Raw genomic sequence first — 46727 nt, forward strand, 5'->3', positions numbered from 1 at the left:
GACCCAGCACTACAAGGGCAGGCTCACCGTCAAGGAGATGATGGAGAGCAACGACGGACCGGACTTCCTGAAGCCCAAGGAGCGCGAGCAACTCCTTGAGAACATCGAGAAGTCCGGCATCGAGGGCTACGACACCGAGGTCTGGGTCAACGAGGACGACCTGCCGGTCCGGATGGACGTCGCGATGGAAACCCCCCAGGGCGACGTCGACATGAGCATGAAGCTCTCCGACTTCGGCGCCGAGGCCGAGGTCGAGGTGCCGCCGGCCGCCGAGACCTTCGACCTCTTCGAGATGCTGAAGGACCTGGGCGGCGACTCCGGCGACGAGAGCGCCTTCGACGACAGCACGTTCGGCGAGGTGGACACGACCGGGCTGGATTCCGGCTCAGACGTCTGAGCCGCAGGGCTCCGACGTCTGAGCCGCGGCCGCTCGGTCCCCGCCACCGGCCCGCGGAGCGGATTTGCTTGACGGGGACGCGGTCCCGTACTCTTCCGGAGAAGCCAAAGACCGCTGGTCGTTGCCGTGTGCTCATCCCGAGGGCGCGGCGGCCGAAGGAACCGCTGAACTGCGGACGACCCGCGCAGGTGACTGTGGAAGTTGCTCCTGGATGAGTTCCGCTCGAAGGCGGGATCTGTTCGGTTGAGTCACGCCCCGTGCGCCTGCGCCGGGGCGTTTCGTTTTTGCTCCAGCCCCTTCCGAGCGGTCCCATCACCCGGAAGGAGGCCGACGCTCTATGGCAAGGCCCGACAAGGCTGCCGCGGTGGCCGAGCTCACGGAGCAGTTCCGTAGCTCAAGCGCCGCCGTGCTGACCGAGTACCGGGGTCTCACCGTGGCGCAGCTCAAGACGCTGCGTCGTTCGCTCGGTGAGAACGCCCAGTACGCCGTGGTGAAGAACACGCTGACCAAGATTGCGGCCAACGAGGCCGGGATCACGACGCTCGACGACCTGTTCAACGGTCCGACGGCGGTCGCCTTCGTCACCGGTGACCCGGTGGAGTCGGCGAAGGGTCTTCGTGACTTCGCCAAGGACAACCCGAACCTCGTCATCAAGGGCGGTGTCCTTGACGGCAAGGCGCTGTCCGCCGACGAGATCAAGAAGCTCGCGGACCTTGAGTCCCGCGAGGTTCTGCTCGCCAAGCTGGCGGGCGCCCTGAAGGGCAAGCAGACCCAGGCTGCTCAGGTCTTCCAGGCGCTCCCGTCGAAGCTCGTCCGCACCGTGGACGCGCTTCGCGCCAAGCAGGACGAGCAGGGCGGTGCCGAGTAACTCGGCTCGCGAAATGACCGCCGCCTGAGGCGCTGAGCCCCGAGGCAGTGGTCGTAGCGGGCCGAACGTCTACGCAGTAACGCCGCAAGGCGCACGCCCGCCAGACATGTACATCCGGCACCAGCCGATTTAGTGGAAGGAAAGCCATCGTGGCTCTCACCCAGGACGAACTGCTCGCCGAGTTCGAGAACATGACCCTGATCCAGCTCTCCGAGTTCGTGAAGGCGTTCGAGGAGAAGTTCGACGTCACCGCCGCTGCCGCGGCCGTCGTCGCCGCCCCGGCCGCCGGCGGTGCCGCCGGTGGTGCCGAGGCCGTCGAGGAGAAGGACGAGTTCGACGTCGTCCTCACCGGCGCCGGCGACAAGAAGATCCAGGTCATCAAGGTCGTGCGTGAGCTGACCTCCCTCGGCCTGAAGGAGGCCAAGGACCTGGTCGACGGTGCGCCGAAGCCGGTTCTGGAGAAGGTCAACAAGGAGGCCGCCGAGAAGGCCGCCGAGTCCCTCAAGGGCGCCGGTGCCTCCGTCGAGGTCAAGTAAGACCTTTCCGGGTCCGTACGGACTCCGGCCGCGTGGCCTCCGGGTCGCGTGACTTCGCCGCACCGTTTCGAGCCTTTGAGCAAGGGGCTGTAACGCGGACGTACTGAAGGGCGATCACCCATGTGGGTGGTCGCCTTTCGGTGTTCCGGGACATCGAGTGACGGCTGCCTTGCACTGTCGGTGGCGACGAGTATGGTGATCTTCGTCGTGCCTCCGAGCACCCCCGGTGACCGGCCGCGAGTGACGATCGCAGCACCTGGATCGGGCATGGGGGGCCTTGACGAACCGCACGCAGCGCGCAATTCTCAGGACGCGTCGTCACAACGATCCGCATCCGAGGCATGGATCGGCGACGAAGAGGGCAGTATCGATGTGCATCGAGGGCGTGGCTTGCCGCAGCAGTTGAGGAACAACGAGGGTTTCCGAGGCTCCGAAAACCCGCACTGGACATCAGTGTGCCAAGTGGCTACACTGACCCTTTGCGCTGCCTGTTAGCTGCCTCCTGCCCGTCACCAGGGGCATGCCCTCGCTCGAGCACCGACGATTGGACGTCCCCGACCTGGGGCTTTCCATCTCCGCGCCCGGTCGAGGGGGCCGGTACGCGCGTAGTGAGTCCGAGCCCTCGGAAGGACCCCCTCTTGGCCGCCTCGCGCAACGCCTCGACCGCGAATACGAACAACGGCGCCAGCACCGCCCCGCTGCGCATCTCTTTTGCAAAGATCAAGGAGCCTCTCGAGGTTCCCAACCTGCTCGCGCTGCAGACCGAGAGCTTCGACTGGCTGCTCGGCAACACCGCCTGGCAGAGTCGGGTCGAGGAGGCTCTGGAGAACGGACAGGACGTCCCCACCAAGTCCGGTCTGGAGGAGATCTTCGAGGAGATCTCCCCGATCGAGGACTTCTCCGGGTCGATGTCCCTGACGTTCCGCGACCACCGCTTCGAGCCGCCGAAGAACTCGATCGACGAGTGCAAGGAGCGCGACTTCACCTACGCCGCCCCGCTCTTCGTGACGGCGGAGTTCACCAACAACGAGACCGGTGAGATCAAGTCCCAGACGGTCTTCATGGGCGACTTCCCGCTCATGACGAACAAGGGCACGTTCGTCATCAACGGCACCGAGCGTGTCGTGGTGTCGCAGCTGGTCCGTTCGCCCGGTGTCTACTTCGACAGCTCCATCGACAAGACGTCCGACAAGGACATCTTCTCCGCCAAGATCATCCCGTCCCGGGGTGCCTGGCTGGAGATGGAGATCGACAAGCGTGACATGGTCGGTGTCCGTATCGACCGCAAGCGCAAGCAGTCCGTGACCGTCCTCCTCAAGGCCCTCGGTTGGACCACCGAGCAGATCCTGGAGGAGTTCGGCGAGTACGAGTCCATGCGCGCCACCCTGGAGAAGGACCACACCCAGGGCCAGGACGACGCGCTGCTCGACATCTACCGCAAGCTGCGTCCGGGCGAGCCCCCCACGCGTGAGGCCGCGCAGACGCTCCTTGAAAACCTGTACTTCAACCCCAAGCGCTACGACCTCGCCAAGGTCGGCCGCTACAAGGTCAACAAGAAGTTGGGTGCGGAGGCTCCGCTCGACGCGGGCGTCCTGACCGTCGAGGACGTCATCTCGACGATCAAGTACCTGGTGAAGCTGCACGCCGGCGAGACCGAGACGGTCGGCGACAGCGGCGGCACGATCGTCGTCGAGACCGACGACATCGACCACTTCGGCAACCGTCGTCTGCGCAGCGTCGGCGAACTCATCCAGAACCAGGTCCGTACGGGTCTGGCGCGTATGGAGCGAGTCGTCCGTGAGCGCATGACGACCCAGGACGTCGAGGCGATCACGCCGCAGACCCTGATCAACATCCGGCCGGTCGTCGCCTCCATCAAGGAGTTCTTCGGCACCAGCCAGCTGTCGCAGTTCATGGACCAGAACAACCCGCTGTCGGGTCTCACCCACAAGCGCCGTCTGTCGGCCCTTGGTCCGGGTGGTCTCTCCCGTGAGCGGGCCGGCTTCGAGGTCCGTGACGTGCACCCGTCGCACTACGGCCGTATGTGCCCGATCGAGACGCCCGAAGGCCCGAACATCGGTCTGATCGGCTCGCTCGCCTCCTACGGCCGGGTCAACGCGTTCGGTTTCGTCGAGACCCCGTACCGCAAGGTGAACGACGGCCAGGTCACCGACGAGGTCGACTACCTGACCGCCGACGAAGAGGACCGCTTCGTCATCGCGCAGGCCAACGCGCCGCTGACGAGCGACCTCCGCTTCGAGGAGAGCCGCGTGCTCGTCCGCCGCCGTGGCGGCGAGGTCGACTACGTCGGCGGCGAAGACGTCGACTACATGGACGTCTCGCCGCGCCAGATGGTGTCGGTCGCGACCGCCATGATCCCGTTCCTTGAGCACGACGACGCCAACCGTGCCCTCATGGGCGCGAACATGATGCGTCAGGCCGTGCCGCTGATTAAGTCCGAGTCCCCGCTCGTCGGCACCGGCATGGAGTACCGCTCCGCCGTCGACGCCGGCGACGTGGTCAAGGCCGAGAAGGCGGGTGTGGTCCAGGAGGTCTCCGCGGACTACATCACCACCGCCAACGACGACGGCACGTACATCACGTACCGGCTGGCCAAGTTCGCCCGCTCCAACCAGGGCACCTCGGTCAACCAGAAGGTCATCGTCAACGAGGGCGACCGGATCATCGAGGGCCAGGTCCTCGCCGACGGTCCGGCCACCCAGAACGGCGAGATGGCGCTCGGCAAGAACCTGCTGGTCGCGTTCATGCCGTGGGAGGGTCACAACTACGAGGACGCGATCATCCTGTCGCAGCGCCTCGTGCAGGACGACGTCCTCTCCTCGATCCACATTGAGGAGCACGAGGTCGACGCCCGTGACACCAAGCTCGGCCCCGAGGAGATCACCCGGGACATCCCGAACGTCTCCGAGGAGGTCCTCGCCGACCTCGACGAGCGCGGCATCATCCGGATCGGTGCCGAGGTCATCGCCGGTGACATCCTCGTCGGCAAGGTCACCCCGAAGGGTGAGACCGAGCTGACCCCCGAGGAGCGCCTGCTCCGCGCGATCTTCGGTGAGAAGGCCCGTGAGGTCCGTGACACCTCGCTGAAGGTGCCGCACGGCGAGACCGGCAAGGTCATCGGCGTCCGCGTCTTCGACCGCGAGGAGGGCGACGAGCTTCCCCCCGGTGTCAACCAGCTGGTGCGCGTGTACGTGGCGCAGAAGCGCAAGATCACCGACGGTGACAAGCTCGCCGGCCGGCACGGCAACAAGGGCGTCATCTCCAAGATCCTGCCGATCGAGGACATGCCGTTCCTGGAGGACGGCACCCCGGTCGACATCATCCTCAACCCCCTCGGTGTGCCGTCCCGAATGAACCCGGGACAGGTCCTGGAGATCCACCTCGGCTGGCTCGCCAGCCGCGGCTGGGACGTCTCCGGGCTCGGCGAGGAGTGGGCGCAGCGCCTGCAGGCCATCGAGGCCGACCAGGTCGCCCCGGGCACCAACGTCGCCACCCCCGTCTTCGACGGTGCGCGTGAGGACGAGCTCGCGGGTCTGCTCCAGCACACCATCCCCAACCGCGACGGCGAGCGCATGGTGCTCCCGACCGGTAAGGCGCGGCTGTTCGACGGCCGTTCGGGTGAGCCTTTCCCGGACCCGATCTCCGTCGGCTACATGTACATCCTCAAGCTGCACCACCTGGTCGACGACAAGCTGCACGCCCGCTCGACCGGCCCGTACTCGATGATCACCCAGCAGCCGCTGGGTGGTAAGGCTCAGTTCGGTGGCCAGCGCTTCGGTGAGATGGAGGTGTGGGCGCTGGAGGCTTACGGCGCCGCGTACGCCCTCCAGGAGCTGCTGACCATCAAGTCCGACGACGTCACCGGCCGCGTGAAGGTCTACGAGGCCATCGTCAAGGGCGAGAACATCCCCGAGCCCGGCATCCCCGAGTCCTTCAAGGTGCTCATCAAGGAGATGCAGTCGCTCTGCCTGAACGTGGAGGTGCTGTCCAGCGACGGTATGTCCATCGAGATGCGTGACACCGACGAGGACGTCTTCCGCGCTGCGGAGGAGCTCGGCATCGACCTGTCCCGGCGTGAGCCGAGCAGCGTCGAAGAGGTCTGACGGGAGTCCGGAGACCTTCACTTCGAAGGTCTCCGGCCCCAGGACCCCCGTATCAGACCAAAGACTTACAACCCTGAGAGGGATTGACGCATAGTGCTCGACGTCAACTTCTTCGACGAGCTCCGGATCGGCCTGGCCACCGCGGACGACATCCGGCAGTGGAGCCACGGCGAGGTCAAGAAGCCCGAGACGATCAACTACCGCACCCTGAAGCCCGAAAAGGACGGACTCTTCTGCGAGAAGATCTTCGGTCCGACCCGGGACTGGGAGTGCTACTGCGGCAAGTACAAGCGTGTCCGCTTCAAGGGCATCATCTGTGAGCGCTGTGGTGTCGAGGTCACTCGCGCCAAGGTGCGCCGTGAGCGGATGGGCCACATCGAGCTGGCCGCTCCCGTCACCCACATCTGGTACTTCAAGGGCGTTCCGTCGCGGCTGGGCTACCTCCTCGACCTCGCCCCGAAGGACCTGGAGAAGGTCATCTACTTCGCGGCGTACATGATCACGTACGTCGACGAGGAGCGCCGTACGCGCGACCTGCCCTCCCTGGAGGCGCATGTCTCCGTCGAGCGGCAGCAGATCGAGAACCGCCGGGACGCCGACCTTGAGGCCCGCGCCAAGAAGCTTGAGACCGACCTGGCCGAGCTGGAGGCCGAGGGCGCCAAGGCCGATGTGCGCCGCAAGGTGCGCGAGGGCGCCGAGCGTGAGATGAAGCAGCTGCGCGACCGTTCGCAGCGCGAGATCGACCGTCTCGACGAGGTGTGGACCCGGTTCAAGAACCTCAAGGTCCAGGACCTGGAGGGCGACGAGCTCCTCTACCGCGAGCTGCGTGACCGCTTCGGCACGTACTTCGACGGTTCGATGGGTGCCGCGGCGCTGCAGAAGCGCCTGGAGTCCTTCGACCTGGACGAGGAGGCCGAGCGCCTCCGCGAGATCATCCGCACCGGCAAGGGCCAGAAGAAGACCCGTGCGCTCAAGCGCCTCAAGGTTGTCTCCGCGTTCCTGCAGACCAGCAACAGCCCCAAGGGCATGGTGCTGGACTGCGTGCCGGTCATCCCGCCGGACCTCCGCCCGATGGTGCAGCTGGACGGTGGCCGCTTCGCGACCTCCGACCTGAACGACCTGTACCGCCGTGTGATCAACCGGAACAACCGACTGAAGCGGCTTCTCGACCTCGGCGCGCCCGAGATCATCGTGAACAACGAGAAGCGCATGCTCCAGGAGGCCGTCGACGCCCTGTTCGACAACGGTCGTCGCGGCCGTCCGGTCACCGGTCCCGGTAACCGCCCGCTGAAGTCCCTCAGCGACATGCTGAAGGGCAAGCAGGGCCGATTCCGTCAGAACCTGCTCGGCAAGCGTGTGGACTACTCCGCGCGTTCCGTGATCGTCGTCGGTCCGCAGCTGAAGCTGCACCAGTGCGGTCTGCCGAAGGCGATGGCGCTGGAGCTGTTCAAGCCGTTCGTGATGAAGCGGCTCGTGGACCTCAACCACGCGCAGAACATCAAGAGCGCCAAGCGCATGGTCGAGCGCGGCCGCACCGTCGTGTACGACGTCCTCGAAGAGGTCATCGCCGAGCACCCGGTGCTGCTGAACCGTGCTCCCACCCTGCACCGCCTCGGCATCCAGGCCTTCGAGCCGCAGCTGGTCGAGGGCAAGGCCATCCAGATCCACCCGCTCGTCTGCACCGCGTTCAACGCGGACTTCGACGGTGACCAGATGGCCGTGCACCTGCCGCTGTCCGCGGAGGCGCAGGCCGAGGCCCGCATCCTGATGCTGTCCTCGAACAACATCCTCAAGCCGGCCGACGGCCGTCCGGTGACGATGCCGACCCAGGACATGGTCCTCGGTCTGTTCTTCCTCACCACCGACGGCGAGATGCGGGACGTGAAGGGCGAGGACCGCTCCTTCTCCTCCGTGGCCGAGGCGATCATGGCGTTCGACGCCGGTGAGCTGTCGCTGCAGTCGCGCGTGGACATCCGCTTCCCGGTGGGCACCATCCCGCCGCGCGGCTGGACCCCGCCGGCACGTGAGGAGGGTGAGCCCGAGTGGCAGCAGGGTGACACCTTCACCCTGAAGACCACGCTGGGCCGCGCGCTCTTCAACGAGCTGCTGCCCGAGGACTACCCGTTCGTCGACTACGAGGTCGGCAAGAAGCAGCTCTCCGAGATCGTCAACGACCTCGCCGAGCGCTACCCCAAGGTCATCGTGGCGGCGACGCTCGACAACCTGAAGGCGTCCGGCTTCTTCTGGGCGACCCGTTCCGGTGTCACCGTGGCCATCTCCGACGTCGTCGTCCCCGAGGCGAAGAGGGAGATCGTCAAGGGCTACGAGGCGCAGGACGAGAAGGTCCAGAAGCAGTACGAGCGCGGTCTGATCACCAAGGACGAGCGCACGCAGGAGCTCATCGCGATCTGGACCAAGGCGACCAACGAGGTCGCCGAGGCGATGAACGACAACTTCCCGAAGACCAACCCGATCTTCATGATGGTGAACTCGGGTGCACGAGGCAACATGATGCAGATGCGTCAGATCGCCGGTATGCGTGGTCTTGTGTCGAACGCCAAGAACGAGACGATCCCGCGTCCCATCAAGGCGTCCTTCCGTGAGGGTCTGTCCGTTCTGGAGTACTTCATCTCCACGCACGGTGCCCGTAAGGGTCTCGCCGACACCGCCCTGCGTACCGCCGACTCGGGTTACCTCACCCGTCGTCTGGTGGACGTCTCGCAGGACGTCATCATCCGCGAGGAGGACTGCGGCACCGACCGCGGCCTCAAGCTCCACATCGCGGAACTCGTCGACGGCGTGCTGCACAAGGCGGAGAACGTCGAGACGTCCGTGTACGCGCGCTGCCTCGCCGAGGACATCGTCGTCGACGGCAAGGTGCTGGCCCCGGCCGGCACCGACCTGGGCGATGTGCTCATCGACGAGCTGATCCTCCAGGGCGTCGCCGAGGTCAAGACCCGCTCGGTCCTGACCTGCGAGTCCGCCGTCGGCACCTGCGCCATGTGCTACGGCCGCTCGCTGGCCACCGGCAAGCTGGTCGACATCGGTGAGGCGGTCGGCATCATCGCCGCCCAGTCCATCGGTGAGCCCGGCACCCAGCTGACGATGCGTACCTTCCACACCGGTGGTGTGGCCGGTGACGACATCACCCAGGGTCTGCCGCGTGTCGTCGAGCTCTTCGAGGCCCGTACCCCGAAGGGTGTCGCCCCGATCTCCGAGGCCTCCGGCCGCGTGCGGATCGAGGAGACCGAGAAGACCAAGAAGATCGTCGTCACCCCGGACGACGGCAGCGACGAGATGGCCTACCCCATCTCCAAGCGTGCCCGTCTGATGGTCAGCGAGGGCGAGCACGTCGAGGTGGGCCAGAAGCTCACCGTGGGTGCCACCAACCCGCACGACGTGCTGCGCATCCTGGGTCAGCGTGCCGTCCAGGTCCACCTGGTCGGCGAGGTCCAGAAGGTGTACAACTCGCAGGGTGTGTCGATCCACGACAAGCACATCGAGATCATCATCCGGCAGATGCTGCGCCGTGTGACGATCATCGAGTCCGGTGACGCCGAGCTGCTGCCCGGTGAGCTGGTCGAGCGGTCGAAGTTCGAGACCGAGAACCGTCGTGTGGTCCAGGAGGGCGGTCACCCGGCCTCCGGTCGTCCGCAGCTCATGGGTATCACCAAGGCCTCGCTGGCCACGGAGTCCTGGCTGTCGGCGGCGTCCTTCCAGGAGACGACGCGAGTCCTCACGGACGCGGCGATCAACGCCAAGTCCGACTCGCTCATCGGCCTCAAGGAGAACGTCATCATCGGTAAGCTCATCCCGGCCGGTACGGGTCTGTCCCGCTACCGCAACATCCGGGTGGAGCCGACCGAGGAGGCCAAGGCCGCGATGTACTCGGCCGTCGGCTACGACGACATCGACTACTCCCCGTTCGGCACCGGCTCCGGCCAGGCCGTCCCGCTGGAGGACTACGACTACGGTCCGTACAACCAGTAAGGGTTCCTGCAGCCAGTAGGGCGTACGTCCGCTGAAGGGCGGCCACTCCGTTTCGCACGGGGTGGCCGCCCTTCGGCGTGTCGTCCGTGCCGTTGTGTGGCGGAAACGAGACACAACAGGGGCATGGGAACCGATGCCGTGGGTCGTGCGTTGGAGGATGATGGAGGCTCAACCAGTCCGGGGGAGTGTTCTTGTGTCGAACCCGTCGTGGCAGCCGATGCCTTGGCAGGCGCAGGGCAGCAGCCCGTCCCTGCTCGCCGCCCATGCCGATCGTGAGCGTGCCGTGGATGTCCTGCGGGCCGGTTTCGGTGAGGGCCGCCTCCAGCAGGACGAGTACGAGAGGCGCGTAGAGAGGGCCTACAAGGCCCGTACGGTGGGGGAGTTGGCTCTCCTCGTCGCCGATCTGCCCCAGGGGCCCTCGGCGATGCAGCCGACCGTCATGGGCCCGATGGCGCCCATGGTGCCGCGTACCTTCATGCCGGCCCCGATCCCCCCTCCGGCCACCAACGGCAAGGCCGTGGGGGCGATGGTCTGCGGGGTGCTGACGACCATGACGATGGGGCTCACGGGCATCCCGGCCGTCATCCTGGGCCACACGGCGAAGGCCGAGATCAAGCGCACGGGGGAGGGCGGTGAGGGCTTCGCCCTGGCCGGCCTCATTCTGGGGTGGCTGTCGGTGGCGGGCTGGGCCTTCTTCCTGATGATCATGATGATCGCCGGGGTGTCGTCGAGCAGCGGATGACGAGCGCCGGCCTGTCGATCCCCGCGTGGGCCGCACGCGCCGTACACCCCCGCTGAACCCACGGCGAGCAGGCGCCCCGGTCCCCTAAACCTGTCGCCGCCCATTTGTTTTGACCGTAGCGAATGCGATAGGTACGCTCAGACCTTGTGCCTGGGGTGTGCCCTGGCTCCCGTGCGTGCCTTTACACCGCACAGGACGGAGCCAGTCAACGGCCACCGCGATCCGTGCCTTCCCTCCCCGGAGGGGCTCCGCCGGGTTCGACACACCCGACCGCGTGGGTCGGTGAAGTTCCAGGTTAGCTGTACCAATTCGGCACACAGAAACCGGAGAAGTAGTGCCTACGATCCAGCAGCTGGTCCGCAAGGGCCGGCAGGACAAGGTCGAGAAGAACAAGACGCCCGCACTTGAGGGTTCCCCTCAGCGTCGTGGCGTCTGCACGCGTGTGTTCACGACCACCCCGAAGAAGCCGAACTCGGCCCTGCGTAAGGTCGCGCGTGTGCGTCTGACCAGCGGCATCGAGGTCACCGCTTACATTCCGGGTGAGGGTCACAACCTGCAGGAGCACTCCATCGTGCTCGTGCGCGGTGGCCGTGTGAAGGACCTGCCGGGTGTTCGCTACAAGATCATCCGCGGTTCGCTCGACACCCAGGGTGTCAAGAACCGCAAGCAGGCCCGCAGCCGCTACGGCGCCAAGAAGGAGAAGTAAGAATGCCTCGTAAGGGCCCCGCCCCGAAGCGCCCGGTCATCATCGACCCGGTCTACGGTTCTCCTCTTGTCACGTCGCTCATCAACAAGGTGCTGCTGAACGGCAAGCGCTCCACCGCCGAGCGCATCGTCTACGGCGCCATGGAGGGCCTTCGCGAGAAGACGGGCAACGACCCGATCATCACGCTGAAGCGCGCTCTGGAGAACATCAAGCCGACCCTTGAGGTCAAGTCCCGCCGTGTCGGTGGTGCGACGTACCAGGTTCCGATCGAGGTCAAGCCCGGTCGTGCCAACACGCTCGCGCTGCGCTGGCTGGTCGGTTACTCCCGCGCCCGTCGCGAGAAGACCATGACCGAGCGTCTGCTCAACGAGCTTCTCGACGCCTCCAACGGCCTCGGTGCCGCTGTGAAGAAGCGCGAGGACACCCACAAGATGGCCGAGTCCAACAAGGCCTTCGCGCACTACCGCTGGTAGTCGCAGACCCCATCGAGACCGAGAGAAGACTGAAGCCTTATGGCTACCACTTCACTTGACCTGGCCAAGGTCCGCAACATCGGGATCATGGCCCACATCGACGCGGGCAAGACGACCACCACCGAGCGGATTCTGTTCTACACCGGTGTGTCCTACAAGATCGGTGAGGTCCACGACGGCGCTGCCACCATGGACTGGATGGAGCAGGAGCAGGAGCGTGGCATCACGATCACCTCTGCTGCCACCACCTGTCACTGGCCGCTGGAGGACGTCGACCACACCATCAACATCATCGACACCCCGGGCCACGTCGACTTCACCGTAGAGGTGGAGCGTTCGCTGCGCGTGCTCGACGGTGCCGTGACGGTGTTCGACGGCGTCGCCGGTGTCGAGCCGCAGTCCGAGACGGTGTGGCGTCAGGCGGACCGCTACGGCGTTCCGCGTATCTGCTTCGTCAACAAGCTCGACCGCACGGGCGCCGAGTTCCACCGCTGTGTGGACATGATCTCGGACCGCCTGGGCGCGCAGCCGATCGTCATGCAGCTCCCGATCGGTGCCGAGGCCGACTTCAAGGGCGTCGTGGACCTGGTCCGCATGAAGGCGCTCGTCTGGTCCGCCGAGGCCACCAAGGGCGAGATGTACGACGTCGTCGACATCCCGGACACCCACGCCGAGGCTGCCGAGGAGTACCGCGGCAAGCTGCTGGAGTCCGTGGCCGAGAACGACGAAGAGATCATGGAGCTGTACCTGGAGGGCGTCGAGCCCACCGAGGAGCAGCTGTACGCCGCGATCCGTCGTATCACCATCGCGTCCGGCAAGTCCAAGGACGTCACGGTCACCCCGGTGTTCTGTGGCACCGCGTTCAAGAACAAGGGCGTTCAGCCCCTGCTCGACGCGGTCGTGCGCTACCTCCCCTCCCCCCTGGACGTCGAGGCCATCGAGGGCCACGACGTGAAGGACCCGGAGGAGGTCGTCAAGCGCAAGCCGTCCGACGACGAGCCGCTGTCCGCGCTGGCGTTCAAGATCATGAGCGACCCGCACCTCGGCAAGCTCACCTTCGTCCGGGTCTACTCGGGCCGCCTGGAGTCCGGCACCTCGGTGCTGAACTCCGTCAAGGGCAAGAAGGAGCGCATCGGCAAGATCTACCGCATGCACGCGAACAAGCGTGAGGAGATCGACTCGGTGGGCGCCGGCGACATCATCGCCGTGATGGGTCTGAAGCAGACCACGACCGGTGAGACGCTGTGCGACGACAAGCAGCCGGTGATCCTGGAGTCCATGGACTTCCCGGCGCCGGTCATCCAGGTCGCCATCGAGCCCAAGTCCAAGGGCGACCAGGAGAAGCTGGGTGTCGCCATCCAGCGTCTCGCGGAGGAGGACCCCTCCTTCCAGGTCCACTCGGACGAGGAGACCGGCCAGACCATCATCGGTGGTATGGGCGAGCTGCACCTTGAGGTGCTGGTCGACCGTATGCGCCGTGAGTTCAAGGTCGAGGCCAACGTCGGCAAGCCGCAGGTCGCGTACCGCGAGACGATCCGCAAGGCCGTCGAGCGCGTCGACTACACGCACAAGAAGCAGACCGGTGGTACGGGTCAGTTCGCCAAGGTCCAGATCGGCATCGAGCCGATCGAGGGCGGCGACGCGTCGTACGAGTTCATCAACAAGGTGACCGGTGGCCGCATCCCCAAGGAGTACATCCCTTCGGTGGACGCGGGTGCGCAGGAGGCCATGCAGTTCGGCATCCTCGCCGGTTACGAGATGACCGGTGTCCGTGTGACGCTGCACGACGGTGCCTACCACGAGGTCGACTCCTCCGAGCTGGCCTTCAAGATCGCCGGTTCGCAGGCCTTCAAGGAGGCCGCGCGCAAGGCGTCCCCCGTGCTCCTTGAGCCGATGATGGCCGTCGAGGTCACCACGCCCGAGGACTACATGGGTGAGGTCATCGGCGACATCAACTCCCGCCGTGGCCAGATCCAGGCCATGGAGGAGCGGGCCGGTGCCCGCGTCGTGAAGGGCCTCGTGCCCCTCTCGGAGATGTTCGGTTACGTCGGCGACCTGCGCAGCAAGACGTCCGGCCGGGCCAGCTACTCCATGCAGTTCGACTCCTACGCCGAGGTTCCGCGGAACGTCGCCGAGGAGATCATCGCGAAGGCCAAGGGCGAGTAACCACCGCGTTCCACGCGCTGCGTTCACACGCTTTAGGCTTGACTCCGGAGCCTTGAGGGGCAAACCCCCGCAAACGCGGGTGTTTGCCCCGGGGCCCGGGCTTTCCAGCAAAGATCACCTGGCGCCGATGAAGCAAGGCGTTCAGAACCACTCCACAGGAGGACCCCAGTGGCGAAGGCGAAGTTCGAGCGGACTAAGCCGCACGTCAACATCGGCACCATCGGTCACATCGACCACGGTAAGACGACCCTCACGGCCGCCATTACCAAGGTGCTGCACGACGCGTTCCCGGACCTGAACGAGGCCTCGGCGTTCGACCAGATCGACAAGGCTCCCGAGGAGCGCCAGCGCGGTATCACCATCTCCATCGCGCACGTCGAGTACCAGACGGAGACCCGTCACTACGCCCACGTCGACTGCCCCGGTCACGCGGACTACATCAAGAACATGATCACCGGTGCCGCTCAGATGGACGGCGCCATCCTCGTGGTCGCCGCCACCGACGGCCCGATGCCGCAGACCAAGGAGCACGTGCTCCTGGCCCGCCAGGTCGGCGTTCCGTACATCGTCGTCGCCCTGAACAAGGCCGACATGGTGGACGACGAGGAGATCCTGGAGCTCGTCGAGCTTGAGGTTCGTGAGCTGCTCTCCGAGTACGAGTTCCCGGGCGACGACGTTCCGGTCGTCAAGGTCTCCGCGCTCAAGGCGCTTGAGGGCGACAAGGAGTGGGGCCAGTCGGTCCTGGACCTGATGTCCGCCGTCGACGAGGCGATCCCGCAGCCCGAGCGTGACGTCGACAAGCCGTTCCTGATGCCGATCGAGGACGTCTTCACGATCACCGGTCGTGGCACCGTCGTCACCGGTCGTATCGAGCGTGGTGTCCTCAAGGTCAACGAGACCGTCGACATCATCGGTATCAAGACCGAGAAGACCACCACCACGGTCACCGGCATCGAGATGTTCCGCAAGCTGCTCGATGAGGGCCAGGCCGGTGAGAACGTCGGTCTGCTGCTCCGTGGCATCAAGCGCGAGGACGTCGAGCGCGGCCAGGTCATCATCAAGCCGGGCTCGGTCACCCCGCACACCGAGTTCGAGGCGCAGGCCTACATCCTCTCCAAGGACGAGGGTGGCCGCCACACGCCGTTCTTCAACAACTACCGTCCGCAGTTCTACTTCCGTACGACGGACGTGACCGGCGTGGTGACCCTCCCCGAGGGCACCGAGATGGTCATGCCGGGTGACAACACCGAGATGAAGGTGGAGCTCATCCAGCCCATCGCCATGGAAGAGGGCCTGAAGTTCGCCATCCGTGAGGGTGGCCGCACGGTCGGCGCCGGCCAGGTCACCAAGATCAACAAGTGATCTTGGCCCGCGAGGGCTGACCCGGCAGGTCTGAAGGGGCCCGTACGACTTCGGTCGTACGGGCCCTTTCGCTGTGCCCGTAGGGGTTCGGCTGTCCGTCCCCGGCGCTCCGGGTGGGCCGTGCTTCGAAAGTATTCGACGGTTACGACCCATTCCCCCCGCCGGTCACTCCCTTCACCATTTGTCATGCCGCTGAGCAAATGCGGGATGTCTTCGGGGTCTTCGGGACGAGGGGTGAGGCATGTCTGGACGCGTCAGCCGTAGGGCCGTTCTCGGGGCGGGGGCCGGGGTGGTGGCGCTGCCGATGCTGCCGGGGACGGCGTACGGGGAGGACGGGGGCGACGGGGAGGTCGTAGGGGGACTACGGGTGACCGACCCCGGGGCGTATCTCTCGTTCGCGCCCGTGCCCGGTGGGTTTCCGCTGGTGGGTGCCCCTGTGGTCGTCAGTCCTGAGGATCATCCCGGAGTCGTACGGGTGGCGGGGGATCTGCGGGACGACATCGAGCGGGTGACCGGGGTGCGGCCGGGGAGTTCGGCGGCCCGGGAGGTGGTTCTGGTGGGGACCATCGGGCGGAGTCCGTTGATCGACGGGCTGATCGCCGCCGGGAAACTCGATGTCGGTGGGGTGCGGGGGAAGTGGGAGACCTCGTTGCAGACCGTGGTCGAGCGGCCCATGGCGGGGGTGGAGCGGGCGTTCGTCGTCGCGGGGAGCGATCCCCGGGGGACGGTCTTCGGGGTGTACGACGTCTCGTACGGGCTCGGGGTCTCGCCCTGGTACTGGTGGGACGACGTGCCTCCGGTGCGGCGGGCGGCGGTGTACGTACGGCCGGGTCGCTTCAGCCAGGGCACGCCTGCCGTGAAGTACCGGGGGATCTTCATCAACGACGAGAACCCGGCGCTCGGGACGTGGGCGCCGGCGTACTTCGGGCCGGGGAAGGCGCCGGGGCACCCCGGAGGCTTCAACGCGGACTTCTGGGCCAAGGTCTTCGAGGTGTTGCTGCGGCTGAAGGGGAACTACGTCTGGCCGGCGGTGTGGGGGCGGGCCTTCGCCGAGGACGATCCGGAGAACCATCGGCGGGCCTCCGAGTACGGGGTTGTCATGGGCACGTCTCATGAGGCGCCGATGATGCGGGGGATCGAGGAGTGGAACCGGCATGCGTCGCCCGGGCACGACCCGTACGGCGGCACCGGGGAGTGGTCCTACCGTCGCAACGCGGAGGCCATCAAGGCGTATTGGCGGGCCGGTGTCCAGCGCATGGTGGATCAGGGTTTCGAGGGCGTGGTCACGCTCGGTATGCGGGGCAACGGCGACACGAGCCTCCCCGACGGTGACGGCATCGAACTGATGAAGGAGATCATCGCGACCCAGCGGCAGATCATCGAGGAGGTGACGGGCCGGCCGGCATCGGAGACACCGCAGGTGTGGACCCTGTACAAGGAGGTCCAGCGCTACTGGGACCGCGGACTTCGGGTGCCGGACGATGTGACCGTCGTCCTCACGGATGACAACTGGGGGAACATCCGTAAGCATCCGGACCCGGGGGAGCCCGTACGACCTGGGGGTTACGGGTTGTACTACCACTTCGACTACGTGGGGGTGGGGCGCAACTACAAGTGGGTCGACACGGCGAACCTCGCCAATCTGTGGGAGCAGCTCCACGAGGCGGACGCGTACGGGAACCACCGGCTGTGGGTGGCGAACGTCGGTGATCTGAAGGGCAACGAGCTGCCGACCGAGTTCTTTCTGAACTTCGCCTGGAATCCCATGCGTTGGGGCCTGGAGGAGCTGGGGGAGTGGGAGCGGGGGTTCGCCCGGCAGAACTTCGGGGAGGGCGTGGCCGACGAGATCGCCGAGGTGCTGAGTGCGTACGGACGGCTTCAGGCCCGTCGTAAGCCGGAGCTGTTGAACCGGCGGATCACCGTGGATGGGGCCAAGGACCCGACGAAGGACGAGAGCGCGATCGTCTACGACGACCAGGAGACCCCTTACTACTTCGGCCACCGGGAGCTGGAGCGGGTCACCGAGGAGTGGCGGGCGCTGGGGAGGCGGGCCGAGCGGATCGGGCGGCGGCTGCCGGCTCGGATGCGGGACGCGTGGTTCGAACTGGTCGGGTACGCGGTCGGGGCCACGGCGAATCTGTACGGGCTGCGGGAGGCCGAGTTCAAGAATCTGCTGTACGCCGCGCAGGGGCGGGCGGCGACGAATCGGTTCGCCGAGGAGGCGGAGGCGGGGCTCGCGCGGGACTTCGCGCTCGCCGAACGCTTCAACTCCCAGGTCGCGGGCGGCAAATGGCGGGGCTTCCAGACCCAGCCGCACATCGGGTACGGGGATGTGGAGCGGTACGGCCCCAATGCCGGGTGGCAGCAGCCGGAGAAGGACAACGTGGCGCTGCCGGACGAGATCTTTCCCAAGGTGAGGAGGGTCGAGGTGCCGGAGGCGGCCGGGTTGGGGGTGGCCGTGGACGGGGCCGAGGACGCGGGGCAGTGGTGGCCCGGGGATGCGGCGGAGGACGGGCCGGGGGGTGCGGCGGGGAGCGCGACGGGGAGGTCGGTGGAGGCCGTGCTTCCGGTGTTCAGCCCGTATCAGACGCGGCCTCAGCAGTATGTGGAGATCTTCAATCGGGGGCGTACGCCTTTCGACTTCCGGATCGAGTCGTCGGTGCCGTGGCTGGTGGTGGAGCGGGCTCGGGGGCGGGTCGAGGAGCAGGTGCGGGTGGGGGTTCGGGTGGAGTGGGGGCGGGTGCCGGGGGGTGGGGCGGAGGGTGTGCTCACGGTGAGCGGGGCGGGGGCCTCGGTGCCGGTGCGGGCTGTCGCGGAGAAGCCGTCGGGGAAGGTGACCCGGGGGTTGAAGGGCTTTGTCGAGGCCGGAGGGTATGTGGCGATCGACGCGGAGCACCACCTGCGGGCCGTGGGGTCGGGGGACGGGCGGGTGCGGTGGCGGAGGGTGGAGGGGATCGGGCGTACGGGTGCCGGGGTGATGCCGTGGCCGGTCACCGCGGCTCGGCAGACGCCGGGCGGGGCCGGGAGTCCGCGGCTGGAGTACGAGGTCAGTCTGCTGTCGGTGCCGGAAGGGGGTGCCGAGGTGACGGTGTGGGCGTATGTGTCGCCGAGGAATCCGGCGCTCGCAACGGGTGGGCTGCGGTACGGGATGTCGTTCGACGGCGATGAGGTGAAGGTCGTCGACATCAACGCCGTCACCGGGGCCGACGACGGGCTCATGAACAAGCAGTGGGCGCGGAACACCTCGGACAACGTCAACGTGACGGCGACCCGGCACCGGATCGCCGGGCCCGGTGTGCATCGGCTGACGTTCTGGATGGTCGATCCGACGGTGGTGCTGCAGCGGTTGGTGATCGACACGGGTGGGTTGACGCCGACGTATCTGGGGCCGTTGGAGAGTCACCGCATTCGCTGACGAGAGCCACAGCATTCGCTGATGAGAAGGGACCCGTACATGAATTGCTTCCGCATGCCCGCGCTCGTGCTGTTGAGCGGGACGCTGTTGGTGATCGGGGGCGCTGTGCGGCCCGCCGCGGCGCATGACCCGTCGTTGAGGGCGCTGGCGGACCGGGCCGGTTTACGCGTCGGTACGGCCGTCGACATGACGGCGTTGGCGGAGGACTCGACGTACCGCGGAACCACCGCTCGGGAGTTCAATTCGGTGACCGCCGAGAACGTCATGAAGTGGGAGTCGGTGGAGCCGCGGCGAGGGGTCTACGACTGGAAGGCGGCCGATGAACTGGTGCGTCATGCGCGGGCGCACGGGCAGGTGGTGCGGGGGCACACGCTGGTGTGGCACAGCCAGTTGCCGGGGTGGCTGACGAGCGGGGTGGAGGACGGGTCCATCGGCCCGGCCGAGCTGCGCGGGATTCTCCGGGACCACATCACGACCGAGGTGAAGCGGTACAAGGGGAGGATTCAGCAGTGGGACGTGGTGAACGAGGTCTTCGAGGAGGACGGCAGCCTGCGGAACTCGATCTGGCTGCGTGAGCTGGGGCCCTCGTACATCGCCGACGCGTTCCGCTGGGCGCACGCCGCCGACCCCAAGGCCACGCTCTTCCTGAACGACTACAACGTGGAGGGCGTCAACGCGAAGTCCACGGCGTACTACGAACTGGCGAAACGGTTGCGGGCGGAGGGGGTGCCCGTGCAGGGCTTCGGCGCCCAGGGGCACCTCGCGATCCAGTACGGCTTCCCCGCGCGGGTCGCCGAGAACCTGGCCCGCTTCGAGGAGTTGGGGATGCGGACGGCGTTCACGGAGGTGGACGTACGGATGATCCTGCCGGCCGATGAGACGAAGCTCGCGACCCAGGCCGCGTACTTCCGGGGCCTGTTGGACGCCTGCCTCGGCGCCGGGAGCTGCACGTCCTTCACCGTGTGGGGGTACACCGACCGGTACTCGTGGGTGCCGGGGGTCTTCGAGGGGCAGGGGGCGGCCACCCCGATGGACGAGGGGTATGGGCGGAAGCCGGCGTACGGGGCACTGCGGGAAGGGTTGGCGGAGGGGCGGTAGGAAGGGGGCGCCGTCCGTCTCGGTGGTCCGTGGGTTCACGTGAGCGTGCTGCCGACGGTGCGTGCGGTGTGCTGTACTTGGGCGAAGGTGGGCACCCGCCCGGACCGTATATCCGGGCGGAGGCCCGGCTCGGCAAGAGCGTGTCGGATGCCCCTAACCTGTCTGGGGGCATCCGGCTACTTGCTGAGCCAAACGCAAGGTGGGCCCCCGCACCGGATCCGGTATATCCAGGCGGAGGCCCGGCTCGGCAAGAGCGTGTCGGATGCCCCTAACTTGTGTGGGGGCATCCGGCTACTTGCTGAGCCACCAGAGCAGCCACCTCCTCGCGTGCTTCGCGGCCCGCTCCGGCAGCAGCCGGGTCAGCCGGATGACGAGAGTCGGCTTCCGCTCCTCGTGACAGCCCATGCGAGGGCGTCCTCCCTTCGACGTGAGGCGGCCATACCAGGTCCCGGGACCGCTCTCGTCGGGCCGGGCCCCGAAGGAGGGGGCCCGGAGTGAAGGGAGGACGCGCTCGGTGAGCGCGTCACGGCTCGATCTTACCGGCTGAACTCACCTGCTGTGACCGGGAGTTCACATTCGGTGCGCGGGTTCGGTGCGCGGATTCTCTCGTGGTGCTCGACGCCTGCGCGGGCCGTGCCCCGGCGGTGGTCATGGGCGCGTCATTCGGTAATCTGCCGCCCTTGTATCCCTCACCTCAGGACAGGTGTGAATGAACACAGGCAGACGGAGCGTGGCTGTGGCCATGCTCGCGGGGGCGCTCGCGGTCTCGGTGCTGAACGCGCCGGCGGCGCAGGCGGCGGACACCGGGATCAAGGTGACCAACCTGGTCATCAACAACGGCAAGCCGATCGTGGTCGGCACGTCGAAGGTGGTGGAGCCACCCGTCACCTTCTTCGTCACGCTGCCGGCCGGCTACAGCACCGCTGACCCGTCCCGCTATGACACGCACCCCTTCCTCTACCACGGCACCACCGCGAAGAAGGCGGCCGAGAGCGGGGAGAACTACATCGAGCACGGCCCGTACACCTGCTACGAGCTCGACTCGCAGCGGGCCCGCTGCGAGGGCGGTCTCTACATCGACCCGAAGTGGGACCGCGGCGTCGACTCCAACAGTGACGCCACGACCTGGAAGATCGCCGTGGCGCTGCGCACGTTCAAGAAGAGCGGGCCGCTCATCGCCGAGGAGTACGAGACCCGGTCCGGCACCGTCGCGGTCAAGCGCGCCGCCAAGGTCACCGCCAACGCGGCGCCCGAACCGGTCGTCAAGGGCAAGAAGATCACCGTGACGGGCAAGCTGACCCGGGCGAACTGGAGCACCGACAAGTTCGGCCCCTACAGCGGCCGTACCGTCACCCTCCAGTTCCGCGCCAAGGGGACCAACTCCTTCAAGGCGGTCAAGAAGGTCACCACCAGTAGCACGGGTGCCCTGAAGACCACCGTCACCGCCTCGACCGACGGTTCGTTCCGCTGGGTGTACTACGGCAACTCCACCACCGGGACGGCCACCAGCGCGGCCGACTACGTCGACGTGCGCTGACCTGCGGTTTGAGTTGTTGTCCCGGCGCTCTCAGTACAGCGTCGGGATCTGTCCGCCCTCCGCCCGCGTCAGTGTGACGCCCGCCAAGCCGCGCAGTCGGTGCCGCGCGATCGCGGCGAGCGTGTCCTCGGGCGGTGGGGTGGGGCCCAGGCCGATGGCGTAACGGGTGGGGGCCGGGGGCGTGGTGAAGGGGCGGGGCCAGGCGTGACAGGCGGGGGCTTCCTCCGCCAGGTCCGTGATCAGGGCCCGCACCCTTCCCCGCACCCGGCCCTCGTCCGCTCCCGGCGCCACCGTCACCACCGCCCAGGCCGCGTGGCGGCGGTGGAGTGGGGGTGGGGCGAGGAGTTCGGCTCCTGGGTACGAGTCCGTGTTCGCGGTCGCCTCCAGCAACTCCCAAGCCCGGAAGAGCTCTTGGGTGATCAGGTCGCGCATCCCTGACGTGACCTGGTCCGTGCAGGGGCGTATGGGGACGGACGGGGTCGTGATCGTGAGCGGGAGGGACGCCACGTGGCGGTGGGGCGGGTCGTCCGTCAGGGCCACCGGCTTCCGCCAGTCCCATGCCGCCCACGTCGCGAAGAAGTGGCGGAGGAGAGCGGCCGGGGGCAACTCGCCCGCTTCCTGTACGGTGCGGGCCGCCAGGATCGACCAGGCCAGGCCCGGTACGCCGCCGAAGGGGGCCGAGTCCAGGCCCCTCGCCCTCGCCCATGCCTTGACCTGCCCGGCCAGTCGGGCGAAGGCCGAGCTGTCGGGCGGTCCGGCTGACCCATCGGTCGGCTGGGCAGGGGCGCTGTTGTGGGCGACCAGCGACGCCAGTACCGCCTCCGCGTCGCTCACCGCGCTCAGCGCCACCGCCGCCGCCTCGCCCAGCTCCGCCCGGCGGTCCACCGCCTCCGTGGGGGCCATGGAACCGGTGGGTACGACCATCAGGTCCACATCCAGGCCGTCCAGACGCAGCCGTACGCCGGGTACGCGGGCACCGACGACCTCTCGTACGTCGGTCGCCTCGGGGAGCGCGTTGGTCAACTTCGCCTGTACGGCGGTGAGTTCGACCGTTCCGGGCAGGGCCGCCACCAGGTCCACGTCCGCACCGGGCAGTGCGCAGCCCATCCGCCGGGAACCGACCACATGTACGACACCTTCGGGGAACGTCTCCGCGACACGGCGCGCGATCCGGTCCGCCGCGTCGCAGTCCGGGACGCCATCCGTGTCCATGTCGGCCTCCGACGCCTCCTCCGCCCAGCGGACCTCCCCCGTCCCCAGCGTCACCCTCGCCCGTATCCGCATCGGCTCGTCGCCCCGCCGGGACAGCAGGGCCAGGTCGCCGACCCTGACCGGCATCGGGGTGAGCCGCTTCTCGCAGGTGGCGGCCAGGGTGTTGGGGTCGGTGGTGCGGCCGAGGCTCAGGTGGGGGGTGAAGCCCTCGTGGCGGCCACGGCAGTGCGGGAAGCGGGGGAGGAGGGAGCGGTGGAGGTCGGCCCATGGTGTCTCGTCCGCCGCCGCCGGGTCGAGCCAGATGGTCGCGTCGTCCCGGTGGCCGAACCAGTGCACTCCCTCCAGCCGGGCGTCGAAGGGGGCCGCCTCGCTCAACGCCGACGCCAGTACCTGGGCCGCCTGCTCGAAGGTGTGTTCCGGTACGAAGCCGAAGAGGACGTTCACATGCGGGGGCCAGCGGTGGATCTGGGGGTCGTGATCGCGGCGGATGTCCTGCAGTGGTGGCCACAGCTCCTCGGGAGGGAGCCAGGCAAGGGCGGTACGGCGGTCGGCCGGGCGTCGAGACGGCCGAGGGTGCCCGACTCCTTCCCCCAGGACTCGCGTGTGGCCGTCGACAGCTCCACCCCTACCCGTACGCCGTAGTGGTCGGAGATGTACAGCCCCTCCGATGTAGGGGTGTTCCCGTACAGCTCCGCCTGTCGTACCCGTAGGCCCTGCCCGCTCAGCAGCACCCGGTCCAGTCGTGACGCCCGCCCCGACAGGGAGGAGATCGCGGCCAGCGGGTTGACGCCCGGGTCGAAGGTCGGGGTCGAGTCGTCGGTGCCGTGCGTCTCGCTCCACGCGTCCCGCATACCCAGCGTCAGCTGGGGTGTTTCGGTGCCGTCGTTGAAGTCGCCGAGCAGGAGCACATCGAGCGCGTCGGGGGCCAGGGCCGCCAAACCCTCGGCGATCTGGGCGAGTTCGGTCTCGCGTCGGCCGGCGCCGTTCGCGGAGTGGTCGCTGCTCAGGTGCGTCGCCGCGACGACGAGCGGGCGGGCCTCCGACTCCGTGAGCCTTCCGCCGGTCTCCAGGACCACGGCCGTCACCGCCTTGTGCGGCCCCAGCTCATGGAACGCGGCCTCACGTACCGGCAACCGGCTCAACAGCAGCAGACCGCACTCGTCCACATCCCGCCCGTACGGGTCGCCCCCCAGGGTCCAGCCCTCCCGGACCCAGGGTTCCCGCAGCAGCACGGCGACCAGCTCCGCCTCGACCTCCTGCAACGCGATCACATCGACGTCGGCGTCCCGCAGGGCCCGCAGCAGCAGGGGCCGGCGTCGGGCGCTGTCGATGCGGTCGGCGTCGTAGCGGTCCCAGAGGGTGTTCCAGGTCAGTACCCGTAGGTCTGCGGCATCAGGTCCGGGTATGCCGGGTCCGGGTACGCCCTGCCGTGGTGCGCGTACGGGCGCCCAGTGGCTGCCGTCCCACGCATGGGGCGTACGCGCCGTGAAGAAGGGCGCGCGGAGCAGTCGGGCCTCCCGTACGCGCCCCGCGTCCGTCGCGTCGATGCGGTCCACGCCCGTGGCCCGGTCCCACACCACCTCGCCGTCCGCCTCGAAGAACAGCACCCGGTGCCAGGGGATCTCCCCGCCCGGCACGAACGCGGGCAGCGGCACCCGCTTGGGCTCGGCACCCCGCTGCATCACGCCCAGCACGAAGCGCGCCGGGTCGAAGCGGGCGTCCCAGCGCACCCGGTGGTAGATCTCGTCGCTCGTACGCACCGTTCTCAGACCTCTTCCTCAATGGTCCCGCTCGCCCCGATGTACCAGGTGCGATGCGCGTCGCCCGGGTACGGCGGCCCGAAGCGGCGCAGCTGGGCCGTCAGCACCTCCGGCGGCACCGGATGCTCGCGGTGGGTGTTGCGCCGTACCAACTCGTCCTCGTCGACCAGGACCACGGCATGGGTGATCAGGGCGTCGCGGCGATGGGCGATCCCGTGCACCAGCGAGCGCTGCTGTTTGTTGAGCGACGTGGCGTCCCAGACGACCGTTCCCCCGGCGGCCAGGGCCTCGTCCAGGCGTCCGAGGCCCGTCCGCAGGACCTCCGCGTTGGCCCGCTGGTCCGCCCGCGCGCCCCGCGCCTCCCGCAGATCGTCCAGCGAGACATACGCGTCCACACCCGCCAGCCCCCGCGCGAACGTGCTCTTCCCGCTCCCCGCCGGGCCGACCATCTGCACCAGCCTCGGGAAGCCACCCGCCCGCCACCGCCAGGTCGCGGCCACGGCCTCCTCGACCACCGCGTCGACACCGGCATCAACACCGACACCGGCATCAACACCGGCGCCGGCATCAGCACCGGCACCGAAACCGCCGATCCGCCCCCGTGCGTACGCCTCCCGCGCCTCGGCCCGGCAGCGCACAGCCGCGTCATCCGACAGCCCGACGAACGCCCGCTGTAGCGCGTCCTCGTCCAGCCGCCGCACATCCTCCGCGTGCAACGCCGACCACTCCACCTGCTCATGCGCCTCGTCCGTCACCGCCGTGGCCCGGGCGACCGCGTGCAACAGCCCGAGATCGGCGGCGTAAGACAGTCGTACGAGTCCGGCCCGACGGTCCTCGTCCGGGTACGGCCGGTGCAGCGCGGGGTGCAGCCCCACGAGGTCGGCGACCCGGCGCGCGAGCGGCATACCGAGCGCCCGCGCGAGCCGCGCCGCGAGCCGTGCGCGCTGGTGGTGAGGGAACAGCGCGGCCAGTACGCCGACGAGGCGGTCGTCCCCGGTGCGTCCCGCGGGATCGAAGCGGGCGAGGGTATCCCGGTCCCCCTCCCCGGGCAGCCCCACGGCCTCCGCCAGCGCCGCCGCGTCGACGACCGCACCGGAACGCACCTCCCACAACGCCGCCCTCGGCCCCAGCCCGTTCGCCACGACCGGCGCGTGCATCCAGTGCGTATCCGTCCGTACATGCCCGGCGCGCACCCACTTGGCCACGCGCCCCCCGAACTCCTCCGCGCCGAAACCGTCCACGACCCGGACGACGTACCCCTCCTGCCGCGCCGGACTCAGCCGCAGTGCCCTCAGCGCCCGCTCGTCGAACACACCCCGCCACAGCACACGCGGCACCGGCACCCCGAGCCCGTGCAGAAAGGCGACCGTCCGGTCCCAGTCCAGGCAGCGGCCGTCCGCGTCCCACACCGAGAACCCGTAGAACCAGCTCTCCAGATCGTCGTACGCGAGCGAGTGGCGGGCGAACATGTTCTCCCCGCACACCCGCCAGCCCTCGGGGATGCCGTGCCCGATCCGGGCCTGGAGGGCCTTGACCCAGGTACGGGAGGGGTGGTGGGCCGAGTCGAGGGAGCGGGCGTGCAGACCGTCGGCGTAGAGGGTGGTGTTCTCACCGTCGAGCTTCTCGGTGACGACGACCTCGCGCCCACGCAGCCCCGACAGATCGGTGACCCGGAGATCGTCGGCGGTGGCGCCGGGGGACCAGGGCAGATGCCGGGTCCGTGGATAGTGCGTACGCATGTCGGCCGTTCCCCCGTTGCTGCTGACGTACCTGATCAGCGTAGGAGCGGGGCTGGTGGGGGGGCGAGTGGATTACCGGCGGCCTAGGCTCCGATCATGAAGCCCAGAGCGGGCGTCGCGCTCACCTCGGTCATGGTGGCGCTCACGGTGACGACCGGGATGATCGAGGCCGTCAGCTTTCTGGTGCTGGGGCCGGTGTTCACGGCCGTGCAGACCGGGAACCTCCTCTTTCTCTCCTTCGCGCTCACCGGCGCCGCCGATCTGTCACCGGCCGCGTCGGGCGTCTCCGTCGTCGGCTTCGCGGCCGGCGCGGTGCTCGGCTCCCGGCTGGAGACCGGGATGGACCTGCGCGGCCGCCGCTGGTTCGTGGCCGCGCTCCTCGCCGAGGCGCTGCTGCTGGGGCTCGGCGGCCTGGTCGCCTGGTGGACGGGTGTCGACGAGGAGGGCGGCCCGCTGACCGGACGCCACTTCGCGGTGATCGCCCTGGTGGCCTCGGCCATGGGCGTACGCAACATCACCACCCTCCGGGCCCGGGTCCCGGACGTGCCCACCACCCTCTCCACCCGCGCCCTGACCTCGCTCCTCGGAGGCATTCCCCCGCTCGCCGACTCCCGCATCGGCTCGGGCCGCCGCGACGAGGCCCGCCGCCTCGCCTCGGTCACCGCCATGTTCGCGGGCGGCCTGCTGGGTGCGTGGCTCCTCCAGCAGGCGGTACGCCCCGCCGCGGTCCTCCTCGTACCGGCCGCCCTCGCACTGGTGCTGGGCGCGGGGTTCTGGGTGGTGCCACGGGAACGTACGTCGGAGCCGGACTGACCGATTCCGATGCCTGAGCCTGATCGACTCCGATCGAGCCGCACGACGGTCCAGCCGGACGACGGTCCAGCCGGACGACGGTTCAGCCGGACGACGGTCAGGCCGAGGCGGCGTCATCCGTTCCCGGCGGCCGGAGGCCCATGGCGCGCGTCATCATGTACGTCTCGGGCGGGGGGAACGTCGGAGCGAAATGGACGGGTGTCCCGTCGCGAGGTACGACCACGACGGAGCTGAAGGGGGCTTTCGCGGGGTCTCCCGTCTCGATGTGCTCTCTGAAGTCGAACCGTACGGTCCATCCGTAGGCGTATTCGACGGCCGTGTCCGCAAGCATGACGACGGAATCCGGCCGGTCCGGGTAGCACTCGGCCATCAGGAAGCGCGCTGCCGCCGAGACGGCCTCTTCCCGGGGCATCCGTCGTTCGGCTCCGTCGCGATCAGGTGCGCCTCCCCGGTTCGGCGGATGAGCCATGTCCTTGTCCCGGGCGTGCCAGGTCTGGAGGACCGCCAAGGCGTAGGCGACGCGGGCGTCCAGGAGCCGAGGGGCGAAGCGGTAGATCTGCTCGATGCCCCGGTAGTCCAGGGCCATCCCGTAGCCCCGGAGGTGCCAACGGGTTCGGACCGGGCGGAAGCTGTAGTCCTCCATCAGCTGCCCGTCGAAGAAGCTGCCCACCCGCAGGAAGAGCACGAAGAGGAAAAGGACGGGGGACAGCGCCACATAGAGGAACCACGCGTACCAGGTGCCCTCCTTGCCCGTGACGGACAGGGGAGTGGCCGTCAGCCGCACCGACCAGCGGACACGGCGCGGCCAGGGCAGGACCCTGCCCGCGCGGCGGGTGACCGTGCCCAGATGGGTGCCGTCGGCGGCATGGACGTCGTGGACGTCCGGGGCCACCGGCCGGACCGAGCACCACCTCGCGTCGCTCGGCCCGTCGACGATCCAGAAGGGCGAGGGCGCCTCGCGCACCCCCGGCTGCCCCGACCGGGACGCGAAGACCCGGGCCAGTGCGGGGGCCGTCGCGTCGGACTGGGGCCACGGCTGGATCGTCGACCCCATGGCGGCGTCGGGCGGCAGCCCCAGTGACTGCGGATCGGCCACCGGAACGGGCATACCCACGGAGACCTTGAACGGGTACGGAAAGGACGGGACTCGGTGCACGATGTCATCCCCACGGGTTGGCGTCCGCCAGACGACCGAGAACATCGCCGGTCGCCTCTTGGACCTGGTCGATCCCTTCATGAACCCATTCCGACGTGTACTGAACGTCGTCGGAGACGAGCCGTACGGTTTCCTTCGCGATGTCCGTCGAGCCCATCGCCATCTCGTAGCCGCGCGCCGTCCAGGACCGGGGGTCGATGTAGCGGCCGATCGTCTCGCCCGAGTCCGACAGGATCGGCTTGACCGAGTCCGCGAGCGCGGGGATGCGGGCCAGCGGAGTGTTCTCGATCAGGTCGGGCATCACCTGTTGAAAGCCGATGTCCGAAATCCGTGTGCCATGTTTGTACAGGTTGTAGTCACCGAATTCCTTGGCCACGGCGACTCTGAAGCGGTCCGCCAAGTTGCCCGCGGTGATGGGGATCACGTCTGCCGGGCGGCCGAGGACGGTGTGGAGCGGCTTCACCCACTTCTCCGGGTCGGAGTTGAGCCTCGCGGTCCGCCCGACGTGCTCGATGATGTTCTCCGCGCGTTTCCAGGAGTCGGCGGCCTTGGCTCCGAAGTCCGCGACCTCCATGGGGATCTTGACACCCGCGAGCGTCCCCCAGCCCACCTTCCCCAGCCGCAGCAGATCGCCGAACGGGAGGAAGCCCACCAGGTCCAGGCCGATATCCGTCCAGCTGCCCTTCTTCGCCCCGGCCGCCCAGCCGACGCCGTGGAAGAGCAGGGCCCCGCCGTTGAGGACCATGCCGATGGCCTCGAAGACGACGGCGCCGATGATGGTCTCCGAGAAGGCGATCGCGAGGACATCGCACAGGGCGCTGGCGTAACCGAGCCAGTCACCGATCTGGTAGATCGTGTCCGCGTGTTTCTTGATCCAGTCCCACAGGTCGCCCGCGAGACCCTTGATCCGCTCGCCGAGGCCCGCGATGGCGTCGACGAGCATGTCGAGCAGGGATTCGTCCGGCGCTGCCTCGGACGCCCTGCGGATCAGGTCGGCGGCGGTGCGCGCCGCCGCCTGGTGGTCCTGCGACAGCTCCCGCGCCTTCTTGAGGACCGCGTCCAGGTCCTCGCTCGCCTCGTTGACGCGTCGCGTCGCGTTGTCCAGGCGCAGCTGCGCGTTCCGCAGGTTCTCCTCCGTGTCGAAGAACTGGCCCGCGAGGTTCAGGTCCGGGTTGTTCCGGGCCTGAGCCAGTGCCTGCTCGGCCGCCTCGGCCTCGTGTTCGTAGTTGCGCGCCAGCCTCTGGAAGTCCGTCAGCTGCCCTTCCCAGGTACGCAGCGCGTGCGCGGCCTCGGTCAGCGAGTCGTGGCCGGTCGCCAGATGCCTCGGCAGTGCGTCCGTCTTCTTGGCGAAGGCGGACGCCGCTTCGCCCACCCATGAGCCGTCCGTCCTCCCCAGTCGGCTGAGGGCCCCCTGGACGTCGTGGAGCTGCTTGCCCGCGCTGCTGAGCGCGGTGACCAGCTGGTGCACCGAGGCCGGAACACCGGGCGCGGGGTCGAAGCCGAGCGCGTCGTACGTCTGTGCCGTCTGCGGTTTCATCGGGACGATCTCCTCGACGCGATCAGTAGGAGGCGAAGGGGGACGCGGAAGGGGCGGGCGGGGCGGCCTCCTCGGCGGCCGGGGGCGGCTCGGCCTCGCCGAAGGTGAGGGTGTCGGCGATGTCCGCGAGGATCGCCTGGTAGCGGAAGAGGTCCTCGACATCGGATGTGCTCAGGCAGAACAGCAGCAGCCGGTCCTCGCCGGGGAACGGCACCCAGACCTCGATCCGGACGAAGTACCGCTCCAGTTGTCCCGTGCCGTCCGGTTGGCCCGTCGGGTCTGGTTGTCCCATGGCGTCCGGTCGTCCCGTCCCGTCCGGTTGTCCCGTGCCGTCCGGCGTGTCCTCCGGCCGCTCCCACACCGCGCGGGAGCCGGCGACCCGGACGACCGCGGGGCCGGCGGGGAGGGCGATGAGCTGGACCTCGCTGCCGTCGCCCGCCTTGTCCAGGGACTCCGCGATGCCCGCGGCGGTGAAGTGCGGGTCGGGGTTGCGCACGGTGCGCACGCTGACGGTGAGCGTGGCGCGGCTGATGCGCTCGGGGGGTTCGGAGCCGTCCGCCGTGCCGCCGATGGGGAAGATGCCGAGCGCGTTGTGGACGACGCCGCCCGCGACGAGGTTCTGGGCGCTCGCCGCGTACATGGCCTTGGTCAGCTTGCGCAGGGGCTCCAGTTCCTCCCGCTCGCCCCAGTAGTCGCGCGCGAACTGCCGTACCTGTGCGTCGAAGGCGTCCGCGTCCTCGCCGATGCCCAGCGGGACGGTGTGGAACTCCCGTTGCAGCTGGAACTGGAACGCCGGTGGCGCGGCGTCGCCCCCGGTCGCGGCCGTGGCCATGAGGTCGTGCGTCACCGGCCGTCGGCCCCCATGGACTTGTCGACGGTCCTGACGGCCTCCACGAGTCCGCTGACCTGGTCCTCCAGCCCCTGGTAGAGCCGGCCCGAGAGCGCGACCTTCTCCGCGATGCCGCCCGTGGCGTCGGCGATCAGCTTGATGCCGTGGCCCCACTTCTCCTGGAAGTCGTCGCAGGCCTCCTCCAGGTCGGCGGAGCCGGCGCCCTTGGGGCCGATGTCCTTCATCCTTCGCATCGCGGACCGCATACCGTCCGCGCATTCGGCGAGGTCGATGACGAGCCGGGCGAGTGCCTCGAACTCGACCTTGTAATAGCCGGTCATCCTTGTCGTGCCCCTGCAAAGTCAGATAGGTGGATGATCATTGCACAGGGGATGGGGGACGGTGTGAACGGATCTCGGGTCGTGCGGCCGAGAGCGCACGGAAGCTCCCCGGGTTCTCCATGGGCCCTCCCGCCCGCTCCTGGAGAGACTCCTTGTCAACCCCGTGCGGACCCCGGCAGGTTTGACCTCGGTCACTCTCGGGGTAAGGTCTCCGGCTCGATTGGCGGAGGCGGTCCGCCGTGTGGCAGACTAGCGGGGTTGCTCGGTCGAGTGTTGATGCTGCGCGCCTCCCGCCGGGAGGACTGGAAGCGAGTCCCACGGTACTCGTCGCCTTAACTGCCTCATGGCAGCGCTGGGGCGGACGTACGGGAATCTTCCGGGAAGTGCGGTGCGGCACCGGCCAGGCATCCGGTGGGACCACGCGTGAGCACGTCGGACGCGGCGCCCCCGGCCCAGCGGTTCCGAAAGGGCCGTGTTCCCAGGCAAGGGATGCTCGAACAAGGGGCATCTGTGTCAGCGGGAGCGCGACACGCCCGACCGCGTGGGTCGGAGGAGAGCAAGGGACCACCGGGTTCCAGAGCGTTGAGAGACAGGACTACTGAGTAGCCATGGCGGGACAGAAGATCCGCATCCGGCTCAAGGCCTACGACCACGAGGTCATCGACTCCTCGGCGAAGAAGATCGTCGAGACGGTGACCCGCACTGGTGCGTCGGTCGCGGGCCCGGTGCCGCTGCCCACTGAGAAGAACGTGTACTGCGTCATCAAGTCGCCGCACAAGTACAAGGACTCGCGCGAGCACTTCGAGATGCGCACACACAAGCGCCTGATCGACATCCTCGACCCGACCCCCAAGACCGTTGACTCTCTGATGCGACTCGACCTCCCGGCCGGTGTCGACATCGAGATCAAGCTCTGAGGCTGGTGGGCTGAGAATGACCAAGCAGATCAAGGGCATCCTGGGCGAGAAGCTCGGCATGACGCAGGTGTGGGACGAGAACAACCGCGTTGTTCCGGTCACCGTCGTCAAGGCCGGCCCCAACGTCGTCACCCAGGTCCGCACGAATGACGTGGACGGCTACGAGTCCGTTCAGATCGCCTTCGGCGAGATCGACCCGCGCAAGGTGAACAAGCCCCTCAAGGGCCACTTCGCCAAGGCCGACGTCACCCCCCGTCGCCACCTCGTCGAGATCCGCACCGCGGACGCCTCCGAGTACACGCTGGGCCAGGAGATCACCGCCGAGGTGTTCGAGGCCGGTGTGAAGGTCGACGTGACCGGCAAGAGCAAGGGCAAGGGCTTCGCCGGTGTCATGAAGCGCCACAACTTCCGTGGCCTCGGCGCCGGTCACGGCGTTCAGCGCAAGCACCGCTCGCCCGGTTCCATCGGTGGCTGCGCCACCCCGGGCCGCGTGTTCAAGGGCCTCCGCATGGCGGGTCGCATGGGCAACGAGCGGGTCACCACCCAGAACCTGACCGTCCACGCCGTTGACGCGGAGAAGGGTCTGCTGCTCATCAAGGGCGCGGTTCCCGGTCCGAACGGCGGCCTCGTCCTGGTCCGCACCGCGGCCAAGGGGGCCTGAGGTACCGATGAGCACTGTTGACATCCTTTCGCCTGCCGGCGAGAAGACCGGAAGCGTCGAACTCCCCGCGGAGATCTTCGGCGTGGAGAAGGTCAGCATCCCGCTGATCCACCAGGTCGTCGTCGCGCAGAACGCGGCTGCCCGCCAGGGCACGCACAAGACCAAGACCCGCGGCGAAGTCCGTGGTGGCGGCAAGAAGCCGTACCGCCAGAAGGGCACCGGCCGCGCCCGTCAGGGTTCGACCCGCGCCCCGCAGTTCGCCGGCGGTGGCGTCGTGCACGGTCCCGTGCCGCGTGACTACTCCCAGCGGACCCCGAAGAAGATGAAGGCCGCGGCCCTGCGCCACGCCCTCACCGACCGGGCCCGCCACAACCGCATCCACGTCGTCACCGGCGTGATCGAGGGCGAGACCCCGTCCACCAAGGCCGCCAAGTCGCTGTTCGGCAAGATCTCGGAGCGCAAGAACCTGCTCCTGGTCGTCGAGCGTGCCGACGAGGCCGCGTGGCTCTCCGCCCGCAACCTGCCCCAGGTCCACATCCTGGAGCCGGGCCAGCTGAACACGTACGACGTGATCGTCTCGGACGATGTGGTCTTCACCCAGGGCGCCCTGGAGTCCTTCGTGTCCGGCCCGAACAAGGCCACCGACACCGAAGGGACTGAGGTCTGATGGCCATCCGTCACCCCTCCATCGCCTCCAAGGCGGCCAAGGCCGCCAAGGCCGCGCGCGTCGCCAAGGCGCGTCGTCACGCCACCGAGGGCAAGAACACCGTCGTCACCGCGCCCAGCAAGGCGTTCACGGACCCCCGTGACGTGCTGCTGAAGCCGGTCGTGTCGGAGAAGAGCTACGCGCTGCTCGACGAGGGCAAGTACACCTTCATCGTCGCGCCGGGCGCCAACAAGACCCAGATCAAGCAGGCCGTCCAGGCGGTCTTCTCGGTCAAGGTCACGGGCGTCAACACGATCAACCGCCAGGGCAAGCGCAAGCGGACCCGCACGGGCTACGGCCAGCGCTCCGCCACCAAGCGCGCGATCGTGACCCTCGCCGAGGGCGACCGTATCGACATCTTCGGCGGTCCGACCGCCTGAGGGCGGTCCGGATCGTCCAGATAATCGGGAAATTTCCGAGGACTGAGAGACAATGGGAATCCGCAAGTACAAGCCGACTACGCCGGGCCGCCGCGGCTCCAGCGTCGCCGACTTCGTCGAGGTCACGCGGTCCACGCCGGAGAAGTCGTTGGTCCGCCCCCTGCACAGCAAGGGTGGCCGTAACAACTCCGGTCGTGTGACCGTCCGCCACCAGGGTGGTGGCCACAAGCGCGCCTACCGCGTGATCGACTTCCGTCGTCACGACAAGGACGGCGTGCCGGCGAAGGTCGCGCACATCGAGTACGACCCCAACCGCACCGCGCGCATCGCGCTGCTGCACTACGCCGACGGCGAGAAGCGCTACATCCTCGCCCCGCGCAACCTGCAGCAGGGCGACCGCGTCGAGAACGGTCCCGGGGCCGACATCAAGCCGGGCAACAACCTGGCGCTGCGCAACATCCCGGTCGGTACCACGATCCACGCGATCGAGCTCCGTCCCGGTGGCGGTGCCAAGTTCGCCCGCTCCGCCGGTGCCTCCGTGCAGCTGCTCGCGAAGGAGGGCGCCTACGCCCACCTCCGCATGCCCTCCGGTGAGATCCGCCTGGTCGACGTGCGCTGCCGCGCCACCGTCGGCGAGGTCGGCAACGCCGAGCAGAGCAACATCAACTGGGGCAAGGCCGGCCGCAAGCGCTGGCTGGGCGTCCGCCCGACCGTTCGCGGTGTGGCGATGAACCCGGTTGACCACCCCCACGGTGGTGGTGAGGGCAAGACCTCCGGTGGTCGCCACCCGGTCAGCCCCTGGGGTCAGAAGGAAGGTCGTACTCGTTCGCCCAAGAAGGCGTCGAACAAGTACATCGTCCGCCGCCGCAAGACGAACAAGAAGCGCTAGGAGCGGGTTCAGATGCCGCGCAGTCTCAAGAAGGGGCCCTTCGTCGACGACCACCTGATCAAGAAGGTGGACGCCCAGAACGAAGCCGGCACCAAGAACGTCATCAAGACCTGGTCCCGTCGCTCCATGATCGTCCCGGCCATGCTCGGCCACACGATCGCGGTGCACAACGGCAAGACCCACATCCCGGTGTTCGTCACCGAGTCGATGGTCGGCCACAAGCTCGGCGAGTTCTCGCCGACGCGCACCTTCCGGGGTCACGTCAAGGAAGACCGGAAGTCGAAGCGCCGCTAGTAGCGGATCGCATTCAGACACGTAAGTAACTGAAGGGACAACCATGGAAGCCAGGGCCCAGGCGCGGTACATCCGCGTCACGCCCATGAAGGCCCGCCGCGTGGTGGACCTTATCCGTGGCATGGACGCCACGGAGGCTCAGGCTGTTCTGCGATTCGCTCCGCAGGCAGCCTCCGTGCCCGTCGGCAAGGTGCTCGACAGCGCCATCGCCAACGCCGCGCACAACTACGACCACACGGACGCCTCCTCGCTGTTCATCAGCGAGGCGTTCGTCGACGAGGGTCCGACCCTGAAGCGGTTCCGGCCGCGTGCCCAGGGCCGTGCCTACCGGATCCGCAAGCGGACCAGCCACATCACCGTGGTCGTCAGCAGCAAGGAAGGAACCCGGTAATGGGCCAGAAGGTAAACCCGCATGGGTTCCGGCTCGGTGTCACGACCGACTTCAAGTCGCGTTGGTACGCCGACAAGCTGTACAAGGACTACGTCAAGGAAGACGTCGCCATCCGTCGGATGATGACGTCCGGCATGGAGCGCGCCGGTATCTCGAAGGTGGAGATCGAGCGCACCCGTGACCGTGTCCGTGTGGACATCCACACCGCTCGTCCCGGCATCGTCATCGGCCGCCGCGGCGCCGAGGCCGACCGTATCCGCGGTGACCTGGAGAAGCTGACCGGCAAGCAGGTCCAGCTGAACATCCTTGAGGTCAAGAACCCGGAGACGGACGCTCAGCTGGTGGCCCAGGCCGTCGCCGAGCAGCTCTCCTCCCGTGTCTCCTTCCGTCGGGCCATGCGCAAGAGCATGCAGTCCGCCATGAAGGCCGGCGCCAAGGGCATCAAGATCCAGTGCGGTGGCCGCCTCGGTGGCGCCGAGATGTCCCGCTCGGAGTTCTACCGCGAGGGCCGTGTGCCCCTGCACACGCTCCGCGCGAACGTGGACTACGGCTTCTTCGAGGCCAAGACGACCTTCGGCCGCATCGGTGTGAAGGTCTGGATCTACAAGGGCGACGTCAAGAACATCGCCGAGGTCCGCGCCGAGAACGCAGCTGCCCGCGCCGGCAACCGCCCGGCCCGTGGTGGCGCCGGCGACCGCCCGGCCCGTGGTGGCCGTGGTGGCGAGCGGCGCGGTCGCAAGCCGCAGCAGCAGGCTCCCGCCGCCGAGGCCCCCCAGGCCGAGGCGCCCGCCGCTGCTCCGGCTGAGAGCACCGGAACGGAGGCCTGACCGACATGCTGATCCCCCGTAGGGTCAAGCACCGCAAGCAGCACCACCCCAAGCGCGACGGCGCCGCCAAGGGTGGCACGACGGTCGCGTTCGGCGAGTACGGCATCCAGGCGCTCACCCCGGCGTACGTGACGAACCGTCAGATCGAGGCCGCTCGTATCGCCATGACGCGTCACATCAAGCGTGGTGGCAAGGTCTGGATCAACATCTACCCGGACCGTCCGCTCACCAAGAAGCCCGCCGAGACCCGCATGGGTTCCGGTAAGGGTTCTCCCGAGTGGTGGATCGCCAACGTCAAGCCCGGACGCGTGATGTTCGAGCTGTCGTACCCCAACGAGAAGATCGCCCGTGAGGCGCTGACCCGTGCGGCCCACAAGCTGCCGATGAAGTGCCGGATCGTCAAGCGCGAGGCAGGTGAAGCGTGATGTCGGCCGGTACCAAGGCGTCCGAGCTGCGCGAGCTGGGCAACGAGGAGCTTCTGGCGAAGCTCCGCGAGGCCAAGGAAGAGCTGTTCAACCTCCGCTTCCAGGCGGCGACGGGCCAGCTTGAGAACCATGGCCGTCTGAAGGCGGTCCGCAAGGACATCGCGCGGATCTACACCCTGATGCGCGAGCGTGAGCTGGGCATCGAAACGGTGGAGAACGCCTGATGAGCGAGAACAACGTGACTGAGCAGACGGTAGAAGCGCGCGGCTTCCGCAAGACCCGTGAGGGTTACGTCGTCAGCGACAAGATGGACAAGACCGTCGTCGTCGCCGTCGAGGACCGCGTCAAGCACGCGCTGTACGGCAAGGTCATCCGCCGTACGAACAAGCTCAAGGCGCACGACGAGCAGAACGCCGCCGGCGTTGGCGACCGGGTTCTTCTGATGGAGACCCGTCCGCTGTCGGCGACCAAGCGCTGGCGCGTCGTCGAGATCCTCGAGAAGGCCAAGTAGCAATCCCTGCGGGGCAGTTGCCTCGCAGGCCAGTTCCGCCAGGCTCGGCAGGGGCTCCCTTCGTAAGGAGGCGGCCCCTGCCGGGAACCGGCAGACACACAGGAGAAAGACGTGATCCAGCAGGAGTCGCGACTGCGCGTCGCCGACAACACTGGTGCGAAGGAGATCCTTTGCATCCGTGTGCTCGGTGGCTCCGGTCGCCGCTACGCGGGCATCGGTGACGTCATCGTCGCCACCGTCAAGGACGCGATCCCCGGTGGCAACGTGAAGAAGGGTGACGTCGTCAAGGCGGTCATCGTTCGCACCGTCAAGGAGCGCCGCCGTCCGGACGGCTCGTACATCCGCTTCGACGAGAACGCCGCCGTCATTCTGAAGAACGACGGCGACCCTCGCGGCACCCGTATCTTCGGCCCCGTCGGCCGTGAGCTGCGCGAGAAGAAGTTCATGAAGATCATCTCGCTCGCGCCGGAGGTGCTGTAAGCATGAAGATCAAGAAGGGCGACCTGGTCCAGGTCATCACCGGTAAGGACAAGGGCAAGCAGGGCAAGGTCATCGCGGCCTTCCCCCGCGAGGACCGCGTCCTGGTCGAGGGTGTCAACCGGGTCAAGAAGCACACCAAGGCCGGTCCGACCGCTCGCGGTTCGCAGGCCGGCGGCATCGTCACCACCGAGGCCCCGATTCACGTGAGCAACGTATCGCTCGTCGTGGAGAAGGACGGCAAGAAGGTCGTGACCCGCGTCGGTTACCGCTTCGACGACGAGGGCAACAAGATCCGCGTTGCCAAGCGGACGGGTGAGGACATCTGATGGCTACCACCACCACTCCGCGTCTCAAGACGAAGTACCGCGAGGAGATCGCGGGCAAGCTGCGTGACGAGTTCAAGTACGAGAACGTCATGCAGATCCCCGGCCTCGTGAAGATCGTGGTCAACATGGGTGTCGGTGACGCCGCCCGTGACTCGAAGCTCATCGAGGGTGCGATCCGCGACCTGACCACCATCACCGGTCAGAAGCCGGCCGTCACCAAGGCCCGCAAGTCCATCGCGCAGTTCAAGCTGCGTGAGGGCCAGCCGATCGGTGCCCACGTCACGCTCCGTGGCGACCGCATGTGGGAGTTCCTGGACCGCACCCTGTCGCTCGCGCTGCCGCGCATCCGCGACTTCCGCGGCCTGTCCCCCAAGCAGTTCGACGGCCGTGGCAACTACACCTTCGGTCTCACCGAGCAGGTCATGTTCCACGAGATCGACCAGGACAAGATCGACCGCACCCGGGGTATGGACATCACCGTGGTGACCACGGCGACCAACGACGCTGAGGGCCGTGCGCTCCTTCGTCACCTCGGCTTCCCCTTCAAGGAGGCGTGAGCGAGATGGCGAAGAAGGCTCTGATCGCGAAGGCTGCTCGTAAGCCGAAGTTCGGCGTGCGCGCGTACACCCGCTGCCAGCGGTGTGGCCGTCCGCACTCCGTGTACCGCAAGTTCGGCCTGTGCCGTGTGTGCCTTCGTGAGATGGCTCACCGCGGCGAGCTGCCGGGCGTGACCAAGAGCTCCTGGTAATCCCGTAGTTCGGGATTCCCTGAAGCTCTCGGTAAGTAAAGGGCAGTGTCAGGTGCCCACCTCTCCATGGCTTAGGCTTGGAGGGTTGGGCGCCTGACGCCCATACGACTTACTACGCCGTAGGTCCACCGCGCCGCACCCGTCCCGTCTCGGATCGGGGAGAGGGATGGCGCATCGGGAAACCCCGGCGAGAGAGGCCACAGGCCAATTCATGACCATGACTGATCCGATCGCAGACATGCTTACGCGTCTGCGGAACGCGAACTCGGCGTACCACGACTCCGTGACGATGCCGGCGTCCAAGATCAAGTCGCACATCGCGGAGATCCTCCAGCAGGAGGGCTTCATCACGGGCTGGAAGGTCGAGGACGCCGAGGTCGGCAAGAACCTCGTCCTGGAGCTGAAGTTCGGCCCCAACCGTGAGCGCTCCATCGCGGGTATCAAGCGGATCTCCAAGCCCGGTCTCCGGGTGTACGCGAAGTCCACCAACCTGCCGAAGGTGCTCGGCGGCCTCGGCGTGGCGATCATCTCCACGTCCCACGGGCTCCTCACCGACAAGCAGGCCGGCAAGAAGGGCGTGGGTGGGGAAGTCCTCGCCTACGTCTGGTAGCGGAAGGGAACGGAGGAAACAGCTATGTCGCGTATTGGCAAGCTCCCCATCACGGTTCCCGCCGGCGTGGACGTCACCATCGACGGCCGTACGGTCTCGGTCAAGGGCCCCAAGGGCTCGCTGACCCACACCGTTGCCGCGCCGATCGACATCGCCAAGGGTGAGGACGGCGTCCTGAACGTCACCCGCCCCAACGACGAGCGTCAGAACAAGGCCCTGCACGGCCTGTCCCGCACGCTGGTGGCGAACATGATCACCGGCGTGACCCAGGGTTACGTGAAGAAGCTCGAAATCAGCGGTGTCGGTTACCGCGTGGCGGCCAAGGGCTCGAACCTTGAGTTCGCGCTCGGCTACAGCCACCCGATCACCGTCGAGGCCCCCGAGGGCATCACCTTCAAGGTGGAGACCCCGACCCGTTTCTCGGTCGAGGGCATCGACAAGCAGAAGGTCGGCGAGGTTGCGGCCAACATCCGCAAGCTGCGCAAGCCCGACCCGTACAAGGCCAAGGGCGTCAAGTACGAGGGCGAAGTCATCCGCCGCAAGGTCGGAAAGGCGGGTAAGTAAGCCATGGCATACGGGCAGAAGATCCTCAAGGGCGACGCCTACAAGCGCGCCGCGATCAAGCGCCGTCACATCCGGATTCGCAAGAAGGTGTCCGGTACGGCGGAGCGTCCCCGTCTGGTCGTGACCCGCTCCAACCGCCACATCGTGGCGCAGGTGATCGACGACCTCAAGGGCCACACCCTGGCGTCGGCGTCCACCCTGGACGCCTCCGTGCGCGGTGGCGAGGGCGACAAGTCCTCGCAGGCCAAGCAGGTCGGCGCCCTGGTCGCCGAGCGTGCCAAGGCCGCCGGTGTCGAGAAGGTCGTGTTCGACCGTGGTGGCAACCAGTACGCCGGGCGCATCGCCGCCCTGGCGGACGCCGCCCGCGAAGCCGGGCTCAAGTTCTGAGCCTGCCGTAGCTAGCGGAAAAAGAGAGAGGTAATTCCAATGGCTGGACCCCAGCGCCGCGGTGGCGGTGCCGGTGGCGGCGAGCGGCGGGACCGGAAGGGCCGTGACGGCGGCGCAGCTGCCGCCGAGAAGACCGCTTACGTTGAGCGCGTTGTCGCGATCAACCGTGTCGCCAAGGTTGTGAAGGGTGGTCGTCGCTTCAGCTTCACCGCGCTGGTCGTGGTGGGCGACGGTGACGGCACCGTGGGTGTCGGCTACGGCAAGGCCAAGGAGGTGCCGGCCGCCATCGCCAAGGGCGTTGAGGAGGCCAAGAAGCACTTCTTCAAGGTCCCCCGTATCCAGGGCACCATCCCGCACCCCATCCAGGGTGAGAAGGCTGCCGGCGTCGTTCTCCTCAAGCCGGCTTCGCCGGGTACCGGTGTGATCGCCGGTGGTCCCGTGCGTGCCGTCCTGGAGTGCGCCGGTATCCACGACGTGCTGTCGAAGTCGCTCGGCTCCGACAACGCGATCAACATCGTGCACGCGACCGTGGAGGCCCTGAAGGGTCTGCAGCGTCCCGAGGAGATCGCGGCCCGCCGTGGTCTGCCCCTGGAGGACGTCGCCCCCGCGGCTCTGCTCCGTGCGCGTGCCGGGGCGGGTGTGTGATCATGGCGCAGCTCAAGATCACGCAGGTCAAGTCCTACATCGGCAGCAAGCAGAACCACCGTGACACCCTGCGCTCCCTTGGTCTCAAGGGCATCAACACGCAGGTCGTCAAGGAGGACCGCCCCGAGTTCCGCGGCATGGTGCACACCGTCCGCCACCTCGTGACGGTCGAGGAGGTCGACTGATCATGGCGGAGAACAACCCGCTCAAGATCCACAACCTCCGTCCCGCCCCCGGTGCCAAGACCGCCAAGACCCGTGTCGGTCGTGGTGAGGCCTCGAAGGGTAAGACGGCCGGTCGTGGTACCAAGGGTACGAAGGCCCGCTACCAGGTTCCGGAGCGCTTCGAGGGTGGCCAGATGCCCCTCCACATGCGTCTCCCGAAGCTGAAGGGCTTCAAGAACCCCTTCAAGACGGAGTACCAGGTCGTGAACCTGGACAAGCTCGCCGCCCTCTACCCCGAGGGTGGGGAGGTCACCGTTGCCGACCTGGTCGCCAAGGGTGCCGTCCGCAAGAACAGCCTTGTCAAGGTCCTCGGCCAGGGCGAGGTCTCCGTGGCGCTGCAGGTGACGGTCGACGCCGTCTCCGGCTCCGCCAAGGAGAAGATCACCGCCGCCGGCGGCACCGTCACCGAGCTCGTCTGAGCCGGGGCGCCCCGCGCGACACTTACGAAGGCCGGGCAGTTTCCCTCCGGGGGAGCCGCCCGGCTTTCGGCCTTTTCGGGTATCTGTCGTGACCCGGCCAGAAATGCGGTTCCCGTTTTCGCCGGAAGCCGAAGAGTTCTGGTCGGTCAGAACGCGACCCGGAACTCACCCCGGGAACAACTCCCCTTCCCCGCCTACGAGTCGGGGGCGCAAAGCGGATATTCATACTGATAGTGAGCTGTGGGCACCCTATGGCGATCTCTCCCGTTCGGATTACCGGAGTCGAACATCCGACGGGATCTGGTGGAGGCGGGTCAACCTCGGATTGCTTGCGTGGCAAGCGAACTTCACCTGGCTGCACAGGCACTGTTAGAGTCCGTGAGGTCCACCTGTGCCCGCGCGAGGAAAGCCGTTCGGTGTCGGGGTGGGAGAAAACATCGTTCGGCCCACCGGGCCCTGTTGAAACGACTAGTCCCCGCCGCGCCCGGTGCGCGGGGGTCGCAGGAGGAACCGTGCTCACCGCGTTCGCCCGGGCGTTCAAGACGCCCGACCTGCGCAAGAAGCTGCTCTTCACGCTCGGCATCATCGTGATCTACCGGATCGGTACGCACATTCCGATCCCAGGGGTCGACTACAGCGCCGTCCAGTTCTGTGTCGACGCGGCGAAGACCAACCAGGGTCTCTTCGGCCTCGTCAACATGTTCAGCGGTGGCGCGCTGCTGCAGATCACGGTCTTCGCCCTCGGCATCATGCCGTACATCACGGCGAGCATCATTCTGCAGCTGCTGACCGTGGTGATCCCGCGTCTGGAAGCCCTCAAGAAGGAGGGGTCGGCCGGTACGGCGAAGATCACACAGTACACGCGGTACCTGACGGTGGCCCTCGCCATCCTCCAGGGCACGGGTCTCGTCGCCACCGCCCGCAGCGGTTCGCTCTTCCCGAACTGCGCGATGGCCGGCTCGATCGTCCCGGACCGCTCGATCTTCACCACCATCGTCATGGTCATCACGATGACCGCCGGTACGGCCGTCGTCATGTGGCTCGGTGAGCTCGTCACCGACCGCGGCATCGGCAACGGCATGTCGATCCTGATGTTCATCTCGATCGCCGCGACGTTCCCGTCCGCGCTGTGGGCCATCAAGGAGCAGGGCGACCTGGCGGACGGCTGGATCGAGTTCGGCACCGTCATCGCCGTCGGCCTCGTCATGGTCGCGCTGGTGGTCTTCGTGGAGCAGGCCCAGCGCCGTATCCCGGTCCAGTACGCGAAGCGGATGATCGGCCGTCGTTCCTACGGCGGGACCTCGACGTACATCCCGCTCAAGGTGAACCAGGCGGGTGTGATCCCTGTCATCTTCGCCTCGTCGCTGCTCTACATCCCGGCGCTGATCGTGCAGTTCGCCAACTCTCAGGCGGGCTGGGCGACTTGGATTCAGACAAATCTGGCGGACACGGCGGCGCCCGTCCACATCACTCTCTACTTCTTCCTCATTGTGTTCTTCGCGTTCTTCTACGTGGCGATCTCCTTCAACCCCGAAGAAGTAGCGGACAACATGAAGAAGTATGGTGGCTTCATCCCGGGCATCCGGGCTGGCCGACCGACCGCTGAGTACCTTTCCTATGTGCTCAACCGGATCACCTGGCCGGGTTCGCTGTACCTGGGTCTGATCGCTCTTGTGCCGACGATGGCGTTGGCCGGTTTCGGGGCGAACGCGAACTTCCCGTTCGGCGGTACCAGCATCCTGATCATCGTGGGTGTGGGTCTGGAGACGGTGAAGCAGATCGAGAGCCAGCTCCAGCAGCGCAATTACGAAGGGTTCCTCCGCTGATGCGAATCGTCCTCGTCGGGCCTCCGGGTGCGGGTAAGGGAACGCAGGCCGCGTTCCTGGCCAAGAACCTGTCGATCCCGCACATCTCCACGGGCGACCTGTTCCGGGCCAACATCAGCCAGAAGACGGAGCTCGGGAAACTCGCCAAGTCCTACATGGACGCGGGCAACCTGGTGCCGGACGAGGTCACCATCGGCATGGCCAAGGACCGCATGGAGCAGCCCGACGCGGAGAAGGGCTTCCTCCTCGACGGCTTCCCGCGCAATGTCTCGCAGGCCGAGGCGCTCGACGGCATGCTCGACGAGGAGTCCATGAAGCTGGACGCCGTCCTCGACCTGGAGGTCCCCGAGGAGGAGGTCGTCAAGCGGATCGCCGGCCGCCGGATCTGCCGCAACGACTCCGCCCATGTCTTCCACGTCACCTACAAGCAGCCGAAGCAGGAGGGCGTCTGCGACGCCTGCGGCGGCGAGCTGTACCAGCGTGACGACGACTCCGAGGAGACCGTCCGCAAGCGGCTGGAGGTCTACCACACCCAGACCGAGCCGATCATCGACTACTACAAGGCCCAGGGCCTCGTGGTGACGATCTCGGCCCTCGGCAAGGTGGAAGAGGTCACCCAGCGCGCGATGGACGCGCTGAAGCGCGAGGACGACGGCGAGTAGTCGTCCGTTGTCCGCGATATGCCGACGGCCATGAGCCTCGGCTGCGGTACGTCGGCCGCGGTGCCCTTGAGGGGCGCCGCGGCCGTACTGTTGTGTAGGCAGAAAAGCCCAGTAGCCCTTGAGGCGGAGAAGACGGAGAGCGCAGGCCCCCATGGTGCAGATCAAGAGCCCCGAGCAGATCGCGAAGATGCGCGAGGCGGGGCTGGTCGTCGCCGCCATCCACGCGGCGACCCGTGAGGCGGCCGTACCGGGCGCCTCCACGAAGGACCTCGACGACGTGGCCCGCAAGGTGATCGAGGAGCACGGGGCGAAGTCGAACTTCCTCGGCTACGGCGGCTTCCCCGCGACCATCTGCACCTCCGTGAACGAGGTCGTGGTGCATGGCATCCCCAGTGACCAGGTCGTCCTGAAGGACGGGGACATCATCTCGATCGACTGCGGCGCGATCGTGGACGGCTGGCACGGGGACGCCGCCTACACGGCGTTCGTGGGGTCCGGGCACTCTCCCGAGCTGCTGGAGCTGTCGCGGGTGACCGAGGAGTCCATGTGGGCCGGGATCGCGGCGATGAGGCAGGGGAACCGGCTCGTCGATGTCTCTCGGGCCATCGAGACATACATCCGGCGGCAGCCGAAGCCGGGCGGCGGCAAGTACGGGATCGTCGAGGACTACGGCGGGCACGGCATCGGGACCGAGATGCACATGGACCCGCATCTGCTGAACTATGTCGAGCGGCGGCGGGGGAAGGGGCCGAAGCTCGTGCCCGGGTTCTGTCTGGCGATCGAGCCGATGGTGTCCTTGGGGACGCCGAAGACGCGGGTCCTGGCGGACGACTGGACCGTGGTGACCACGGACGGGACGTGGTCGTCGCACTGGGAGCACTCGGTGGCGTTGACCGAGGCGGGGCCGCTTGTGCTCACTGCCCCCGATGGAGGGAAGGCCAAGCTTGCCGAGTATGGGGTTACTGCGGCTCCTGATCCGGTGGGATGAGGTCTGTCGCCGACTGCGGGCCGGTCTGTGGCTGGTCGCGCCCACGCGGCGGAGCCGCACATTGACACAGCCCCGCGCCCCTTATCAGCGGCTGCGCCGCTATAGGGGCGCGGTTGCTGTCGGGGCTGTGTACGGCGAGCCGCATAAGGATCTTCCGCCCTGGGCATCCTTACCCGAATTCGTGTTTCTCGGGGCCCTGACGTAGACTGACTCGTCGGCTCTCGTGTGTCCGTGTGTCCTCATTCGGTCGCTCGGAGTCGATCAAGGTAGTCGATTCGAAGGGCGAAGCGTGGCCAAGAAGCAAGGTGCCATCGAGATCGAGGGCACTGTCGTCGAGTCTCTGCCGAACGCCATGTTCAAGGTCGAGCTCCAGAACGGCCACCAGGTCCTGGCACACATCAGCGGCAAGATGCGTATGCACTACATCCGCATCCTCCCTGACGACCGGGTCGTGGTGGAGCTGTCTCCGTACGACCTGACGCGTGGCCGGATCGTCTACCGCTACAAGTAGATCTTGCCCAGGCCCCGTGCGAGCGGGGCCGTCGGCAACTGACCCGGAGAACCTCACCCAATGAAGGTCAAGCCGAGCGTCAAGAAGATCTGCGACAAGTGCAGGGTGATCCGCCGTCACGGTCGGGTCATGGTCATCTGCGAGAACCCGCGCCACAAGCAGCGCCAGGGCTGACGCACGTACGACCGTTCCCTCTGCATCCACATCGCAGGGATTCGCGCGACGCGAGCTGAATATGTTCATACGCAGGACCCGGATCGCTCCGAGCGGTCCGACACCCCCGGTTCGGAGGCCGGGGACCCAGTTCGTACCTGGTACGGCGGCTGGGAACCGGTTCTGTGGAAGACCTCCGAAGATCACCAGGAGCCATTGAATGGCACGCGTTTCCGGTGTTGACATCCCGCGCGAAAAGCGCGTGGAGGTCGCCCTGACCTACGTGTTCGGCATCGGCCGGACCCTCTCGAAGGAGACGCTGGCTGCGACCGGCGTCGACCCGAACACCCGCGTTCGCGACCTCTCCGAGGAGCAGCTCGTCGCGATTCGTGAGTACGTCGACAACAACATCAAGACCGAGGGTGACCTCCGTCGTGAGATCCAGGCCGACATCCGCCGCAAGGTGGAGATCGGCTGCTACCAGGGTCTCCGTCACCGTCGCGGTCTGCCCGTCCGCGGTCAGCGCACCAGCACCAACGCCCGCACCCGCAAGGGCCCGCGTCGCGCCATCGCCGGTAAGAAGAAGCCGGGCAAGAAGTAGTCCGCAGCGGACAACGCTTCATCAGCGGTCTTCGCTGTAGGACCGACCACCTCCCCGTAGGAGTTAGTAGATGCCCCCCAAGGGTCGTCAGGGCGCTGCCAAGAAGGTGCGCCGCAAGGAAAAGAAGAACGTCGCTCACGGCCACGCGCACATCAAGAGCACGTTCAACAACACGATCGTCTCCATCACGGACCCGTCCGGCAACGTGATCTCCTGGGCCTCCGCCGGCCACGTCGGCTTCAAGGGCTCCCGGAAGTCCACGCCGTTCGCCGCGCAGATGGCCGCCGAGTCGGCTGCCCGCCGCGCCCAGGAGCACGGCATGCGCAAGGTCGACGTGTTCGTGAAGGGCCCGGGTTCCGGTCGTGAGACCGCGATCCGTTCGCTCCAGGCCACCGGTCTTGAGGTCGGCTCCATCCAGGACGTCACCCCGACCCCGCACAACGGCTGCCGTCCGCCGAAGCGCCGCCGCGTCTGACCTCGTCAGCCGCTTCACGGTCTTTGGGTTCGGGCGGTACGTCCCTTCGGGGGCGTACCGCCCGTACCCTTGTAGTACTCAAGGGCATCAAATAGTGGGTGCCCATGACTGAAGGATTCACTTCATGCTGATCGCTCAGCGTCCCTCGTTGACCGAAGAGGTCGTCGACGAGTTCCGCTCCCGGTTCGTGATCGAGCCGCTGGAGCCGGGCTTCGGCTACACCCTCGGCAACTCCCTGCGTCGTACGCTCCTGTCGTCGATCCCCGGCGCTGCTGTCACCAGCATCCGCATCGACGGCGTCCTGCA

Annotated in this window: 47 protein-coding genes and 2 pseudogenes (1 of these 49 running past the window's edge); 43 read left to right on the forward strand and 6 right to left on the reverse strand. The window is 67.5% G+C overall.

The genetic code is table 11. The features are described 5' to 3' along the window. The 13 genes from ACWD4G_RS22845 to ACWD4G_RS22905 all read left to right on the forward strand — a co-directional run. Positions 1 to 397 carry the final stretch of a hypothetical protein gene (locus ACWD4G_RS22845; protein WP_451296169.1) on the forward strand. The gene continues 596 nt to the left of window position 1, outside the view, so 397 of the gene's 993 nt are visible here — the last part of the coding sequence; the start codon falls outside the window, past its left edge; its stop codon occupies positions 395 to 397. Positions 398 to 734: 337 nt separating this feature from the next. Then, a complete protein-coding gene (gene rplJ / locus ACWD4G_RS22850) occupies positions 735 to 1265 on the forward strand; it encodes a 50S ribosomal protein L10 (protein WP_046731104.1) in 531 nt (176 codons plus the stop codon). Between the two features lie 146 nt (positions 1266 to 1411). Beyond that, positions 1412 to 1801, forward strand: a complete 390-nt coding sequence (rplL, locus tag ACWD4G_RS22855; RefSeq protein ID WP_451296249.1) for a 50S ribosomal protein L7/L12 — start codon at positions 1412 to 1414, stop codon at positions 1799 to 1801. Between the two features lie 638 nt (positions 1802 to 2439). Beyond that, complete coding sequence (gene rpoB, locus ACWD4G_RS22860) at positions 2440 to 5925, forward strand: DNA-directed RNA polymerase subunit beta (RefSeq protein ID WP_451296172.1); 3486 nt, start codon at positions 2440 to 2442, stop codon at positions 5923 to 5925. Between the two features lie 93 nt (positions 5926 to 6018). Next, positions 6019 to 9915, forward strand: coding sequence for a DNA-directed RNA polymerase subunit beta' (locus ACWD4G_RS22865; protein WP_451296174.1), 3897 nt, complete (start codon positions 6019 to 6021; stop codon positions 9913 to 9915). 217 nt (positions 9916 to 10132) lie between these two features. After that, positions 10133 to 10657: a DUF1707 and DUF4190 domain-containing protein gene (locus ACWD4G_RS22870; RefSeq protein ID WP_451296251.1), complete on the forward strand. Its 525-nt coding sequence runs from the start codon at positions 10133 to 10135 to the stop codon at positions 10655 to 10657. Between the two features lie 334 nt (positions 10658 to 10991). Further along, the gene (gene rpsL, locus ACWD4G_RS22875; protein ID WP_003948652.1) at positions 10992 to 11363 is read left to right on the forward strand and encodes a 30S ribosomal protein S12; all 372 of its coding nucleotides are present in this window, start codon (positions 10992 to 10994) and stop codon (positions 11361 to 11363) included. A 2-nt stretch (positions 11364 to 11365) separates the two neighbouring features. Then, the gene (gene rpsG / locus ACWD4G_RS22880) at positions 11366 to 11836 is read left to right on the forward strand and encodes a 30S ribosomal protein S7 (RefSeq protein ID WP_003992340.1); all 471 of its coding nucleotides are present in this window, start codon (positions 11366 to 11368) and stop codon (positions 11834 to 11836) included. A 39-nt stretch (positions 11837 to 11875) separates the two neighbouring features. Beyond that, entirely contained in the window at positions 11876 to 14002 is a 2127-nt protein-coding gene (fusA, locus tag ACWD4G_RS22885; protein ID WP_451296176.1) for an elongation factor G, read from the forward strand. 168 nt (positions 14003 to 14170) lie between these two features. Continuing rightward, entirely contained in the window at positions 14171 to 15364 is a 1194-nt protein-coding gene (gene tuf / locus ACWD4G_RS22890; protein WP_451296178.1) for an elongation factor Tu, read from the forward strand. A gap of 241 nt (positions 15365 to 15605) precedes the next feature. Further along, positions 15606 to 18779: a glycosyl hydrolase 115 family protein gene (locus tag ACWD4G_RS22895; RefSeq protein ID WP_451296180.1), complete on the forward strand. Its 3174-nt coding sequence runs from the start codon at positions 15606 to 15608 to the stop codon at positions 18777 to 18779. A 54-nt stretch (positions 18780 to 18833) separates the two neighbouring features. Then, positions 18834 to 19877 (forward strand): endo-1,4-beta-xylanase, encoded by a 1044-nt coding sequence (locus ACWD4G_RS22900; RefSeq protein WP_451296182.1) that lies wholly within the window; start codon positions 18834 to 18836, stop codon positions 19875 to 19877. A gap of 709 nt (positions 19878 to 20586) precedes the next feature. Further along, a complete protein-coding gene (locus ACWD4G_RS22905; protein ID WP_451296184.1) occupies positions 20587 to 21414 on the forward strand; it encodes a hypothetical protein in 828 nt (275 codons plus the stop codon). Between the two features lie 30 nt (positions 21415 to 21444). Here ACWD4G_RS22905 and ACWD4G_RS22910 read toward each other — a convergent pair. Both ACWD4G_RS22910 and ACWD4G_RS22915 read right to left on the reverse strand, forming a co-directional pair. After that, positions 21445 to 24386 (reverse strand): annotated as a pseudogene (locus ACWD4G_RS22910) (poly(A) polymerase). 5 nt (positions 24387 to 24391) lie between these two features. Then, positions 24392 to 26125 carry an RNA ligase family protein gene (locus tag ACWD4G_RS22915; RefSeq protein WP_451296186.1) on the reverse strand — a complete coding sequence of 578 codons (1734 nt, stop codon included), beginning with the start codon at positions 26123 to 26125 and terminating at the stop codon, positions 24392 to 24394. A gap of 96 nt (positions 26126 to 26221) precedes the next feature. Between ACWD4G_RS22915 and ACWD4G_RS22920 the strand changes: the two genes are divergently transcribed. Further along, entirely contained in the window at positions 26222 to 26938 is a 717-nt protein-coding gene (locus tag ACWD4G_RS22920) for a YoaK family protein (RefSeq protein WP_451296188.1), read from the forward strand. A 97-nt stretch (positions 26939 to 27035) separates the two neighbouring features. Here the strand turns inward: ACWD4G_RS22920 and ACWD4G_RS22925 are convergent, their stop codons facing one another. From ACWD4G_RS22925 to ACWD4G_RS22940, 4 genes are read right to left on the reverse strand one after another with little or no spacing between them, the layout of a single operon-like run. Continuing rightward, positions 27036 to 28046: a YrhB domain-containing protein gene (locus tag ACWD4G_RS22925; RefSeq protein ID WP_451296190.1), complete on the reverse strand. Its 1011-nt coding sequence runs from the start codon at positions 28044 to 28046 to the stop codon at positions 27036 to 27038. Positions 28047 to 28098: 52 nt separating this feature from the next. Further along, positions 28099 to 29631, reverse strand: a complete 1533-nt coding sequence (locus ACWD4G_RS22930; RefSeq protein ID WP_451296192.1) for a putative T7SS-secreted protein — start codon at positions 29629 to 29631, stop codon at positions 28099 to 28101. A gap of 22 nt (positions 29632 to 29653) precedes the next feature. Then, positions 29654 to 30478, reverse strand: coding sequence for a hypothetical protein (locus ACWD4G_RS22935; protein ID WP_451296194.1), 825 nt, complete (start codon positions 30476 to 30478; stop codon positions 29654 to 29656). Beyond that, positions 30475 to 30801, reverse strand: coding sequence for a hypothetical protein (locus ACWD4G_RS22940; RefSeq protein ID WP_451296196.1), 327 nt, complete (start codon positions 30799 to 30801; stop codon positions 30475 to 30477). Before ACWD4G_RS22940 ends, ACWD4G_RS22935 begins: the two co-directional genes overlap by 4 nt. A 608-nt stretch (positions 30802 to 31409) precedes the next feature. Between ACWD4G_RS22940 and rpsJ the strand changes: the two genes are divergently transcribed. The 29 genes and pseudogenes from rpsJ to ACWD4G_RS23085 all read left to right on the forward strand — a co-directional run. Beyond that, a complete protein-coding gene (rpsJ, locus tag ACWD4G_RS22945; RefSeq protein ID WP_003948644.1) occupies positions 31410 to 31718 on the forward strand; it encodes a 30S ribosomal protein S10 in 309 nt (102 codons plus the stop codon). A gap of 16 nt (positions 31719 to 31734) precedes the next feature. Then, entirely contained in the window at positions 31735 to 32379 is a 645-nt protein-coding gene (rplC, locus tag ACWD4G_RS22950; protein ID WP_451296198.1) for a 50S ribosomal protein L3, read from the forward strand. 7 nt (positions 32380 to 32386) lie between these two features. Then, a complete protein-coding gene (rplD, locus tag ACWD4G_RS22955; RefSeq protein ID WP_451296200.1) occupies positions 32387 to 33046 on the forward strand; it encodes a 50S ribosomal protein L4 in 660 nt (219 codons plus the stop codon). Further along, complete coding sequence (rplW, locus tag ACWD4G_RS22960) at positions 33046 to 33465, forward strand: 50S ribosomal protein L23 (protein ID WP_451296202.1); 420 nt, start codon at positions 33046 to 33048, stop codon at positions 33463 to 33465. Before rplD ends, rplW begins: the two co-directional genes overlap by 1 nt. Before the next feature lie 52 nt (positions 33466 to 33517). Next, positions 33518 to 34354 (forward strand): 50S ribosomal protein L2, encoded by an 837-nt coding sequence (rplB, locus tag ACWD4G_RS22965; protein ID WP_149825919.1) that lies wholly within the window; start codon positions 33518 to 33520, stop codon positions 34352 to 34354. 12 nt (positions 34355 to 34366) lie between these two features. Next, on the forward strand, positions 34367 to 34648 hold the full coding sequence (gene rpsS, locus ACWD4G_RS22970) for a 30S ribosomal protein S19 (protein WP_004984529.1): 282 nt from the start codon (positions 34367 to 34369) through the stop codon (positions 34646 to 34648). 43 nt (positions 34649 to 34691) lie between these two features. After that, complete coding sequence (rplV, locus tag ACWD4G_RS22975; RefSeq protein ID WP_030359020.1) at positions 34692 to 35039, forward strand: 50S ribosomal protein L22; 348 nt, start codon at positions 34692 to 34694, stop codon at positions 35037 to 35039. Then, complete coding sequence (gene rpsC / locus ACWD4G_RS22980; RefSeq protein ID WP_240863444.1) at positions 35039 to 35866, forward strand: 30S ribosomal protein S3; 828 nt, start codon at positions 35039 to 35041, stop codon at positions 35864 to 35866. The genes rplV and rpsC overlap by 1 nt, the downstream gene beginning before the upstream one ends. Before the next feature lie 5 nt (positions 35867 to 35871). Beyond that, positions 35872 to 36291: a 50S ribosomal protein L16 gene (gene rplP, locus ACWD4G_RS22985; protein ID WP_103837549.1), complete on the forward strand. Its 420-nt coding sequence runs from the start codon at positions 35872 to 35874 to the stop codon at positions 36289 to 36291. After that, positions 36291 to 36515: a 50S ribosomal protein L29 gene (gene rpmC / locus ACWD4G_RS22990; protein WP_007494763.1), complete on the forward strand. Its 225-nt coding sequence runs from the start codon at positions 36291 to 36293 to the stop codon at positions 36513 to 36515. The genes rplP and rpmC overlap by 1 nt, the downstream gene beginning before the upstream one ends. After that, on the forward strand, positions 36515 to 36802 hold the full coding sequence (rpsQ, locus tag ACWD4G_RS22995; RefSeq protein WP_451296205.1) for a 30S ribosomal protein S17: 288 nt from the start codon (positions 36515 to 36517) through the stop codon (positions 36800 to 36802). Before rpmC ends, rpsQ begins: the two co-directional genes overlap by 1 nt. Positions 36803 to 36913: 111 nt before the next feature. Continuing rightward, positions 36914 to 37282 (forward strand): 50S ribosomal protein L14, encoded by a 369-nt coding sequence (gene rplN, locus ACWD4G_RS23000; protein WP_003998823.1) that lies wholly within the window; start codon positions 36914 to 36916, stop codon positions 37280 to 37282. A 2-nt stretch (positions 37283 to 37284) separates the two neighbouring features. After that, positions 37285 to 37608, forward strand: a complete 324-nt coding sequence (rplX, locus tag ACWD4G_RS23005; protein ID WP_451296207.1) for a 50S ribosomal protein L24 — start codon at positions 37285 to 37287, stop codon at positions 37606 to 37608. Then, positions 37608 to 38165, forward strand: coding sequence for a 50S ribosomal protein L5 (gene rplE, locus ACWD4G_RS23010; protein ID WP_020135807.1), 558 nt, complete (start codon positions 37608 to 37610; stop codon positions 38163 to 38165). The genes rplX and rplE overlap by 1 nt, the downstream gene beginning before the upstream one ends. 5 nt (positions 38166 to 38170) lie before the next feature. After that, the gene (locus tag ACWD4G_RS23015) at positions 38171 to 38356 is read left to right on the forward strand and encodes a type Z 30S ribosomal protein S14 (RefSeq protein WP_003956452.1); all 186 of its coding nucleotides are present in this window, start codon (positions 38171 to 38173) and stop codon (positions 38354 to 38356) included. 211 nt (positions 38357 to 38567) lie between these two features. Beyond that, complete coding sequence (gene rpsH, locus ACWD4G_RS23020) at positions 38568 to 38966, forward strand: 30S ribosomal protein S8 (RefSeq protein WP_007384075.1); 399 nt, start codon at positions 38568 to 38570, stop codon at positions 38964 to 38966. Between the two features lie 24 nt (positions 38967 to 38990). After that, positions 38991 to 39530 (forward strand): 50S ribosomal protein L6, encoded by a 540-nt coding sequence (gene rplF, locus ACWD4G_RS23025; RefSeq protein WP_451296209.1) that lies wholly within the window; start codon positions 38991 to 38993, stop codon positions 39528 to 39530. A gap of 3 nt (positions 39531 to 39533) precedes the next feature. Then, on the forward strand, positions 39534 to 39917 hold the full coding sequence (gene rplR / locus ACWD4G_RS23030; protein WP_451296211.1) for a 50S ribosomal protein L18: 384 nt from the start codon (positions 39534 to 39536) through the stop codon (positions 39915 to 39917). Between the two features lie 39 nt (positions 39918 to 39956). Further along, on the forward strand, positions 39957 to 40562 hold the full coding sequence (gene rpsE / locus ACWD4G_RS23035) for a 30S ribosomal protein S5 (RefSeq protein WP_004984517.1): 606 nt from the start codon (positions 39957 to 39959) through the stop codon (positions 40560 to 40562). A gap of 2 nt (positions 40563 to 40564) precedes the next feature. Beyond that, positions 40565 to 40747 (forward strand): 50S ribosomal protein L30, encoded by a 183-nt coding sequence (gene rpmD / locus ACWD4G_RS23040; protein WP_003974250.1) that lies wholly within the window; start codon positions 40565 to 40567, stop codon positions 40745 to 40747. 2 nt (positions 40748 to 40749) lie between these two features. Continuing rightward, complete coding sequence (gene rplO, locus ACWD4G_RS23045) at positions 40750 to 41205, forward strand: 50S ribosomal protein L15 (protein ID WP_189782214.1); 456 nt, start codon at positions 40750 to 40752, stop codon at positions 41203 to 41205. 512 nt (positions 41206 to 41717) lie between these two features. Beyond that, a complete protein-coding gene (secY, locus tag ACWD4G_RS23050) occupies positions 41718 to 43031 on the forward strand; it encodes a preprotein translocase subunit SecY (protein WP_451296213.1) in 1314 nt (437 codons plus the stop codon). Beyond that, on the forward strand, positions 43031 to 43693 hold the full coding sequence (locus ACWD4G_RS23055) for an adenylate kinase (RefSeq protein WP_451296215.1): 663 nt from the start codon (positions 43031 to 43033) through the stop codon (positions 43691 to 43693). The genes secY and ACWD4G_RS23055 overlap by 1 nt, the downstream gene beginning before the upstream one ends. 151 nt (positions 43694 to 43844) lie before the next feature. Beyond that, positions 43845 to 44681 (forward strand): type I methionyl aminopeptidase, encoded by an 837-nt coding sequence (gene map / locus ACWD4G_RS23060; RefSeq protein WP_451296217.1) that lies wholly within the window; start codon positions 43845 to 43847, stop codon positions 44679 to 44681. Positions 44682 to 44970: 289 nt separating this feature from the next. Further along, positions 44971 to 45192, forward strand: coding sequence for a translation initiation factor IF-1 (infA, locus tag ACWD4G_RS23065; protein ID WP_003948620.1), 222 nt, complete (start codon positions 44971 to 44973; stop codon positions 45190 to 45192). 60 nt (positions 45193 to 45252) lie between these two features. Continuing rightward, complete coding sequence (gene rpmJ / locus ACWD4G_RS23070) at positions 45253 to 45366, forward strand: 50S ribosomal protein L36 (protein WP_003998809.1); 114 nt, start codon at positions 45253 to 45255, stop codon at positions 45364 to 45366. Positions 45367 to 45565: 199 nt separating this feature from the next. Then, the gene (rpsM, locus tag ACWD4G_RS23075) at positions 45566 to 45946 is read left to right on the forward strand and encodes a 30S ribosomal protein S13 (RefSeq protein WP_009300593.1); all 381 of its coding nucleotides are present in this window, start codon (positions 45566 to 45568) and stop codon (positions 45944 to 45946) included. A gap of 70 nt (positions 45947 to 46016) precedes the next feature. Then, positions 46017 to 46421: a 30S ribosomal protein S11 gene (rpsK, locus tag ACWD4G_RS23080; protein WP_003956432.1), complete on the forward strand. Its 405-nt coding sequence runs from the start codon at positions 46017 to 46019 to the stop codon at positions 46419 to 46421. 124 nt (positions 46422 to 46545) lie between these two features. Beyond that, positions 46546 to 46727, forward strand: a pseudogene (locus ACWD4G_RS23085) (DNA-directed RNA polymerase subunit alpha); the annotation flags it as partial.

This window comes from Streptomyces sp. NPDC002643 (genome assembly GCF_053592555.1).

What these genes read in the sequence shown, in the direction of transcription:
- rplO (WP_189782214.1), top strand. Translation starts at nt 40,750, where the DNA reads ATGGCGGAGAACAACCCGCTCAAGATCCACAACCTCCGTCCCGCCCCC.
- fusA (WP_451296176.1), top strand. Translation starts at nt 11,876, where the DNA reads ATGGCTACCACTTCACTTGACCTGGCCAAGGTCCGCAACATCGGGATC.
- rpsE (WP_004984517.1), top strand. Translation starts at nt 39,957, where the DNA reads ATGGCTGGACCCCAGCGCCGCGGTGGCGGTGCCGGTGGCGGCGAGCGG.
- rpsG (WP_003992340.1), top strand. Translation starts at nt 11,366, where the DNA reads ATGCCTCGTAAGGGCCCCGCCCCGAAGCGCCCGGTCATCATCGACCCG.
- ACWD4G_RS22870 (WP_451296251.1), top strand. Translation starts at nt 10,133, where the DNA reads ATGCCTTGGCAGGCGCAGGGCAGCAGCCCGTCCCTGCTCGCCGCCCAT.
- rpsC (WP_240863444.1), top strand. Translation starts at nt 35,039, where the DNA reads ATGGGCCAGAAGGTAAACCCGCATGGGTTCCGGCTCGGTGTCACGACC.
- rplV (WP_030359020.1), top strand. Translation starts at nt 34,692, where the DNA reads ATGGAAGCCAGGGCCCAGGCGCGGTACATCCGCGTCACGCCCATGAAG.
- rplB (WP_149825919.1), top strand. Translation starts at nt 33,518, where the DNA reads ATGGGAATCCGCAAGTACAAGCCGACTACGCCGGGCCGCCGCGGCTCC.
- rpsH (WP_007384075.1), top strand. Translation starts at nt 38,568, where the DNA reads ATGACCATGACTGATCCGATCGCAGACATGCTTACGCGTCTGCGGAAC.
- ACWD4G_RS22940 (WP_451296196.1), bottom strand. Translation starts at nt 30,801, where the DNA reads ATGACCGGCTATTACAAGGTCGAGTTCGAGGCACTCGCCCGGCTCGTC.
- ACWD4G_RS22905 (WP_451296184.1), top strand. Translation starts at nt 20,587, where the DNA reads ATGAACACAGGCAGACGGAGCGTGGCTGTGGCCATGCTCGCGGGGGCG.
- rplX (WP_451296207.1), top strand. Translation starts at nt 37,285, where the DNA reads ATGAAGATCAAGAAGGGCGACCTGGTCCAGGTCATCACCGGTAAGGAC.
- rpsM (WP_009300593.1), top strand. Translation starts at nt 45,566, where the DNA reads ATGGCACGCGTTTCCGGTGTTGACATCCCGCGCGAAAAGCGCGTGGAG.
- rplW (WP_451296202.1), top strand. Translation starts at nt 33,046, where the DNA reads ATGGCCATCCGTCACCCCTCCATCGCCTCCAAGGCGGCCAAGGCCGCC.
- ACWD4G_RS23015 (WP_003956452.1), top strand. Translation starts at nt 38,171, where the DNA reads ATGGCGAAGAAGGCTCTGATCGCGAAGGCTGCTCGTAAGCCGAAGTTC.
- rpsQ (WP_451296205.1), top strand. Translation starts at nt 36,515, where the DNA reads ATGAGCGAGAACAACGTGACTGAGCAGACGGTAGAAGCGCGCGGCTTC.
- rpmC (WP_007494763.1), top strand. Translation starts at nt 36,291, where the DNA reads ATGTCGGCCGGTACCAAGGCGTCCGAGCTGCGCGAGCTGGGCAACGAG.
- rplC (WP_451296198.1), top strand. Translation starts at nt 31,735, where the DNA reads ATGACCAAGCAGATCAAGGGCATCCTGGGCGAGAAGCTCGGCATGACG.
- ACWD4G_RS22920 (WP_451296188.1), top strand. Translation starts at nt 26,222, where the DNA reads ATGAAGCCCAGAGCGGGCGTCGCGCTCACCTCGGTCATGGTGGCGCTC.
- ACWD4G_RS23055 (WP_451296215.1), top strand. Translation starts at nt 43,031, where the DNA reads ATGCGAATCGTCCTCGTCGGGCCTCCGGGTGCGGGTAAGGGAACGCAG.
- ACWD4G_RS22930 (WP_451296192.1), bottom strand. Translation starts at nt 29,631, where the DNA reads ATGAAACCGCAGACGGCACAGACGTACGACGCGCTCGGCTTCGACCCC.
- rplE (WP_020135807.1), top strand. Translation starts at nt 37,608, where the DNA reads ATGGCTACCACCACCACTCCGCGTCTCAAGACGAAGTACCGCGAGGAG.
- rpmD (WP_003974250.1), top strand. Translation starts at nt 40,565, where the DNA reads ATGGCGCAGCTCAAGATCACGCAGGTCAAGTCCTACATCGGCAGCAAG.
- ACWD4G_RS22895 (WP_451296180.1), top strand. Translation starts at nt 15,606, where the DNA reads ATGTCTGGACGCGTCAGCCGTAGGGCCGTTCTCGGGGCGGGGGCCGGG.
- rpmJ (WP_003998809.1), top strand. Translation starts at nt 45,253, where the DNA reads ATGAAGGTCAAGCCGAGCGTCAAGAAGATCTGCGACAAGTGCAGGGTG.
- rplD (WP_451296200.1), top strand. Translation starts at nt 32,387, where the DNA reads ATGAGCACTGTTGACATCCTTTCGCCTGCCGGCGAGAAGACCGGAAGC.
- rplR (WP_451296211.1), top strand. Translation starts at nt 39,534, where the DNA reads ATGGCATACGGGCAGAAGATCCTCAAGGGCGACGCCTACAAGCGCGCC.
- rplJ (WP_046731104.1), top strand. Translation starts at nt 735, where the DNA reads ATGGCAAGGCCCGACAAGGCTGCCGCGGTGGCCGAGCTCACGGAGCAG.
- rpsJ (WP_003948644.1), top strand. Translation starts at nt 31,410, where the DNA reads ATGGCGGGACAGAAGATCCGCATCCGGCTCAAGGCCTACGACCACGAG.
- rpsS (WP_004984529.1), top strand. Translation starts at nt 34,367, where the DNA reads ATGCCGCGCAGTCTCAAGAAGGGGCCCTTCGTCGACGACCACCTGATC.
- ACWD4G_RS22915 (WP_451296186.1), bottom strand. Translation starts at nt 26,125, where the DNA reads ATGCGTACGCACTATCCACGGACCCGGCATCTGCCCTGGTCCCCCGGC.
- map (WP_451296217.1), top strand. Translation starts at nt 43,845, where the DNA reads ATGGTGCAGATCAAGAGCCCCGAGCAGATCGCGAAGATGCGCGAGGCG.
- rplF (WP_451296209.1), top strand. Translation starts at nt 38,991, where the DNA reads ATGTCGCGTATTGGCAAGCTCCCCATCACGGTTCCCGCCGGCGTGGAC.
- ACWD4G_RS22925 (WP_451296190.1), bottom strand. Translation starts at nt 28,046, where the DNA reads ATGCCCGTTCCGGTGGCCGATCCGCAGTCACTGGGGCTGCCGCCCGAC.
- rpsK (WP_003956432.1), top strand. Translation starts at nt 46,017, where the DNA reads ATGCCCCCCAAGGGTCGTCAGGGCGCTGCCAAGAAGGTGCGCCGCAAG.
- ACWD4G_RS22900 (WP_451296182.1), top strand. Translation starts at nt 18,834, where the DNA reads ATGCCCGCGCTCGTGCTGTTGAGCGGGACGCTGTTGGTGATCGGGGGC.
- rplP (WP_103837549.1), top strand. Translation starts at nt 35,872, where the DNA reads ATGCTGATCCCCCGTAGGGTCAAGCACCGCAAGCAGCACCACCCCAAG.